Here is a 56,981-nt window from a genome sequence, read left to right on the forward strand (position 1 = left end):
ATCTGTTCGGGCGAGTGCCCGGCCCAGTCCGTCAGCTCCGACACGACCCGGACCGGCTCACGGGTGCGGTAGGAGCGGGACGGGGGCCGGCTCGGGCGGACAGGCCCTACGGGCGCAGGCCGAACTCGCGGGTCGCGTCCTCGTCGACCGGCTTGTCGATCCGGGCGTCGAAGCGGGCCAGCGGCTGCGCGGCCTGGACGGCGGGGGCGTCGACCCCGGCCCAGGCGAGGATGCGGGCGGTCGCGTTGGCCTTCTCGGCGTCGACGAGACCGGCCACGTTGGCACCGTGGTTGGCGCCCGGCGCCACGTACACGAAGCTGTCCCGCGCGCCCTTGCCGAGGCGGAACTTCTCCGAGCCCCACGGGTCGTTGCCGCCGTAGACGAAGAGCATGTGGTTCGCGTTGTGGCGGACCCAGTTGTCGACGTCCTTCATGACCCACGGCTTGAACTTCATCGGGATCTCGCTGGGCACGAAGCTGCGGGCGGGCTGGTAGCCGTAGCGGGTCAGACCGTCCAGGTGCGGCTGCCTGATGGTGGGCGAGCCCAGCTCGGTGGCCGCCTGGTAGTAGTACGGCGTGTAGTACTCCAGGCCCTGGTCGGTGTACGCGGACCAGCCGGAGTAGGCGTCGATCGTCTCGTAGACGGCGTCGTCGCTCGCGGTGGCGGCGTCCGGGATCTGGTCGCAGACGTCCTGGCCGTAGTACTGCCAGAAGCCCCACACGAAGTCGAGGACGACGGCCTCGTAGGCCTTGTCGAGCGAGCCGACCGTGTTGAAGGTGGCGCCGTTCTCCTTGGCCCACGCCTCGTACTTCTTCTCCAGCGGCTCGCGCCGGACCAGCGCCTCGCGCTGCATGTTGTCCAGGCGGTCGCGGCACTCCTTGGTGCCGACCGTCTCGAAGAAGCGGTCGTAGGCCGAGTCCTCGTTGTTCACCACGTCGTTCGGCGCCACGTACGCGACGACGCCGTCCATGTCGCGCGGGTAGAAGCGCTCGTAGTAGGTGGCCGTCATGCCGCCCTTGGAGGCGCCGGTGGACAGCCACTTCTTGCCGTAGATCGACTTCAGCGCGGTGTAGATGCGGTGCTGGTCGCTGGCGGCCTGCCAGATGTCCAGCTTCGACCAGTCGGCCGGCGCCGGGCGGGACGGCGTGAAGAAGCGGTACTCCATGGAGACCTGGTTGCCGTCGATGATCCGGGTCGGCTCGGTGCGGCTCGGCGTGGTGTTGAGCCCGTAGCCGCTGGTGCGGAAGACGGTCGGGCGGTCCGTGTCCTTGTGGAGGATCGAGATCCGCTGCTGGAACGTGCCCGCCCACGGGCGGTGGTGGTCGATCGGCTGCTCGTAGTTGAGGACGAAGTAGCGGTAGCCCGCGTACGGCTTCTCCTCGATCAGGGTCATCCCGGGGATCGCCAGGATGCGGTCCTTGATGTCCGTGCTCTGCGACTCGGCCGCGGTCGTGCTGCTCGTGGTCTCCGTGTCCGCGGCGGTAGCCACGCCGGTCGACCCGACGGTGCCTATGAGCACCGAAAGCGACAGCACCCATCTCAGCGACTTGCGCATTCACCCTCCCCTTGGTTCACAACGGTCACGTGAACCTAGCCGGGTCAACGCGCGGCCCGCCAGACCCGGTTGGCACTTACCTATGCATCAGCACAGGATCCAGCCGGTGGCGGTGGTGCGGCCGTCGACGGTCGCGGCGGCGCGGACGCAGCGGTTGAGGGCGTACACGGTCACCGGCCCGGCCTGCCGGCGGAACCTGCCCGCGTTGACCGCGGCCCGGCCGCCGCGCGGCTGGAGCGACACCGACATCGGGCGCGGCGGGCCTGTCCGCTTGGCCACGGCGAGCGCGCACACGTAGCTCCGGGTGCGGTAGAGCCGCAGTTCGCCGGTGCCGAAGGCGACGGTGCGGGTGGGCCGGCCGACACAGGCCGAGGCGGCGCCGGCGGAGCCGGTGCCGGGCCCGGCGAGGACGAGGGCGCCGGCGGCGAGGACCAGGGCCAGTACGTACGGCAGATACGGACGTGCGGGCAGCCGTCGGGCCGCTCTCCTCGGAACCCCACCGAACACGCGCCCCTCCTCCTGTCGCAGACCGTACGGGCATACGACGCAGCGAGCGCGCGTTCGGTTGCCGATCCGCTTCCGATCGGCCTGCGATCGGCTTCCGGTCGGCTTCCGGTCAGCTCACTTCGGCCACCGGCACCGGGGTCTCCTCCTCGCCGATGAAGGTGCGCCACAGTGCGGCGTACCGGCCGCCCTGGGCGAGCAGCTCGTCGTGGGTGCCGTCCTCGGCGACCCGGCCGTGGTCCATCACGATGACCCGGTCGGCGCGGGCGGCCGTGGTGAGCCGGTGGGCGACGACCAGGGTCGTGCGGCGCCCGGCGAGGCGGTCCGTGGCCGCGTTGACCTGGGCCTCGGTGGCCAGGTCGAGCGCGGCCGTGGCCTCGTCGAGGAGCAGCACGTCGGGGTCGACCAGCTCGGCGCGGGCCAGGGCGATCAGCTGGCGCTGGCCCGCCGAGAGGTTCCGGCCGCGCTCGGCGACCTCGTGGAGGTAGCCGCCGTCGAGCGTGGCGATCATGTCGTGGGCGCCGACCGCGCGGGCCGCGGCCTCCACCTCGGCGTCGCTCGCGTCCGGCCGGCCGTACGCGATGGCGTCGCGGACCGTGCCGGGGAACAGGTACGCCTCCTGGGGCACGACGCCGAGGCGGTGCCGGTACGCGGTGAGGTCGAGGTCCCGCAGGTCGGTGCCGTCGGCGGTGACCCGGCCGCCGGTCGGGTCGTAGAACCGGGCGACGAGCTTGACCAGGGTCGACTTGCCGGCGCCGGTCTCGCCGACGAAGGCGACGGTCTGCCCGGCGGGTATCCGCAGGTCGATGCCGGTCAGGGCCTCGTCCTCGGTCCCGTACGCGAACGACACGTCCTCGAAGGCGATCTCGCCGCGCAGCTCGGGGACGGCCCGCGGGTCGGGCGCCGCCACCGTGGAGGTGGGCTCCTGGAGGAGCTCCTGCATCCGCTTCAAGGAGACGGTGGCCTGCTGGTAGCCGTCGAAGACCTGCGAGAGCTGCTGCACGGGAGCGAAGAACAGGTCGATGTAGAGCAGGTACGCGACCAGCGCGCCGGTGGTCAGGGTGCCCGCCTCGATGCGGTGCGCGCCGACGATCAGGACGGCCGCGGCGGCCACCGAGGAGAGCAGCGTGACGAACGGGAAGTAGATCGATATCAGCCACTGGCCGCGGATGCGGGCCGCCCGGTACTCGACGCTGCGGGCCGTGAACCGCTCGACGCCGGCCCGCTCGCGCCGGAACGCCTGCACGATCCGCAGGCCCGACACCGACTCCTGGAGGTCGGCGTTGACCACGCTGATCCGCTCGCGCGCCAGCTCGTACGCCTTCACGCTGGCGCGGCGGAAGAAGTACGTGGCGACGGCGAGCACCGGCAGGGTCGTGAAGACGACCAGGGCGAGCTGGAGGTCGAGCACGAGCAGCGCGACCATGATGCCGAAGAAGGTGACGACGGAGACGAAGGCCGTGACCAGGCCGGTCTGCAGGAAGGTCGACAGTGCGTCGACGTCCGTGGTCATCCGGGTCATGATCCGGCCGGTGAGCTCGCGCTCGTAGTAGTCCAGGCCGAGGCGCTGGAGCTGGGCGAAGATCTTCAGGCGCAGCGCGTAGAGGATCCGCTCGCCGGTGCGGCCGGTCATCCGGGTCTCGGCGGTCTGCGCGACCCACTGGACGAACACGGTGAGCAGCGCGAGGGCGGAGGCCGCCCAGACCGCGCCGATCGCGAGCCGGTTGACGCCCTCGTCGATGCCGTGCCGGATCAGGATCGGCAGCAGCAGGCCGGCGCCCGCGTCGACCGCGACCAGGGCGAGGGAGACGAGCAGCGGCCGGCCGAAGCCGTGGAGCAGCCGGCGCAGGCCGTACGACTCCTCGGGCGCGACCGCGCGGGTCTCGTCGACGGCCGGGGTGTCGGTCGCCGGGGGCAGGGCGTCGACGGCGGCGAGCAGCTCCGGGGTGGCCCCGGCGCCCTTCAGCTCGCCCGGGTCGGCGCTCTCGTCCCGCACCCACAGGGCGGGCGTGATGCCCCGCTCGACGTCGAACTCGGCGTCCAGCTCGGCGCGGAGCGTGCGGTCCTCGGGCAGTTCGGCGGGGAGGGCGTGGCCGGGCGAGACGCCGCCCAGCTCGTCGGGGTCGGTGAGGAGGCGGCGGTAGAGCGCGGAGCGCTCCTCCAGCTCCTCGTGGGTGCCGATGTCGGCGAGCCGGCCGCCGTCGAGGACGGCGATCCGGTCGGCGAGGCCGAGGGTGGAGCGGCGGTGGGCGATCAGCAGGGTGGTGCGGCCCGCCATCACCGACTTGAGGGCCTCGTGGATCTCGTGCTCGACCCGGGCGTCGACGGCGGAGGTGGCGTCGTCGAGGACGAGGAGGCGCGGGTCGGTGAGGATCGCGCGGGCGAGCGCGATGCGCTGGCGCTGGCCGCCGGAGAGGGTGAGGCCGTGCTCGCCGACCTTGGTGTCGTAGCCGTCCGGCAGCTCGGCGATGAACCGGTCCGCCTGGGCGGCGCGGGCGGCCGCGTCGATCTCCTCCTGCGTCGCGTCGGGCGCGCCGTAGGCGATGTTGGCCCGGACGGTGTCGGAGAACAGGAAGCTGTCCTCGGGGACCAGGCCGACGGCGGCGCGCAGCGAGTCGAGGGTGAGCTCGCGGACGTCGTGGCCGCCGACCAGGACGGCGCCGTGCGTCACGTCGTAGAAGCGGGGCAGGAGCAGGGAGACGGTGGACTTGCCGGAGCCGGAGGAGCCGACGACGGCGACGGTCTCGCCGGGCCGGATCTCCAGCGAGAAGCCCTCCAGGACCGGGCGCCCGTCTTCGTACGCGAACGACACGTCGTCGAACTCGACCGTCGCGGGCGCGTCCGCCGGGAGCTCCTTCGTGCCGTCCGACATCGTCGGCTCGGTGTCGATCAGCTCCAGGACCCGCTCGACGCCGGCCCGGGCCTGCTGGCCGACGGTGAGGACCACGGCGAGCATGCGGACCGGGCCGACCAGGGAGGCCAGGTAGGCGGAGAAGGCGACGAAGGTGCCGAGGGTGATCTGCCCGCGGTACGCCAGCCAGCCGCCGAGCGCGAGCACGGCGACCTGGCCGAGGGCGGGCACGGCCTGGAGCGCGGGGGTGTACCGCGCGTTCAGCCGGATCGTCCGCAGCCGGCCCGCGAACAGCTTCCGCCCGGCCTCCCGGATCTTGCCGGTCTCCTGCTCCTCCTGGCCGAAGCCCTTCACCACGCGGACGCCGGTCACGGCTCCGTCGACGACGCCCGCGACGGCGGCGGCCTGCTGCTGCGCGTACCAGGTGGCGGGGTGCAGACGGGTGCGGCTGCGGCGGGCGATCCACCACAGGGCGGGGGCGACGGCGAGGGCGACGAGGGTGAGCGGGAGGGACAGCGCGGCCATCACGCCGAGCGATATGAGGAAGAGGAGGACGTTCCCGATCGTCATCGGGAGCATGAAGAGCAGGCCCTGGATCAGCTGGAGGTCGCTGGTCGCGCGGCCGACGACCTGCCCGGTCGACAGCTCGTCCTGCCGCCGCCCGTCGAGCCGGGTGATCGTCCCGAACATCTCGGTGCGCAGGTCGTGCTGGACGTCCAGGGCGAGACGGCCGCCGTAGAAGCGGCGGATGTAGGTGAGTGCGTAGACGACGACGGCGGACGCGACGAGGAGCCCGGTCCACAGGGCGAGGGACCCGGTCTTCGCGCCGATGACGTCGTCGATGATGACCTTGGTGATGAGCGGCACGAGCGCCATCACGGCCATGCCGGCGAGCGAGGACCCGAGCGCCAGGACCACGTCCGCCTTGTACCGCCAGGCATACCCCCACAACCTGCGCGCCCAGCCCCGCTCCCGCGCCTGAACCCGCGGGCGCTCCCCCGTCTGCTGCTGCCCCACCACGGCCACGCGGCGCCTCCCGTCCGTCCTGCTCTACCGGAAGCCCCAACGCACCCGACGTGCGATTTCATCCCGCCGCAACAATCCGACGGCGAAGACCGGTCCGGAGTCCTAGGACCACGAACCGGTCGTGTCGGGTACAGGGGTCGGGGACGGCGGTCAGAACGGGCCGGGCAGGGTCACGGAGATGTTGTTGCCGGTGTCGGTGATGACCACGTTGGTCCAGACGAGGCTCATCGGGGGGCTGCACTTGGGCTGGAAGGTCGCGGTCACCGTCACGGTGAAGTTGGCCTTGCCGTTCTGGACGGGGAACTGGCCCCCGCCGCCGGCGGCCTGCTTGTTGCCGGCCTGGGGTTCGTTGTTGCCGGGGTTGACGCACTGGGCGTCGGCGGTCACGGATATGTTCACGGTCTGCTGGTTGCCGAGGCCGGCTTCCTTGCCCTTGACCGTCAGAGTGCTGCCGGAGGCGGTCGCGGTCGGGGTGCCGACGAAGTGCGCGCTCACCGCGCCGGCGGTCGGGGCGAGGAAGCCCACGATGCCGAGCGCCACGGAGGCGGGCAACAGGACTATGGAACGGCGTCGCATGAGGTCTCACCTCATCGAAGTTCACGATCGGGAGTTCACGCCGTTGCCGTCACCAGGTCACGTGGTCACGAGGTCATGACGTCACGGTGTGACGGCCTGGACGCATAGGGACAGCGCAACTGTCCGCATATCTCCCCAGAATATGCCCGCCGGGGACTGGCGGCCTCTCACAGGTGCGTCGGCTCGAACATCCGCAGCAGTGCCGGGAGCACCACGACCGACGGGCCCGGGGTCGCGAGGGCCTCCGTGAGGTCCTTCGCCAGGGTCTCCGGTGTCGTGAGGGTCGCCGGGACGCCGAAGGACCCGGCGAGCGCGACGAAGTCCGGGCGGGTCAGCTCCGTCGCCGTGGCCTCGCCGAACGCGTCCGTCATGTACTCGCGCAGGATCCCGTAGCCGCCGTCGTCCACGATCAGCCACGTCACGTCGAGGCCGTACTGCTTCGCCGTCGCCAGCTCCGCGATCGAGTACATCGCGCCGCCGTCGCCCGACACCGCGAGCACCGGCCGCGTCGGGTCGGCCACGGCCGCGCCGAGGGCGGCGGGGAAGGCGTAGCCGAGGCCGCCGGCGCCCTGGGCGGAGTGCATGGTGTTCGGGCGGCGCGCGTCGAAGGCGGACCAGGCCCAGTAGGCCAGGATCGTCATGTCCCAGAAGCTCGGCGCGGCGTCCGGCAGGGCCTCGCGGACCGCCGCGACGACCCGCTGCTCCAGGTCGAGGTCCTGCGCGGCGAGCCGGTCCCGTACCTTCGCCAGGACCGCCGCGACCCGCGCCGGGGCGTCCGGGTCCTCCCGTACGTCCACGGTCTCCAGGAGCGCCTGGAGCGCGAGCCGCGCGTCCGCGTGGATGCCGAGCGCCGGGTGGTTGGACTCCAGCTTGCCGGCGTCGGCCTCGATCTGGATCACCCGGCCGCGCGGGGCGAAGGTGTGGTAGTTCGAGGACAGCTCGCCGAGGCCGGAGCCGACGACGAGCAGGACGTCCGCGTCCTCCAGGAAGTCGGTGGTGTGCCGGTCCTCCAGCCAGGACTGCAGCGACAGCGGGTGCGTCCACGGGAAGGCGCCCTTGCCGCCGAAGGTGGTGACGACCGGCGCGCCGATCCGCTCGGCGAGCGCGAGCAGCTTCCCGGACGCGTCGGATCGGACGACCCCGCCGCCCGCGATGATCACCGGGCGCTCCGCCCTCGCGAGCAGGTCGGCGGCGACCGCCGTCAGTTCGGGGCGCGGCACGACCTCCTCCGGGGTGGCGTCCAGGTACGTCACGACCGGGATCGCCGTCTCCGCGCGCAGCACGTCCTCGGGGATCTCCACCCACACCGGACCGTGCGGGGCGGTGAGCGCCGACTTCCAGGCGGCGGCGATCGCGGACGGGATCTGGGACTGCGTACGGACCGGGTGCACGGACTTCACGACGTCACGGAACGACGCCTGCTGGTCGCGCAGCTCGTGCAGATACCCGTGCCGTCCGCCGCCGAGCCCCGCCACCGGGACCTGGCTGCCGATGGCGAGCACCGGCGCGGACGCGGCCGCCGCCTCCTGGAGCGCGGCGAGCGACATCAGCGCGCCGGGCCCGGTGGAGAGCAGCAGCGGGGCCGCCTCGCCGGTGATCCGGCCGTACGCGTCGGCGGCGAAGCCCGCGTTGTTCTCGACGCGGAGGCCGACGTACCGGAGGGAGGAGCGGCGCAGGGCGTCGAACATGCCGAGGGCGTGCTGGCCGGGCAGTCCGAAGACGGTGGTGGCGCCGAGGCCGGAGAGGGTCTCGACGACGAGGTCACCGCCGGTGCGCCCGGGGGGCGGGTTGAGGGCCGCTTCCGTCTGAGCCGCGGTGGGCCGGAGCACGAGGTCGTGGTCGTGGGTCATGGGGTCCCTCGGGGCGTGGCGTGTCGGTCGGGTGCGGCCCGGTGGCCGGGCTGTGCCCACCCGTTCCGCCCCCGCAGAACGGTATGCCCACAGCCCGACAGCGGCGGGGCCGGGCCGGGCGACGGCCCGACCCCGCCCGCGCGCGGTTACTTCGCCTCGCGCGCCGCCGCGATCTGGCGGGACATGATCGTCGTCAGCTCGTACGCCGTGTGGGAGGCGGCCACCGCCGTGATCTCCGCGTGGTCGTAGGCCGGGGCGACCTCGACGACGTCGGCGCCGACGAGGTTGCAGGAGGCGAGGCCGCGGAGGATCTCCAGGAGCTCGCGGGAGGTCATGCCGCCGGCCTCGGGGGTGCCGGTGCCGGGGGCGTGGGCCGGGTCGAGGCAGTCGATGTCGATGGAGATGTAGAGCGGGCGGTCGCCGATGCGCTGGCGCAGCTGGTCGGCGACCTCGTCGGCGCCGCGGCGGTAGATGTCCGCGGAGGTGACGATGCCGAAGCCCATCTTCTCGTCGTCGGTCAGGTCCTGCTTGCCGTAGAGCGGGCCGCGGGTGCCGACGTGGGAGAGGGCGGAGGTGTCGAGGATGCCCTCCTCGACGGCCCGGCGGAACGGGGTGCCGTGGGTGTACTCGGCGCCGAAGTAGGTGTCCCAGGTGTCGAGGTGCGCGTCGAAGTGGAGCAGCGCGACCGGGCCGTGCTTCTTGGCGACGGAGCGGAGCAGCGGCAGCGCGACGGTGTGGTCGCCGCCGAGGGTCATCATGCGGGCGCCGGTGGCGAGCATGTCGTCGGCGGCGGCCTCGATGGTGTCGACGGCCTCGTTGATGTTGAACGGGTTGACGGCGATGTCACCGGCGTCCGCGACCTGGGCGAGGGCGAACGGGGAGGCGTCCTGCGCCGGGTTGTACGGGCGGAGCAGGCGGGACGCCTCGCGGATGGCGTTGCCGCCGAAGCGGGCGCCGGGGCGGTAGGAGACGCCGCTGTCGAAGGGGATGCCGACCACGGCGACGTCGGCGGTGCCGACCTCGTCGAGCCGCGGCAGACGGGCGAACGTCGCGGGACCGGCGTACCGCGGGATGCGGGACGAGTCGATCGGGCCGCGCGGGGTGTTCTGGTCGCTGCTGCTCATGGTCGGGATCCTCCTGAGGGGGGTGCGTCGGTGACGTTCGGGTCCGGCTCGACCGTAAGTGGCCCGAATTCGACATTGAAGTGTACGTTTCCTCCACTGATCCAGGCGAGTGATGTACGAAAGGGCCATCCGATGAGCGTTGTGGAGACCGTCACCACGCCCACCTCGCCCGCGCCGCCCGTCCCGCTCGCCGCGCTGCTCGCCCGCCGGGAGCTGGGGCTGCGGCTGCTCGTGGGCCCGGCGGACGGGTCGGACGCGTCGCTGCACTGGGTGCACACCTCCGAGATGGCCGACCCGTACCCGTATCTGCTCGGCGGCGAGCTGCTGATGACGGCGGGCGTGCAGCTGACGGACCCGGCGCGGTTCGTGGAGCGGGTGGTGGAGGCGGGCGCGGCGGCGCTCGGCTTCGGTGTGACGCCGGTGTGGGACACGGTGCCGCCGGCGCTCGTCGAGGCGTGCGAACGGCTCGGCCTGCCGCTCGTCGAGGTGCCGCCCGAGACCCCCTTCACCGCCGTCGCCCGCGCGCTGTGGCGGCTGATGGCGGAGGCCCGGCTGCACGAACTGCGCCGCGTCACCGAGGCCCAGCAGTCCCTGGCGACCGCCGCCGCCCGCCCGGCCCCGGTCCCCGCCGTGCTCGGCGCGCTCGCCTCCCGCCTCGGCGGGCGGGCCGTGCTCTTCGGTGCCGACGGCACGGAGTCGGCGGCGGCCGGCCGCGAGATCCCGGCGGCGGCGGCCCGCGCCCTCGCCGACCTCGCGGGTGTGGTCGGACCCCGGCCCGGCGGCCCGGCGTCCGCGAGCGGCGACGGCGAGGGCCTCCGGCTGGCCGCGTACGCGCTGGGCGGCGGGGACGGGCTGACGCTGGGCGTGGCGACGGAGCGGCGCGAGCCGGGCGCCCACACGATCGCGGGCGTCGCCGTCGTCCTGCTCTCCCTGCTCACCGCGCCGCACCGGGCCGCCGACGTGACGGCCCGCGACACGGCCCTGGTGCGGCTGCTCCTCGGCGCGACCCCACAGGACGCGGCGACCGCCCTGGACCCGGGGCCGTGGACGGTGGTGCACGCGCGGGGCGGGGACGGCACACCGTTCGCGGCCGCGAGCCTGGCGGCAGCGCTGGGCACCCCGCTGGCGGACCCGGGCGGGGGACCCGGCGCGAACCCCGGCGCCGCCCCGGGCGGGGGAACCGTCCGCCTTCTCCTGCCCGCCTCCTCCCCCGTCACCGCCCAGCCCGGCTGGACCCTCGGGGTGAGCGCTCCGGCCGGGCCCGCCGCGCTCGCCGCCGCCGACGCGCAGGCGGCCCGGGCGCTGCGCCGGGCCGAGGCGACGCGGGCGACGGTCGTACGGCACCGGGCCGCCGGGTTCGCCGGCCTGGTCGACCGGGACGAGGCGGCCGCGTACGCGAGCGAACTGCTCGCGCCGCTGACGCCGCCCCTGGCCGAAACCCTCCGCACCTGGCTCTCCCTGCACGGCAGCTGGGACCGGACGGCGGTGGCGCTGGAGATCCACCGGAACACCGTCCGGCAGCGGATCGCCCGGGTGGCGGCCCTTCTGGACCGGGATCTGGACGATCCGCACGTGCGGATGGAGCTGTGGTTCGCATTGCACTCGGTGGCCGACTCTGGACAGAGGGGTTGACCGGTCGGTAACTTCGTCTTCAACAAGGCTGAGCAAGCGCTTAGACAAGTACTGGAAGACTGGAACCGAAGGAGGCGGCTCGTGCGCCGTACCGTTTTCACCGAGGACCACGAGGCGTTCCGGGAGACCCTCCGCGCCTTCATCGAGGCCGAGGTCGTCCCCGTCTACGACGAGTGGTTCCAGGCCGGCCAGGCGCCCCGCGACTTCTACTACAAGCTCGGCGAGCTGGGCATCTTCGGCATCAACGTGCCGGAGGAGTTCGGCGGCGCGGGCCTGGACACGCACAAGTTCGAGGCCGTCCTGTACGAGGAGACCTCCCGCGCGGGCGTGGCCTTCGGCGGCTCCGGCGTGCACGTGCTGCTCGCCCTCCCGTACATCAAGATGCTCGCCACCGACGAGCAGAAGAAGCGTTACCTCCCGAAGTTCGTCACCGGTGAGGAGATGTGGGCCCTCGCGATGACCGAGCCGGGCACCGGCTCCGACGTCGCGGGCATGAAGACCACCGCCAAGCTCTCCGAGGACGGCACCCACTACGTCCTCAACGGCGCCAAGACCTTCATCACCGGCGGCGTGCACGCCGACCGCGTGATCGTCTGCGCCCGCACCTCCGCCCCGTCGGCCGAGGACCGCCGCTTCGGCATCTCCCTCTTCGCCGTGGACACCAAGTCCGAGGGCTACTCCATCGGCCGCAAGCTGGACAAGCTGGGCCTGCGCACCTCCGACACCGCCGAGCTCGCCTTCGTCGACGTCAAGGTGCCGGTCGAGGACCTGCTCGGCGAGGAGGGCAAGGGCTTCTACTACCTCGGCCACAACCTGGCCTCCGAGCGCTGGGGCATCGCCTTCGGCGCGTACGCGCAGGCCAAGGCCGCCGTCCGGTTCGCGCAGCAGTACGTCACGGACCGCACGGTCTTCGGCAAGCCGGTCGCGCACTTCCAGAACACCAAGTTCGAGCTGGCCGCGTGCCAGGCCGAGGTGGACGCCGCCGAGGCCGTCGCCGACCGCGCCCTGGAGGCCCTGGACGCGGGCGAGCTGACGCCGGCCGAGGCCGCCTCCGCCAAGCTGTTCTGCACCGAGGTCGCGCACCGCGTCATCGACCGCTGCCTCCAGCTGCACGGCGGCTACGGCTACATGAACGAGTACCCGATCGCCCGCCTGTACGCCGACAACCGCGTCAACCGCATCTACGGCGGCACCAGCGAGATCATGAAGTCGATCATCGCCAAGTCGATGGGCCTGTAAGTGCCCGAGGCGCACACGGCACTGGATGACCTGCTCGCTCTGCTCGACCTGGAGCGGATCGAGCAGGACATCTTCCGCGGCGAGTCCCGGCAGTCGATCGTCCCCCGCGTCTTCGGTGGCCAGGTGGCCGCCCAGGCGCTGGTGGCGGCGGGACGGACCGTCCCCGGCGACCGGCTCGCCCACTCGCTCCACGCGTACTTCCTGCGCCCCGGCGACCCGGGCGCGCCGATCGTCTACAACGTCGACCGGATCCGGGACGGCCGCTCCTTCACCACCCGGCGGGTGGTCGCGGTCCAGCACGGCCGGCCGATCTTCCACCTCGCGGCGTCCTTCCAGACGTACGAGGAAGGGCTCGACCACCAGGCGGACATGCCGCCCGCGCCCGACCCGGAGTCGCTGGCGACGCCCGCCGAGATGCTGCCCCGGCACCTCCCCCGCGAGGTCGCCGACCGGCTGATCGAGGCCCGCGCGGCCGTGGACATGCGCTATGCCGAGGTGCCCCCGTGGGGGACGGTCGGGCAGCCGCGCGAGCCGCGCTCGCAGGTGTGGTTCCGTACGAACGGCAAGCTCGCCGACGACCCGCTGCTGCACGTCGTCCTCGCCACGTACGTCTCCGACATGACCCTCCTGGACTCCGTCCTGCTCGCGCACGGGCGGGGCGGCTGGGCCGTCGGCGACGTCGTCGGGGCCTCGCTGGACCACGCGATGTGGTTCCACCGGCCGTTCCGGGCGGACGAGTGGCTCCTGTACGACCAGGAGTCGCCGACCGCGTCCGGCGGGCGCGGGCTCGGGCAGGCCCGGATCTACACGCAGGACGGGCGGCTCGCGATCTCCGTCATCCAGGAGGGTGTCGTTCGCGTTCCGCGCTGACGACCGGACATACCGTCCGACACGTGGCAGCGGAACATCCGGAAGCGCAACGGCCGGAGCAGGGCGAGAGCACCTTCACGGTCGTCGTGGCGGCGACGGCGAACCTCGGGATCGCCGTCGCCAAGGCCCTCGCCGGCCTGGTCAGCGGGTCCAGCGCGATGCTCTCCGAGGCGGCGCACTCGGTCGCCGACACCGTCACCGAGGTCCTGCTGCTCACCGCGCTCAAGCGCAGCGAGAAGCCGCCCGACGAGGACCATCCGCTCGGGTACGCGAGCGAGCGCTACGTCTGGGCGATGCTGGCCGCCGTCGCCACCTTCGTCGGCGGCGCGGTCTTCTCGGTCTACGACGGCATCCACACGCTCACGCACGGCGAGGACCTGGGCGACCCGCTCGCCTCGTACGTCGTGCTCGCCGTCGCCTTCGCCCTGGAGGGCTTCTCGCTGCGCACCGGGCTCCGTCAGGTCCGGGGAGAGGCGGCCCGCGCGAACGCGCCCTTCGCCCACTATCTGCGCCGGATGCCCGACACGACCGTCAAGGCCGTCGTGCTGGAGGACTCCGCCGCCCTCGTCGGCCTGCTGCTCGCCGCCGGCGGCCTGCTCGGCGCCCAGCTCACCGGCTCCGCCGTCTGGGACGGCGTCGCCTCGGTCCTGATCGGCCTGCTGCTCGTGTACGTGGCCTGGGTGCTCGGCCGCTCCAACGCGGAACTGCTCGTCGGCCGCCCGCTGCCGCGCGGGCTGCGCGAGGAGGTGCGGGCGGAGCTGCTCTCGGTCGAGCACGTGGAGGACGTGCTGGACCTGGTGACGCTGATCCAGGGCCCGGGAGAGGTGCTCGTGGCGGCGAAGGTCGACTTCAGGGACATCTCGTCGGCCGCGGAGATCGAGCTGGCCTGTGAGGAGGCGGAACGACGCCTGCGGGAGCGCTTCCCCTCGATCCGGCGGGTCTACCTGGACCCGACCCCGCCGGACCGGGATTGACGGCGACGGCGGGACGGGGCCGGGTCCGACACCCACCCGCGAAGACCGCGGACCGCGCCCGGTCGGCGGCCCGGCCCCCCGGGCCCGGCCGGCGCAGCCCCGTCAGCCGAGCAGCCCCGCCGCGTCCAGCAGGTACGCCGTCAGCGGCTCGTAGTAGCGCGGGTCCACGACGTGGTCGTCCAGCGGGATGGTGACCTGCATGGTGCCCTCCGCCTCGCCGAGGAACAGCGCCGGGTCGTTGCAGTCCGCGTAGCCCAGCGTGTCGATGCCCCGCTGGGCCGCGCGCCCCGCCCAGCCGTGGTCGGCGACGACCAGGTCCGGCGCGGGCTCGCCGAGCGCCTCCAGCGCGTCCAGGATCGCGTTCATCGGCTCCGGGGAGTGGGTGTGCCAGAGGCTGGCGCCCCGCTCGAAGACGGCGACGTCGGCGAACTGCACCACGTAACCCTCGTCGGCGGTCAGCCCGCCGGGGATCCGCACGATCTCGCAGCCCCGGGCCCGCAGGGCCGCGGCGACCCGGCTGTGCGCGTCGATCAGCGAGCCGGGGTGGCCGGTCGCGAAGAGGACCCGCTCGCGCGCGGACGCGGCCTTGGCGAGCCGGGCGGCCATCCGGTCGAGCGCGGCGACGGTCAGCTCCGGGTCGATCGTGTCCTGCCCGGCCCGGTGCGCCGGGTCGTCCACCACCCCGCACCGCTCCGCCATCACCGCGAGCACGTCCTGCTCGTCCGTCCACCGGTCCCCGAGCTCGAGCCCGAGCCAGTAGTGCCGGTCGCCGTTGGCGAGCTTCCGGTAGTGGCTGAGGTTGTTGTCCCGTGGCGTGGCCACGTCCCCGGCGATCCGGGTCCGGACGAGGTGCTCGACGAGGGCGGCGCGGCTGAGTATCGGCATGCGGCTTATTGTGCCGGGCGCCGGCCCCCGCCCGTACGGGCATTTCGCCATGCCCGCACGGGTCACCGGGCGGGGCCGCCGGCCCCCAGCGCCCCGAACGCCCCGTGCGCCAGGCTCCGCAGCAGCGACTCCATCGCCTCGCGGCCCAGCGGCGCGCCCAGGTGCGGGGTCGAGTTCAGCAGGCCGAAGACGGCGTGGACCGCCGCCCGGGCCTCGGACTCGGCCGCCGTCGGGTACAGCTCGCGCACGACCGTGACCCACAGCTCGACGTACTGGCGCTGGAGCTGGCGCACCCGCTTGCGGTCCTCGTCCTTGAGCCGGTCGAGTTCGCGGTCGTGGAGGGTGATGAGGGGGCGGTCGTCGAGGGCGAAGTCGATGTGGCCGTCGATGAGGGAGCCGAGGACGGCGCGCGGGTCGCCGTCGGATTCGGCCACGCGCATCCGGCCGCCGTCGAGGAGCCGCTCGCTGATGCCGACCAGCAGTTCGGCGAGCATCGCGTCCTTGCCGGGGAAGTGCCGGTAGAGCCCGGGGCCGCTGATGCCGACCGCGGCTCCTATCTCGTCGACGCCCACGCCGTGGAAGCCGCGCTCGGCGAAGAGACGCGCGGCTTCCTTGAGGATCTGCTGCCGGCGCGTCGGCGCGTCCGTCCGCGTGGGGCTCGTGGTCATGGGCCCAATTCTAGACAACCCCGTTAGCGGTCGTTAACCTGACTGACATACGTTAACGCTCATTAACCGAGCGGACCGACCGAGCAAGGGAGCTCGACGGATGCAGCAGGCACCTGTGCTGACGAGCGCGGCTGATCCCGCCTCGGCGGCCTGGCAGGCCAACGAGGCGGCCCACCACGAGCTGGCCGCGACCCTGCGCGCCAAGCTCGCCGCGGCCGCGCTCGGCGGCGGCGAGAAGGCCCGCGCCCGGCACACCGCGCGCGGCAAGCTGCTGCCGCGCGACCGCGTGGACACCCTCCTGGACCCGGGTTCGCCCTTCCTGGAGCTGGCCCCGCTCGCGGCGCACGGCATGTACGGCGACCAGGCCCCGGCGGCCGGCGTGATCGCGGGCATCGGCCGGGTCTCCGGCCGCGAGTGCGTGATCGTCGCCAACGACGCCACCGTCAAGGGCGGCACGTACTACCCGATGACCGTCAAGAAGCACCTCCGCGCCCAGGAGGTGGCCCTGGAGAACCGGCTCCCCTGCCTCTACCTGGTCGACTCCGGCGGCGCCTTCCTGCCGATGCAGGACGAGGTCTTCCCGGACCGCGAGCACTTCGGCCGGATCTTCTTCAACCAGGCCCGGATGTCCGGCGCCGGCATCCCGCAGATCGCCGCGGTGATGGGCTCCTGCACGGCCGGCGGCGCGTACGTCCCCGCGATGAGCGACGAGGCCGTGATCGTCCGCAACCAGGGCACGATCTTCCTCGGCGGCCCGCCGCTGGTGAAGGCCGCGACCGGCGAGGTCGTCACGGCGGAGGAGCTCGGCGGCGGCGAGGTGCACTCCCGCACCTCGGGCGTCACCGACCACCTCGCCGAGGACGACGCCCACGCGCTGCGGATCGTCCGGAACATCGTCGCCACGCTCCCCGAGCGCGGCCCGCTGCCCTGGTCGGTCGAGCCGGCCGAGGAGCCGAAGGCCGACCCGTACGGGCTGTACGGCGCGGTCCCGGTCGACTCCCGCACCCCGTACGACGTGCGCGAGGTCATCGCCCGCGTCGTCGACGGCTCGCGCTTCCAGGAGTTCAAGGCCGAGTACGGGCAGACGCTGGTCACCGGCTTCGCCCGGATCCACGGCCACCCGGTCGGCATCGTCGCCAACAACGGCATCCTGTTCGCCGAGTCCGCCCAGAAGGGCGCGCACTTCATCGAGCTGTGCGACCAGCGCGGCATCCCGCTGGTCTTCCTGCAGAACATCTCCGGCTTCATGGTCGGCAAGGCGTACGAGCACGGCGGCATCGCCAAGCACGGCGCCAAGATGGTGACGGCCGTGGCCACCACGCGCGTGCCGAAGCTGACGGTGGTGATCGGCGGTTCGTACGGCGCCGGCAACTACTCGATGTGCGGCCGGGCGTACTCGCCGCGCTTCCTGTGGATGTGGCCCAACGCCAAGATCTCCGTCATGGGCGGCGAGCAGGCCGCGTCCGTCCTCGCGACCGTCAAGCGCGACCAGCTCGGCGACGCGTGGAGCGCCGAGGAGGAAGAGGCGTTCAGGACGCCGATCCGCCAGCAGTACGAGACGCAGGGCAGCGCCTACTACGCGACGGCCCGGCTGTGGGACGACGGGGTCATCGACCCGCTGGAGACCCGGCAGGTGCTGGGTCTCGCCCTGACCGCGTGTGCCAACGCGCCCCTGGGTGACCCCCAGTTCGGCGTCTTCCGGATGTGAGGGACCCCATCACCATGCAGCACAGGCAGCACATGTTCGACACGGTGCTCGTCGCCAACCGGGGCGAGATCGCCGTCCGGGTCATCCGCACGCTGCGGGAGCTCGGCGTGCGTTCGGTCGCGGTCTACAGCGACGCGGACGCCGACGCCCGGCACGTGCGGGAGGCGGACACGGCGGTGCGGATCGGGCCGGCGCCCGCCGCGGAGTCGTACCTGAAGGTCCCCGCCCTCCTCGACGCGGCCCGCCGCACCGGCGCGCAGGCCGTGCACCCGGGCTACGGCTTCCTCGCCGAGAACGCGGGGTTCGCGCGGGCGTGCGCGGAGGCCGGCCTGGTCTTCATCGGGCCGTCCGCCGAGGCGATCTCGCTCATGGGCGACAAGATCCGGGCCAAGGAGACGGTGAAGGCCGCGGGCGTGCCCGTGGTGCCGGGCGCCGCCGACCCCGACATCGTCGACGCGGCCCGCGAGCTGGGCGCGCCCGTGCTGCTCAAGCCGAGCGCGGGCGGCGGCGGCAAGGGCATGCGGCTCGTCCGTGACCTGGCGGTCCTGGAGGACGAGATCGCGGCGGCGCGGCGCGAGGCGCGGTCCTCGTTCGGCGACGACACCCTGCTCGTGGAGCGGTGGATCGACCGTCCGCGGCACATCGAGATCCAGGTCCTCGCGGACGCCCACGGCAACGTGGTGCACCTGGGCGAGCGCGAGTGCTCGCTCCAGCGCCGCCACCAGAAGATCATCGAGGAGGCGCCGAGCGTCCTCCTCACCCCGGAGATCCGCGCGTCGATGGGCGCGGCGGCGGTCGAGGCGGCGCGGTCCTGCGGCTATGTGGGCGCGGGCACGGTCGAGTTCATCGTGCCGGGCGGCGACCCGTCCTCGTACTACTTCATGGAGATGAACACCCGCCTCCAGGTCGAGCACCCGGTGACGGAGCTCGTCACCGGCCTGGACCTGGTCGAGTGGCAGCTCCGGGTGGCCTCGGGCGAGCCGCTGTCCTTCTCCCAGGACGAGGTCCGGCTGGACGGCTGGGCGATCGAGGCGCGCATCTGCGCGGAGGACCCGGCGCGGGGCTTCCTGCCGTCGGGCGGCACGGTGCTCGCGCTGAACGAGCCGGCCGGTGCGGGCGTCCGTACCGACTCCGGACTCGCGGCGGGCACGGAGGTCTCGTCCCTCTACGACCCGATGCTGTCGAAGGTCATCGTGCACGCCGCCGACCGCCCGACGGCCCTGCGCAAGCTGCGCGCGGCCCTGGCCGGCACGGTCACCCTGGGCGTCCCGACCAACGCGGGCTTCCTGCGCCGACTGCTCGCCCACCCGGACGTGGTCGCGGGCGACCTCGACACGGGCCTGGTGGAGCGGGACGCGGAGAGCCTGGTCGACGGGTCGGTGCCGGACGAGGTGTACGCGGCGGCGGCGCTGCTGCGGCACTTCCCGCCGCCCACGGCCGCGCCGGGCGCCGCCTGGTCGGACCCCTTCGACGCCCGTACGGGCTGGCGCCTCGGCGGCGCCCCCGCGTGGACGGCGGTGGACTTCCGCGTCCCCGGCCACGAGCCGGTGACCGTCCGCGTGCGCGGCGAGGCCCGCGCGGCCGAGCTGCTGCTCGAAGGCGGAACGGCCGGCCGCGCCGCGCTGCTGGCACGCCCGGACGGCGCCCCGACCGCGGCCGGCGAGGTCGCCTTCCACCTCGACGACGTCACGCACCGCTTCACCGCCGTCCCCTCCCCGGACGGGCTGTGGCTCGGCCGCGACGGCGACTCCTGGCACGTCATGGACCACGACCCGGTCGCCGCCGCGCTCTCCGGCGCCCGGCACGGCGGGGCCGACACGCTCGCCGCGCCGATGCCCGGCACGGTCACCGTCGTGAAGGTGGCCGTCGGGGACGACGTCGTGGCCGGGCAGAGCCTGCTGGTGGTGGAGGCGATGAAGATGGAGCACGTCATCTCCGCGCCGCACGCCGGGACCGTCACCGAACTGGACGTCACGCCGGGCACGACCGTGGCCATGGACCAGATCCTGGCCGTGGTGACCCCGCACGAGGAGGAGACGGCATGACCGCCGAAGGTCTGGGCCTGCCGATGACCGTCGCCGGTCCGGCGCTGCCCGCGCGGGTGCGGATCCACGAGGTGGGGCCGCGCGACGGGCTGCAGAACGAGAAGACGGCCGTGCCGACCGAGGTGAAGGCGGAGTTCATCCGCCGCCTCGCCGCCGCCGGGCTCGACACCGTGGAGGCGACGAGCTTCGTGCACCCCAAGTGGGTGCCGCAGCTCGCCGACGCCGAGGAGCTGTTCCCGCAGGTCAAGGACCTGCCGGTACGGCTCCCGGTGCTCGTGCCGAACGAGCGCGGCCTGGACCGGGCGCTCGCGCTCGGGGCCCGCGAGGTCGCCGTCTTCGCGTCGGCGACGGAGTCCTTCGCGAAGGCCAACCTCAACCGGACCGTCGACGAGGCGCTCGCCATGTTCGCGCCGACCGTCACCCGGGCCATAGAGGCCGGGCTCAGGGTCCGCGGCTATCTGTCGATGTGCTTCGGCGACCCCTGGGAGGGCGCCGTCCCGATCGAGCAGGTCGTCCGCGTCACCAAGGCCCTCGCCGAGATGGGCTGCGACGAGCTGAGCCTCGGCGACACCATCGGCGTCGCCACCCCGGGCCACGTCGGGGCGCTGCTGACGGCGCTGAACGAGGCGGGGGTGCCCACCTCCCGTATCGCCGTCCACTTCCACGACACCTACGGGCAGGCGCTGGCCAACAGCTACGCCGCCCTGCAGCACGGCGTCACCGTCTTCGACGCCTCCGCGGGCGGCCTCGGCGGCTGCCCGTACGCCAAGTCCGCCACCGGCAACCTCGCCACCGAGGACCTGGTGTGGATGCTCCGCGGTCTCGGCATCGAGACCGGGGTCGACCTGGCCGCCCTCACCGCCACGAGCGGGTGGATGGCCGAACACCTGGGCCGGCCGAGCCCGTCCCGTACCGTCCGAGCGCTCTCCCACAAGGAGTCCTGAGCATGTCCCTCGACCACCGACTCTCCGAAGAGCACGAGGAACTCCGCCGTACGGTGGAGGAGTTCGCCCACGACGTCGTCGCCCCGAAGATCGGCGACTACTACGAGCGGCACGAGTTCCCGTACGAGATCGTCCGCGAGATGGGCCGCATGGGCCTGTTCGGGCTGCCGTTCCCCGAGGAGTACGGCGGCATGGGCGGCGACTACCTGGCGCTGGGCATCGCCCTGGAGGAGCTGGCCCGGGTCGACTCCTCGGTCGCCATCACCCTGGAGGCGGGCGTCTCGCTGGGCGCGATGCCGGTCTACCGCTTCGGTACGGAGGAGCAGAAGCGGGAGTGGCTGCCGAAGCTGTGCTCCGGCGAGATGCTCGGCGCCTTCGGCCTGACCGAGCCGGGCGCCGGCTCGGACGCGGGCGGCACCCGGACCACGGCCGTGCGCGACGGCGACCAGTGGGTCATCAACGGCTCGAAGTGCTTCATCACCAACTCCGGTACGGACATCACCGGTCTGGTCACGGTCACGGCGGTGACCGGCCGCAAGCCCGACGGCCGCCCGCTGATCTCCTCGATCATCGTCCCCTCGGGCACGCCCGGCTTCACGGTCGCCGCGCCCTACTCGAAGGTCGGCTGGAACGCCTCCGACACCCGCGAGCTCGCCTTCGACGACGTGCGCGTGCCGGTCGAGAACCTGCTGGGCGAGGAGGGCCGCGGCTACGCGCAGTTCCTGCGGATCCTGGACGAGGGCCGGGTCGCGATCGCCGCGCTCGCCACGGGTCTCGCGCAGGGCTGTGTGGACGAGTCGGTGAAGTACGCGAAGGAACGTCACGCCTTCGGTCGCCCGATCGCCGACAACCAGGCCATCCAGTTCAAGATCGCCGACATGGAGATGCGGGCGCACATGGCCCGGATCGGCTGGCGCGACGCGGCCTCCCGCCTCGTCCTCGGCGAGTCGTTCAAGAAGGAGGCGGCGCTGGCGAAGCTGTACTCGTCGACGGTGGCCGTCGACAACGCCCGCGAGGCCACCCAGATCCACGGCGGCTACGGCTTCATGAACGAGTACCCGGTGGCCCGCATGTGGCGCGACTCGAAGATCCTGGAGATCGGCGAGGGCACGAGCGAGGTCCAGCGGATGCTGATCGCACGGGAGTTGGGCCTGTCGGCCTGAGTCGGGAGCATGTCGATACGGCCCGCCGAGTACGACTCGGCGGGCCGTGGCCGTGTCGCCTTGTGTGCCGCTTCCGGCTCGTCTAGCCTCCCGGAGTCGTTCGTTCATTCGTCCGGGACAACCGAAGGCTCCGCGCCCGAGCCCGAAACCCGCCACCGGGGAATCGGAGAGCCAACGTGACCAGTGACGACACCGCCGACATCGTCGGGCGATTGCGCACCACGCTGGGATCAGGGGTGTGCGCGCCGGGAACCGACGGGTACGAGAGCAGCCTGGCGAGGATCTTCTTCCCGGACGCCGCCCGCCGGCGGCCCGCCTGCGTCGTGGCGCCCCGCTCGGCCGAGGAGGTCGCGGCCGTGTTGCGGGTCGCGGCGGAGACGGGAGCCGGGGTGACCGTGCGCGGCGGCGGTCTCAGCTCGAACTGCGTCGCCGACGGGGCCGTCATGCTCGACCTCTCGGAGCACCTGAACGAGGCCCGCGCGGACGGAGCCCGGGTGACCGTCGGCGGCGGAGCGACCGTGGCCACCATGCTCGGGGCCGTCGCGCCGGCAGGTCGTACGGTCCCGATCGGCGTCATCGGCCATGCCGGCCTGGGGATGGCGACACGCGGGGGCATCGGCTGTCTGACGAGGTCCCTGGGGCTCACCGTCGATCATCTCGTCGCGGCCGAACTCGTGCTCCCGGGCGGGGATCGCGTCCGCATCTCGGAGCGGAGCACGGGCGAGGAGGCCGACCTGTGGTGGGCGGTCCGGGGCGCCGCGCCCCTGGTCGGGGTGGTCACCTCCGCGACGTTCCGCACGCGCGAGACCGGTCCGGTCTGGGTGGACCGGGCGGTCGTGGGCCTGGACGGACTCGCCGCCTATTTCCGGGTGGCTCCCGAGCTGCCGCGGCACACCACCATGAGCGCGGTGCTCGGCCACACCGCCCTCTCGCCGGACGAACCGGTCCTGTTCCTCTACACCGCGTGCGCGAGCGGGGACGACGACGCCGCCGTCGCGCGGGCCAGGTCGGCGGCCTCGGCGGTCGTCGCGGGCGCGGGCTCGTCGCCGTTCTACCGGTCGGAGACCTCGGGCCGATACCCGGCCGGGCTGCCCGAGTTCGCCCTTCCCGGCGCCGGCGGCGCCGAGCCCGAACCGGTGCGGCTGCCCCGGCCCGGGGAGGACCGGCGCGGTTCGGTCTTCGGCAAAGCGGTCTTCACCGCCGCCACTCTCGACGCCGTGGCCGCCGACACCCTGGCGGAGCGGATGCGCGCGGCACCCACGCGCGCGTGCCAGATCGACTTCCAGCACACCGGCGGGGCCCTGGCCGACGTCGACGACACCGCCACCGCGTTCTGGGGCAGGACCGCGCAATGGAGCGTCCCGGTGAACGCGATCTGGGACGCCGACGCCGACGCGGGCGCCTGCAGGGCGTGGGCCCGCGACACCGTCCAGGCCCTGGCCGCGCACACCGTCGGGGTCTACAGCGTCGACCTGCGGCCGGACCTCCCCGAGTACGAGGCCGAGACGCGGGCGGCCTACGGCGGCAACCTGGCCCGGCTCCGGGCGCTTCAGCACCGCTACGACCCGAGGGGAGTGCTCGCGCCGCCTCTCCCGTGAGCCCGCGTGAGCCCCCGTCAGCCCGCTCCCCCGACCTGGGGGGCGGGCTTTCGCCGTTCCCAACCCACCCCTGTTGATCGAAGTGAGGTTAGGCTAACCTGCACTCGATAAGGTGAGGCTTACCTACCTCGGCCTGCCTCGATCCGTCCGACCCGTCCGGCCGCCGACCCCGGCACGTACCGAAAGCGACTTCGCCATGCCCAGCACCGCCCGAGCCACCACCCTCACCCGCCGCGGACTGCTCGCCGCGGGCGGCGCCCTCGGGCTCGGCGCCGCGCTCGTCGCCTGCGGCGGCAGCGACGAGAAGGGCGGCTCCGCCGCTCCCGCGGGCGGGAAGTCCGGCGCCTGGGAGTTCAAGGACGACCGGGGCACGACGGTGAAGCTGGCGTCCGTCCCGAAGAACATCGTCGCCTTCACCGGAACCGCCGCCGCCCTCAAGGACTTCGGCGTCGAGGTCAAGGGCGTCTTCGGCCCGACCACGGTCAAGGACCCGAAGACCGGCGAGGTGAAGGCGGACGTGCAGGCCGGCGACCTGGACGTCAGGAAGGTCACCGTCATCGGCAACGTGTGGGGCGAGTTCAGGATCGAGGAGTACCTGAAGCTCCAGCCCGAGGTCCTCATCACGGACATGTGGGAGAAGGACGCCCTCTGGTACGTGCCGGAGGAGCAGAAGGACAAGATCCTCAAGATCGCGCCGAGCGTCGCCCTGTGGGCCGCCGGGAAGTCGATGCCCGCCGTGCTCCAGCGCCACGTGGACCTCGCCGCCTCGCTCGGCGCCGACGTGAACAGCGCGCAGGTCAAGGCGGACAAGGCCCGCTTCGAGGCGGCCGCGGAGCGGGTCCGGAAGGCCGCGAAGGCGAAGAAGGGCATCAAGGTCCTCATCGGCTCCGGCGCCCCGGACACCTTCTACGTCTCCGCCCCGACCCGCCCGACCGACACCCTCTTCTTCCAGGAGCTGGGCGTCGACCTGATCGTCCCGGACAAGCTGGACCCGACCGGCTGGTTCGAGCTGCTCAGCTGGGAGAACGTCGACAAGTACAAGGCCGACGTCATCCTGCTCGACAACCGCACCTCGGCCCTGCAGCCCGACGCCCTGAAGGCCAAGCCGACCTGGGCCGCGCTGCCCGCCGTCAAGGCCGGCCAGGTCTTCCCGCGCGTCACCGAGCCCGTCTACTCGTACGCCAAGTGCGCCCCGCTCCTGGAGGACCTGGCCAAGGCCCTCGAGAACGCCAAGAAGGTGGCCTGACCCGCATGACGAACGCCGAGACCGCCCCGTTCCAGTTCTTCTCCCTCCAGGTCGACCGGACGAGGCGGCTCGGCCCGTCGCTGGTCCGCGTCACCTTCACCGGGGACGACCTCGTCGGCGACGAGCTGAAGGACTTCGCCGCCGGGGGCCGCGACCAGTCGCTCTCCCTCTTCCTGCCGCACCCGGGGCAGGACGCGCCGCTGCTTCCGCCGCTCGACGACCCGGACATGTACGCGGTCCTGGGCGCCTACCGGGCCATGCCGCACGACGAGCGGGCCGTGATGCGCTCGTACACCGTCCGCGCGCAGCGCACGGCGCCGGACGGCCGCACCGAGGTCGACATCGACTTCGCTCTCCACGAGGATGGTGGGCCCGCCTGCCGCTGGGCCCAGCGCGCCGAAGCCGGCGACCGGGTGGTCGTGCTCGGGCCGGCCGTGGCGGACAACACCGGCGTGCGCTTCCGGCTGCCCGACGACGCCGACTCCGTGCTGATCTGGGGCGACGAGACGGCCCTGCCGGCCGCCTCCGCGATCCTGGAGTGGCTGCCGGCCGAGACCCGTGCCCACGTCTACCTCGAAGTCCCCTACTCCGGGGACCGCATGGAGCTCGCGACCGAGGCCGACGCGACGATCACCTGGCTGGTGCGGGAGGAGGGCGCGCCGTCCGCCGTCGAGGCGATCGCGGCCGCCGCGCTGCCCGGCGCCGACCCGTACGTCTGGATCGCGGGCGAGTCCGGCGCGGTGAAGGCGCTGCGCCGGCACTTCGTACGCGAACGGGGCCTCGACCGGCGGCGGGTGACGTTCGTCGGCTACTGGCGCAAGGGCCTGTCGGAGGACGCCCTGCGCGAGGTCCCGGACGAGACCCAGGAGGACGCGTAGGACCCGGACACCCCCGCATACCCCCCACAGGGCCAACGGCCCCTCGACCCGCCCGGGTTGAGGGGCCGTTGGCGTGCATATGAACTTAGGTTAGGCTAACCTTACTTTCACCACCTCGACCGACCGCGTCCCCCACACCCGGAAGGGCACCCGCATGCGCTCGCACCTGCTCAACGACACCACGGCGGACGTCTACCGACGAACCGTCACCGAAGGAGTCGAGCGGGTGGCGAGGAAACTCGCCACGGCGCGCGGGCCGTTCACCGGCGTCACGCCCGCCGAACTCGCCCCCGTCGTCGACGCCGTCGACCTCGACCGGCCGCTCGGCGACGCGTCCGCCGCCCTCGACGAGCTGGAGGACGTCTACCTCCGCGACGCGGTCTACTTCCACCACCCCCGCTACCTGGCGCACCTCAACTGCCCGGTGGTCATCCCCGCCGTCCTCGGCGAGGCCGTGCTCTCCGCCGTCAACTCCTCGCTCGACACCTGGGACCAGAGCGCCGGCGGCACCCTGATCGAACGCCGGCTGATCGACTGGACGGCCGGCCGGATCGGCCTCGGGCCGCTCGCCGACGGCGTGTTCACCAGCGGCGGCAGCCAGTCCAACCTCCAGGCCCTGCTGCTCGCCCGCGAGGAGGCGGGCACCTCCGACCTCTCCAGGCTGCGCGTCTTCGCCTCCGAGTGCAGCCACTTCAGCGTCGTGAAGTCGGCCGGGCTGCTCGGCCTCGGCCGGAACGCCGTCGTGTCGATCCCGGTCGACCGGAACCGCCGGATGCAGTCCGTGGTCCTCGCCGCCGAGCTGGCGGCCTGCCGCGCCGAGGGCCTGATCCCGATGGCGGTCGTCGCCACCGCCGGCACCACCGACTTCGGCTCGATCGACCCGCTGCCGGAGATCGCCGCCCTCGCGGCCGAGTACGGCGCGTGGATGCACGTGGACGCGGCCTACGGCTGCGGGCTGCTCGTCTCGCCGACCCGCCGCCACCTCCTGGACGGCATCGAGCGGGCCGACTCGGTCACCGTCGACTACCACAAGTCCTTCTTCCAGCCAGTGAGTTCCTCCGCCCTGCTGGTCCGCGACGGCGCCACGCTGCGGCACGCGACCTACCACGCGGACTACCTCAACCCGCGGCGCACGGTGGCCGAGCAGATCCCCAACCAGGTCGACAAGTCCCTCCAGACCACCCGCCGCTTCGACGCCCTCAAGCTGTGGCTGACCCTGCGCGTCATGGGCGCCGACGGCGTCGGCGGACTCTTCGACGAGGTCTGCGACCTGGCCCGGGCCGGCTTCGAGCTGCTCGCCGCCGACCCGCGCTACGACGTGGTGGTGGAACCGCAGCTGTCGACGCTCGTCTACCGGTACGTCCCCGAGCACGTCACCTCGCCCGCCGACATCGACCGCGCCAACCTCCACGCCCGCAAGGCCCTCTTCGCCTCCGGCGAGGCCGTGGTGGCCGGCACGAAGGTCGACGGGCGCCAGTACCTGAAGTTCACCCTGCTCAACCCCGAGACGACGGTGGCCGACATCGCCGCCGTCCTTGACCTGATCGCCGGCCACGCCGAGCAGTACCTGGGAGAGACCCTTGTCCACGCCTGAGACGACGCCCGACGTCCACCGCGAGCGCACGTACGACTTCATCGGCATCGGGCTCGGCCCCTTCAACCTCGGCCTCGCCTGCCTCACCGAGCCCATCACCGAGCTGACCGGGCTCTTCCTGGAGTCCAAGCCGGACTTCGAGTGGCACTCCGGCATGTTCCTGTCCGGCGCCCACCTCCAGACGCCCTTCATGTCCGACCTGGTCACCCTCGCCGACCCGACCTCCCCCTACTCCTTCCTCAACTACCTGAAGGAGAAGGGCCGGCTGTACTCGTTCTACATCCGCGAGAACTTCTATCCGCTCCGCACGGAGTACAACGACTACTGCCGCTGGGCCGCCGGCAAGCTGTCGTCGATCCGCTTCTCGACGACGGTGACCTCGGTCTCGTACGACGAGAGCGGCGAGCTGTACGTGGTGGCCACCGAGCGCGGCGAGACGTTCCGCGCCCGCCGGCTCGTGCTCGGCACCGGCACCCCGCCGTACGTCCCCGAGACCTGCCGGGACCTCGGCGGTGACCTGATCCACAACTCGCGCTACCTCCCGAACCGCGAGGCGCTCCAGCGGAAGAAGTCGATCACCCTGGTCGGCAGCGGCCAGAGCGCCGCCGAGATCTACTACGACCTCCTCAGCGAGATCGACACGCACGGCTACCGGCTCAACTGGGTGACCCGCTCCCCGCGTTTCTTCCCGCTCGAATACACCAAGCTCACCCTGGAGATGACCTCTCCGGACTACATCGACTACTTCCGCGCCCTGCCCGAGCGGACCCGCTACCGCCTGGAGCGCGAGCAGAAGGGCCTCTTCAAGGGCATCAACGGCGACCTCATCGACGCCATCTTCGACCTGCTCTACGAGAAGAACCTGGCCGGCCCGGCGCCCACCCGGCTGCTCACCAACTCCGCGCTGCACTCGGCCGCGTACGACGAGGCCACCGGCACGTACACGCTCGGCTTCCGCCAGGAGGAGCAGGAGAAGGACTTCACCCTGGAGACCGAGGGCCTGATCCTCGCCACCGGCTACAAGTACACCGTCCCCGCCTTCCTGGAGCCGGTCGCGGACCGGCTCCGCCGGGACTCGCGGGGCCGCTTCGACGTGGCACGCAACTACTCGATCGACACCACCGGCCGCGGGGTCTTCCTGCAGAACGCCGGCGTGCACACCCACTCGATCACCTCGCCCGACCTGGGCATGGGGCCGTACCGCAACGCCTACATCATCGGCGAGATGCTGGGCACCGAGTACTACCCCGTCGAGAAGACCATCGCCTTCCAGGAGTTCGCGGCATGAGCGCCCCCACCGCCACCGTCCACATACGCCCGCTCGACCCCCTCAGGGACGCCGAGCTGATCCACCCCTGGGTCACCCACCCCAAGGCCGCGTTCTGGATGATGCAGGACGCGAAACTGGAGGACGTCGAGCGCGAGTACATGGCGATCGCCGCGAACCCGCACCACGACGCCTTCGTCGGCAGCGTGGCCGGCGAACCCGCCTTCCTCATGGAGCGGTACGACCCCGCGAAGGCCGAGCTGGTCGGCCTGTACGAGGCGGAGCCCGGCGACGTCGGCATGCACTTCCTCGTCGCGCCCACCGACACGCCCGTGCACGGCTTCACCCGCCTGGTGATCACCGCCGTGATGCGCGAGCTGTTCGCCGACCCGGCGACCGCCCGCGTGGTCGTCGAGCCGGACGTACGCAACACGGCCGTGCACGCGCTCAACGCGGCCGTCGGCTTCGTGCCGGCCCGCGAGATCCGGAAGCCGGAGAAGCAGGCGCTGCTGAGCTTCTGCACCCGCGCGCAGTTCGAGGCCGCGACGGCCGCGACGGAGGTGTCCGCGTGAACCGCGTCGCCACGAACCCCGTCGCCGTGGACCCCGCCGCCACGAACTCCGCCGCCGTGGACCCCGCCGCCACGAATCCCGCCGCCGTGAACCCCGTCGACCACCTCACCCCCGCCCGCTGGGCCGACGCCAACCGCGCCCTGATCCGCAAGGGCCTCGCCGAGTTCACCCACGAGCGGCTCCTCGACCCGCAGGAGCTGGGCGACAGCCGCTACCTGGTCCTCAGCGACGACGGCCGCACCGAGTACCGCTTCACCGCCGACCGCTTCGCCCTCGACCACTGGCAGGTCTACCCCGAGTCGATCAGCCGCCACCGGGGCAGCGAGCAGCTCCCGCTCGACGCGCTCCAGTTCGTCATCGAGCTGCGCGGCTCGCTCGGCCTCAGCGACGAGATCCTGCCGGTGTACCTGGAGGAGATCTCCTCCACCCTGGCCGGTACGGCCTTCAAGGCGACCAAGCCGCAGATGCCGGCCGCCGAGCTGGCCCGGGCCGGCTTCCAGGCGATCGAGACCGGGATGACCGAGGGCCACCCCTGCTTCGTCGCCAACAACGGGCGGCTCGGCTTCGGCGTCGACGAGTACCGCGCCTACGCCCCCGAGGCGGCCGCCCCGGTCCACCTGGTGTGGCTGGCGGCGCACCGCGACCGCGCCACCTTCACGGCGGGCGCCGGCATCGACTACGAGAGCTTCGTGCGCGCCGAGCTCGGCGACGCGGCCGTCGACGGCTTCGCCGCCACCCTCGCCGCCCGCGGCCTGGACCTCGCCGACTACCTCCTGATGCCGGTCCACCCCTGGCAGTGGTGGAACAAGCTGTCCGTCACCTTCGCCGCCGAGGTCGCCCAGGAGCGCCTGGTGTACCTGGGCGAGGGGCAGGACGCTTACCTGGCACAGCAGTCCATCCGTACCTTCTTCAACACCTCCGACCCGGCCAGGCACTACGTGAAGACGGCCCTGTCCGTCCTCAACATGGGCTTCATGCGGGGCCTCTCGGCCGCCTACATGGAGGCCACGCCCGCCATCAACGACTGGCTGGCCGGGCTCGTCGACGCCGACGCCACCCTGCGGGCGGCGCGCTTCTCGATCATCCGCGAGCGGGCCGCGGTCGGCTACCGGCACCTGGAGTACGAGGCCGCCACCGACCGCTACTCCCCCTACCGCAAGATGCTCGCCGCGCTCTGGCGCGAGTCCCCCGTTCCGTCCCTCGCGGCGGGCGAGCGGCTCGCGACCATGGCCTCGCTGCTGCACACCGACCACACCGGCGCGTCCTTCGCGGGCGCCCTGATCAAGGAGTCGGGCCTGGCGCCGACGGAGTGGCTGCGCCGCTACCTGGACGCCTACCTCCTCCCGGTGCTGCACAGCTTCTACGCGTACGACCTGGTCTACATGCCGCACGGCGAGAACGTGATCCTCGTCCTCGACGAGCGCGGCGCCGTCTCCCGGGCGATCTTCAAGGACATCGCCGAGGAGATCTGCGTGATGGACCCGCACGCGGTCCTGCCGCCCGCGGTGGAGCGGATCCGCGCCGAGGTCCCCGAGGACATGAAGCTGCTGTCCGTCTTCACGGACGTCTTCGACTGCTTCTTCCGCTTCCTCGGCGCCACGCTCGCCGCCGAGGGCGTGGTGGCCGAGGACGACTTCTGGCGCGCGGTCGCCGCCTGCGTGAAGGACTACCAGGACGCCCACCCGGAACTGGCGGACCGCTTCGCGCAGTACGACATGTTCGCGGACACCTTCGCCCTCTCCGCGCTCAACCGCCTCCAGCTGCGCAACAACCGCCAGATGGTCGACCTGGCGGACCCGTCGGCGGCACTCCAGCTGGTCGGCGACCTGGTGAACCCGATCGCCCGGTTCGCCTGATCCCCAGAGCGGGCGCGGCCCCGGCGGAGTCACGGACCTCCGCCAGGCCGCGCCTCCCCCCTCCGATCAGGCGATTACGTTGCGTCACCAGTGAAGCCTCGTCGACTACTCACAGACGCCGTGGGAGCTTGACCCCGTGATGACTCGAATCGCTCGCGGCCTCGCCGGAACAGCGCTGGTCATGGCCCTCGCCGCGACCACCGCCTGCGGAGGCGGTGGCGGAGACGACACCCAGACGGACACCCCGGAGACCCCGGACACGTCGACGACGGCGCCGGATCCGGATCCGAACAGCACCCTGGGGAAGACATTCCCGGGGAAGGGCGGGGGCGGCGGATCCGCGTCGATCCGCGTGCCGACGAGCAAGGTGGGCGAACCGACGGGCGGGAAGGTGACGGTCCACAACGCCTCCGACCAGCCCATGAACATCGCGGCGCCCCAGGCGACCACCGACAGCTCCGACATGGGCGACGGAGCGGCAAATCTCGGCACCTGCACCGGCACGCTGGCCCCCGGCGAGGAGTGCGAGATCGACTTCCAGTTCACGCCGTACCAGGCGGGGTCCTACTCCGGAACGCTGACCTACGAGACCTCGCAGGGTGAAACGGTCAGCGTGCCCTTCTCCGGGGAAGCGGTGAGCGACGCACCCACGGAGACCGAGACGTCCGAGCCCACTCCCTCCACCGAGACGTCCGAGACCGAGCCGCCCGAGCCGACGCCGTCCGAGTCCGAACCCGAGCCCGAACCCGAGGTCAGTTGAAGTCCGACGACGTCAGCGCCACGCGCACCGTGTCGTCGTCGGGCAGCACGACCGTCATGTGGTCCCCGTAGGGCTCGCGGTAGGAGACCAGGTAGAAGTGGGACGGAGACTTCGTGATCAGGAGAAATCCGGTGTACCGGTGCCGGTACGGCCCCCTGCTGGTGCCCACGTCCTTGTAATCGATGCCCTTCGCCTCGTGCATGATCGGGATGCGTGAGTAGACCACCACGGGCATGCTCGCCCTGCTTCCGCCCTTGATGGCCGCCTCGGCGTCGGAGCGCCCCGCGTCGACCACGTACCGGGACAGACCGAAGAACAGGCTCATGGCCAGCAGCCCGATCAGCAGCGTGCCGCCCGCGATCCACATCCGGTTGGCGGTCTCCTCGCGCCGGCCCGCTTGGGCCGCACTCCACTGAAGACGCTGCTGTACGGCGAAGAACGCCAACGTGGCGCCCAGAGCCACCACGAGGCACGGAACGTACCGGGTCCCCCACCAGCCCGCCGGGAGGGCTGTCGGGATCCGCAGCCCGAAGAAGACCGGAAACCCCAGCATCGTCATGAGAAGGCCGACGGCGAGGAACCACCGGCACGCCGTGCGGCGCCGGTACTCGTTCCCCGGCCGGGCCAGCACATGGCCGATCCGGCCGAGCACGAGCAGCACCACCAGTCCGCAGACCAGCAGGAACCACACCGGACCGAAGACGGCCTTCGGGCTCTTGGCCAGGTACGCCTGGACGGACAGCTGGAGATCCGCCGGCGGCACACCGTAGGCCGCGTAGTAGGCGTCGGTGTACACGCTGCCGAAGTAGTACAGCAGGCCGATGACGGCGGTCCCGGGCGCCACCACGTACGCCGCCTTGTCGAGGAACGACACCTTCGGGGACGGAGGCGCCGGCGCGGGCGCTTGCGCCTGCGCGGGCTTCTTTCCTCGCGGCACGGGCATGCCGTCAGTCTCCGCGCCGCCTCCCGGCCCCGCACGCAGGGCGCGCCACCCGACTGACCCCCGAACAGCCCAGGTGTAGACCAATTGGGCCATCCAGAGGTGTGATCACGCCCTCTCCTGCCCGAAATCGGGCAGGATTCTTGCAATGCCCCACCCTCACCCCGCAATATTCACGGGTGCTCGAACGCCGACCGTCGCACGACGACCTCATCGACCACCTGGTCCGCAGCACCGCGCTCCAGCGCGGTGAGGCCGCCCGGGTGGTGCTCGACGTGCTGGCCTACTTCGACGAGTCGGCCGAGGACTTCGTCCGGCGCCGCCACCGCGAGCTGCAGTCCGGCGGCGCGGTGAACGCGGAGATCTTCGAGCGGATCGCGGCCGAGCTGCCGCACCGCGCCGTGGCGCCACCGGAGCTCTCGCTCCGGCAGCTGCGCCGCATCGTCTACGGCTGATACGGCTGATACGGCAGCTACGGCTGAGCACACCCAACAGACTTCGGAGGGGTAACACCTTTATGTGCGGAATCGTCGGTTACATCGGCAAGCGCGACGTCGCTCCCCTGCTGCTCGAAGGACTGCAGCGGCTGGAGTACCGGGGTTACGACTCCGCCGGCATCGTCGTCACCAGCCCCAAGGCCGCCGGCCTGAAGATGGTGAAGGCCAAGGGCCGGGTCCGCGACTTGGAGGCCCGCGTCCCCAAGCGCTTCGCGGGCACGACCGGCATCGCGCACACCCGCTGGGCCACCCACGGCGCCCCGAGCGACGTCAACGCGCACCCGCACCTCGACCCCGAGAACAAGGTCGCCGTCGTCCACAACGGCATCGTCGACAACGCGGCCGAGCTGCGCGCCAAGCTGGAGGCCGACGGCGTCGTCTTCGCGTCCGAGACCGACACCGAGGTGATCACCCACCTGATCGCCCGCTCCCAGGCCGACACCCTGGAGGAGAAGGTCCGCGAGGCCCTCAAGCACATCGAGGGCACGTACGGCATCGCCGTCATGCACGCCGACTTCAACGACCGCATCGTGGTGGCCCGCAACGGCTCCCCGGTCGTCCTCGGCATCGGCGAGAAGGAGATGTTCGTCGCCTCCGACGTCGCCGCCCTGGTCGCCCACACCCGCCAGGTCGTCACCCTCGACGACGGCGAGATGGCCACCCTGAAGGCCGACGACTTCCGCACGTACACCACCTCCGGCGCGTCCACCAACGCCACCCCGGAGACCGTGGAGTACGAGGCCGCCTCCTACGACATGGGCCTCCACGACACGTACATGCACAAGGAGATCTCCGAGCAGCCCGACGCGGTCGACCGCGTGCTGCGCGGCCGGATCGACGACCGCTTCTCCACCGTGCACCTCGGCGGCCTGAACCTGGACGCCCGCGAGGCCCGCTCCATCCGCCGGATCAAGATCCTCGGCTGCGGCACCTCGTACCACGCCGGTCTCATCGGCGCCTCCCTCATCGAGGGCATGGCCCGCATCCCGGCCGACGCCGAGCCGGCCTCCGAGTTCCGCTACCGCAACCCGGTCGTCGACCCCGACACCCTCTACATCGCGGTCTCCCAGTCCGGCGAGACCTACGACGTGCTGGCCGCCGTCCAGGAGCTCAAGCGCAAGGGCGCCCGGGTCCTCGGTGTCGTCAACGTCGTCGGCTCCGCGATCGCCCGCGAGGCGGACGGCGGCGTGTACGTGCACGCCGGCCCCGAGGTCTGCGTCGTCTCCACCAAGTGCTTCACCAACACGGTCGTCGCCTTCGCGCTGCTCGCGCTGCACCTCGGCCGCATCCGCGACCTGTCCGTCACCGACGGCAAGCGGATCATCGAGGGCCTGCGCAAGCTGCCCGGCCAGATCGAGGAGATCCTCAAGACCGAGGACGAGATCAAGAAGCTGGCGAAGGAGTACGCGGGCGCCCAGTCGATGATGTTCATCGGCCGCGTCCGGGGCTACCCGGTCGCCCTGGAGGCCTCCCTCAAGCTGAAGGAGATCTCCTACATCCACGCCGAGGCGTACCCGGCCTCCGAGCTGAAGCACGGCCCGCTCGCCCTCATCGAGCCGGCCCTGCCGACGGTCGCGATCGTCCCCGACGACGACCTGCTGGAGAAGAACCGCGCCGCCCTGGAGGAGATCAAGGCCCGCAGCGGCCCGATCCTCGCGGTCGCGCACCAGCCGCAGGAGAAGGCCGACCACACCATCGTGGTGCCGAAGAACGAGGACGAGCTGGACCCGATCCTGATGGGCATCCCGCTCCAGCTCCTCGCGTACCACACCGCGCTCGCCATGGGCCGCGACATCGACAAGCCGCGGAACCTGGCCAAGTCCGTCACGGTCGAGTAGCGGGACCGCCGGGCCTGTCCCCCGGCCCCCGCCACCGGGCCTGTCCCCCGGTGGTCGACCGGACACGACAGCGGTCCCCCTGCATCCCAGGTGCAGGGGGACCGCTGCTTTTCGCCCTTACGGGTAGGGGTCAGCTCGCCGCCGCCGCGCCCCGCGAGCCGCGGGCCAGGGAGGTCGGCCAGCCGGCCACCGCCGCCGTCGCGCCGTACCAGGCCGCGAGGCCCGCGACCGTGGCCACCCAGCCGCCGGCCTTGCCGAGGCCCGCGTTGTCGGCGAAGGCGCCGATGCCGAGCAGCAGCAGGGCTACGAAGAGGAGCCCGTACACGCCCTGGCCGAACAGTCCGCTGCCGCCGGCGGCCATCGTCAGCGTGAGCGCCAGGAGCGCCCACAGCAGCAGGAAGAGTCCGGTGGCCTCGGCGGAGGCGTGGGCGCCGACGGCGGTGCCCCAGGTGAACCAGAAGGCGCCGAGGGCCGAAAAGGCCGTGCCCTCACCGGTGTTGCCGGCGCGCAGGGCCAGCAGGCCGACGAGGAAGAGCGCTACACCGCCGACCCAGGTGGCGAGCCCGCCGGCGTCCGCCGCGCCGACGTGGTCGACCACGCCGGTGGAGCCGATGCCGAAGGCCAGCAGGGTCAGTCCGAGTGCGAGGTTTCCGAGGGTGGAGGTGGTGTTTCCCGCGGCGGCTTCATTGGACACGGCGGGCTCCCTTCAGGTGTGCAGTTGTACTGCTTGGACTGCTTTGTTCCGGTGCTCTTTATGTACCCTTCACAAGCGCACAATTCACCTGAGGAAGGCCGAAATTATGGCCGGAACAAGGGAGTTGGGAGAGGCTCGTGTGACAGCTCGCGTGCCGGATCGGGCGACGGCCCGGGATCCGGACTACGGGATCACGACCACCGGGCGCTGCGCGCGGCGCGCCAGGCGGCCGGCCACCGAGCCGAAGATCCGGCCGACGATGCCGTGCGTCCCGCCGACCACGATCGCGTCGGCCGCGTACTCCTTGCCGACCTCCTCCAGCTCGTGGCAGATGTCGCCACCGCGCTCGACGAGGATCCACGGCACCTCGGAGAGGTGGTCCGCGCAGGCCAGCTCGAGACCCAGGACCTCGGTGCGGTGGTCCGGGACGTCGACGAAGACGGGCGGCTCGCAGCCGGCCCACACGGTGGTGGGCAGCCGGTTGGCGACATGCACGATGATCAGGCCGGATCCGGAGCGGCGGGCCATGCCGATGGCGTAGGCGAGGGCGCGCTCACTGGACGTCGATCCGTCGAAGCCGACGACGACACCGTGCCGGAAGGCCGGGTCGCAGGCGTGACGTGGCTGTTCCACCGCGAGGGGGTCGACCGTGGAGTCGGCGACGCGCTTGCGGTCCGCGGGTTCGGGGAATTCGTGACCGGCCATCGGTGTCTCGGCGAAGAGGGTCCTGACGGGAGGGACGGAAAGGACAGGGAGCGGAACAACGGTTGGCTGTTGGCTTGGCTGCGGAGCTGTGTCCGGGAATCATCTTCCCAAGCCCATACCCCCAAGGGTACGGCGACACTCCTCCCGAGCCCAGGGGCGCCGCCGGGGTCCCCTTACGGCGCTCCATACGGCGCTCCAGGAGAATGCACGAGCCCCGCGCGGAGCGCAATGCCGGTTGTGCCCTACAGGTGTCCGTACGGGGGCCAAACGGACGTGTTCCCCAGTGACCGGAACGTTCCGCTCCTCGTTCCCACAGGTCAACGCCACCGTCGCAGGGAGCCCGCCCGTGCCTTCACCGTCACCCGCCGACACCCGACCCGACCTCCACGCCGTCCGCGACCTCCACACGGCGGAGACGGTCACCGCCGTGATCGCGCCCCCGGGCCCCCGCGCGCGCCGTCGGGCGCCGGAGCCGCCGCAGCCGGGCGGCACGGGAGGCGGCGCGGCAGGCGCCACGGCGGGCGGCACGAGCTCCGGCACGGGATCCGGCACGGGATCCGGCACGGGCGGTGCCGGGGCCGAGGCGGCGAACGACGTCGTGCGATGGGGCGTCTTCTGCTGTGTGCTCGTCCCGGTCGTGCTCCTGGTCTACGGGACGAGCCTGGGCGGCGCGGCCGGCACCGCGCTCGGGCTCGCCGCCGTGACGGCCGCCTGCCGGGTGCTGCTGCGCCGGGCGGAACGCGGGCTGCGGGCCGAGGGGTCGGACGCCGCGCGGGACCAGTGGGGCCGACGGGACCGGCCGGACCGGCGGGACCACTCGCGGAGTTGACATGCTCGTACAGCCGATCCCGTATGTTTTCAGCCAACTTCCAGGGATCATCCGAACCTTGGCCGAAGTACGCTCAACCCGCATAGGGCCAGGCATGACCGCCCTCGACCGCCGCCGGCGATCGAACGCTTCGCGCCAAGTTGCCATGTCGACAATGTGCCGGAAGGAGAAGTTGTCACGACGGTGCCACGGGACGCAGTAGATTCGATCATGGATACCGAAGACTGGGGTCTCGCGCAAAACCGAGGGGAAACGTGGCACATCCACATGACCAGGGAGACGCCAACACCGAGGGGGGCTTAGCGTCATGAGCCAGGACTCCGTCGCACCGGAGGCACGGAAGCTGTCCGGGCGCCGCCGTCGCGAAGTCGTCGCGGTACTGCTGTTCAGCGGTGGCCCCATCTTCGAGAGCTCGATCCCGCTCTCCGTATTCGGCATCGACCGCCAGGACGCGGGGGTGCCGCGCTATCGGCTGCTCGTATGCGCCGGTGAGGAAGGGCCCCTGCGGACCACGGGCGGCCTCGAACTCTCCGCGCCGTACGGCCTGGAGGCGATCAGCCGGGCCGGCACCGTCGTGGTGCCCGCCTGGCGCTCGATCACCTCGCCGCCGCCGCCGGAGGCGCTCGAAGCGCTCCGCCGGGCGCACGAGGAGGGGGCGCGGATCGTCGGCCTGTGCACGGGCGCGTTCGTGCTCGCCGCGGCCGGGCTGCTCGACGGCCGGCCGGCGACGACGCACTGGATGTACGCGCCGACGCTCGCGAAGCGCTATCCGTCGGTCCACGTGGACCCGCGGGAGCTCTTCGTCGACGACGGCGACGTGCTGACGTCCGCCGGCACGGCGGCCGGAATCGATCTGTGTCTGCACATCGTGCGGACCGACCACGGCACGGAGGCCGCGGGCGCCCTGGCGCGCCGGCTGGTCGTCCCGCCGCGGCGCAGTGGCGGCCAGGAGCGCTATCTCGACAGGTCTTTACCCGAGGAGATCGGCGCCGACCCGCTCGCCGAGGTCGTCGCCTGGGCCCTGGAGCACCTCCACGAGCAGTTCGACGTGGAGACGCTGGCGGCCCGTGCGTACATGTCACGGCGGACCTTCGACCGCCGGTTCCGCTCGCTGACGGGCTCCGCGCCGCTGCAGTGGCTGATCACCCAGCGGGTGCTCCAGGCACAGCGGCTGCTCGAGACCTCCGACTACTCGGTCGACGAGGTCGCGGGCCGCTGCGGCTTCCGCTCGCCGGTCGCCCTGCGCGGGCACTTCCGGCGGCAGCTGGGCTCCTCGCCGGCCGCCTACCGGGCCGCGTACCGGGCCCGGCGGCCGCAGGGCGAGGGCGGCGGTGCGGCGGTGCTCGACGCGGTCGTCCCGGCGCAGGCCCAGGCCGGCGCCCCGCCGATGGTGCGCCGCCCGGGCGGCCCGCTGGACCCGGGCAAGCCGGCCCCGGACGCCTACGGCCCCAGCCGCCCGGCCCTGCCGGGCCAGCGCAGCGCCCCGTGACGGGGCCACGAGAACCGCGCGCGCCACAAGCCGCGCAGCCATGAAACCGAAGGGCTCCCCGGGACACCACCCGAGGGGGCCCTTCGGCCTTGCTTCGGCCATAAGGTAGGACGCATGAACGATCGCATGGTGTGGATCGACTGCGAGATGACCGGGCTCTCGCTGACGGACGACGCACTCATCGAGGTGGCCGCGCTGGTCACCGACTCGGAACTGAACGTGCTCGGCGAAGGCGTGGACATCGTGATCCGCCCGCCGGACGCGGCCCTGGAGACCATGCCGGAGATCGTGCGCGAGATGCACACGAAGTCCGGGCTGCTCGACGCGCTCGCCGAGGGCACGACCCTCGCCGACGCGGAGGCCCAGGTCCTCGCGTACATCCGCGAGCACGTGAAGGAGCCCGGCAAGGCTCCGCTGTGCGGGAACTCGGTCTCGACCGACCGCGGCTTCCTCTCCCGTGACATGCCGGCCCTGGAGGCGCACCTCCACTACCGGATCGTCGATGTCTCCTCGGTCAAGGAACTGGCCCGCCGCTGGTACCCGAGGGCGTACTTCAACAGTCCGGAGAAGAACGGCAACCACCGGGCCCTCGCGGACATCCGTGAGTCCATCGCCGAGCTCCGCTACTACCGCGAGGCGATCTTCGTCCCGCAGCCCGGCCCCGACTCGGAGACCGCGAGGCAGATCGCGGCCCGCCATGTGATCAGCGGCGAATAGCCCCCGCCGGCGGCGTGCTCGCGCCCACCGGATCCCGGCCGGAACCCCGCCCGGGAAAGGTGTGCGCGAGCACCCCCCAAGACCCTGTAGACTTCTTCTCGGCCGGTCAGGGAAGCCCTCGGGCAGATGACCGGTCGTGGTGGGTATAGCTCAGCTGGTAGAGCACCTGGTTGTGGTCCAGGATGTCGCGGGTTCGAGTCCCGTTACTCACCCTGAGTGTCGAGGCCCCGGTTCGGAAGAACCGGGGCCTCGATCGTTTACGCTCCGGGACTGTGCGCCGCGTCACCGCCGTACTCACCCTCCTCCTGCTGGCCGCGCTCAGCGCCTGCGCCACCGATCCGCCGTCCGGACCGGCCGCCGCGTACGAGAGCGGTCGTGCCGACCCGGCCGGGCGGCCCGTCACCCTCACCGTCGGCGTGTTCGGGTCCTTCGGGCTCCGGGAGGCCGGGCTCTACGACACGTACATGCGGCTGCACCCGGACATCGCGGTGCGGCAGACGTCCATCGAGCGCAACGAGAACTACTACCCGCAGCTGCTCACCCATCTCGTCACCGGCTCCGGGCTCGCCGACGTGCAGGCCGTGGAGGTCGGCAACGTCGCCGAGGTGATCGCCACGCAGGGCGACCGGCTCGTCGACCTGGGACGGGCCCCCGGGGTGGAGCGGCGGGCCTTCCTGCCATGGAAGTGGGCGCAGGGGACGGGGCGGGACGGGCGGACCGTGGCGCTCGGGACGGACATCGGGCCGCAGGCGGTCTGCTACCGCAAGGACCTGTTCGCGCGGGCCGGGCTGCCGGCCGGGCGGGAGGAGGTGGGGCGGCTGTGGGCCGGGGACTGGCGGCGGTTCCTGGCGGTGGGGCGGCGGTTCGCGGCGCGGGCGCCGGAGGGGACGGCGTTCACCGACTCGGCGTCCGGGGTGCTCGCGGCGGTCGTCAGCAGCGGACGGCGGCGCTTCTACGACGAGCGGGGCGCCCTCGTCGTCGGTTCCGACCCGGCCGTACGGGAGGCCTGGGACCTGGCCGCCGCGTTCGCCCGGCAGGGGCTCACGGCCCGGCTGCAGCAGTTCACGCCCGGCTGGGACCAGGGTTTCGCGAACGGGGCCTTCGCGGCCGTGGTGTGCCCGGCCTGGATGCTGGGCTACATCCAGGACAAGGCGGGCCCGGCGGGGAAGGGCCGCTGGGACGTGGCGGCGGCGCCCCGGCCGGGCAACCGGGGCGGCTCGTTCCTGGTGGTCCCGAAGGCGGGCCCGCACCGGGCGGAGGCGGCGCGGCTCGCGGCCTGGCTGACCGCGCCGGCCCAGCAGGCGCGGGTCTTCGCGCGCCGGGGCAGCTTCCCGAGCGCGTCCGCCGCGCACGCCCTGCCGGCGGTGGCGGCCGCCCGCCATCCGTACTTCGGCGACACCCCGGTGGGCGCGATCTTCGGCGCGGCGGCCCGCGGGGTGCCGTCGGCGCCGATCGGGCCGAAGGAGGGACTGGTCGCGCAGCTCCTGACCGACGGCGGCATGCTCCTGGTCGACCAGACGGGCCGCGACCCGGACGAGGCCTGGACGGACGCGCTGCGGTCCATCGACAACGCCCTGGACCGGTGACGCGGTGACGACGAACAGGAGGTCCGTGGAGCGCTGGGTGCCGTACGGGTTCGTCGCGCCCTTCTTCGTCCTCTTCGGCGCCTTCGGGCTGTTCCCGCTCCTCTACACCGCCTGGGCGTCCCTGCACCGCGTCGAGCTGACGGCGCTCGACCGGCCGGAGTGGGTGGGGCTGCGCAACTACACGCGCCTCGCCGACGACCCGTTCTTCTGGAACGCGCTCGGCAACACCGTCGCCATCGGCCTGCTGTCGACGGTGCCCCAGCTGCTGCTCGCGCTCGCCGTGGCGCATCTCCTCGACGTGCGGCTGCGGGGGCGGGCGTTCTTCCGGGTGGTGGCGCTCGCGCCGTACGCCACCTCCGTGGCCGCGGCCACGCTCGTCTTCGCGCTGCTCTTCGGGCGCGACCACGGCCTCGTCAACTGGGTCCTGACCGGCCTCGGTCTCCCGCCCGTCGACTGGCAGAACGGGCCATGGGCGTCGAAGGCGGCCGTGTCGGCGATCGTGGTGTGGCGGTGGACCGGCTACAACGCGCTGATCTACCTCGCCGCCATGCAGACCGTGCCGCGCGAGCTGTACGAGGCGGCGGCGCTCGACGGGGCCTCGCGGTGGCGGCAGTTCGTGCACGTGACGCTGCCGGGGCTGCGGCCGGCGATCCTCTTCACGGTGGTCGTGTCGACGATCGGGGCGACGCAGCTGTTCGGCGAGCCGCTGCTGTTCGGGGCGGACGCGGGGGCGTCGGGCGGGGCGGACCACCAGTTCCAGACGCTCGGCCTCTATCTGTACGAGCAGGGCTGGGTGAACCTGCATCTGGGGCGGGCCTCGGCGATCGCCTGGGTGATGCTGCTGCTCCTGGTCGTGACGCTGGGCGCGGCCCGGCTCGTACGGCGCGTCAGAGCGGCGGGGGCGGCGGCCTGATGCGCACGAAGCGGTCCGCCTGGCCCGCGTACCTCCTCCTGGCGCTGTTCGCCGCCGGCTCGCTCTTCCCGCTGCTCTGGGCGGCGGTGGCGGCCTCGCGGACGACGACCCGGCTCGCGCACACCCCGCCGCCGTTCCGCCTCGGCCGGAACCTGCCGCGGAACCTGGCGCTCGCCTGGACCGACGCCGGTCTCGGCGCCGCCCTCGCCAACACGACGGTCGTGGCGGTCCTGGTGGCGGCGGGCACGGTGCTCGTCTCGACGCTGGCCGGGTTCGCCTTCGCGCGGCTGCGGTTCCGCTTCCGGGGCGCGCTGCTCGCGCTGGTGGTGGGCACGATGCTGATCCCGCCGCAGCTCGGGGTCGTACCGCTGTATCTGCTCGTGGCGCGGCTGCGGTGGACGGACGAGCTCCAGGCGGTGGTGCTGCCCGGTCTGGTGTCGGCGTTCGGGGTGTTCTTCATGCGCCAGCACCTGCTGCGGGCGCTGCCGGCCGAGCTGGTGGAGGCGGCGCGGGTGGACGGGGCGGGGGCGCTGCGGGTGGTGTGGCACGTGGTCTTCCCGGCGGCGCGGCCGGCGATGGCGGTGCTCGGGACGCTGACGTTCGTGGCGGCGTGGAACGACTTCTTCTGGCCGGTGCTGGTGCTGACGCAGACGGGGAGCCCGACGGTGCAGGTGGCGCTGACGGGGCTCGGCCGTGGCTACATCCCGGACCAGTCGGTGGTGATGGCGGGGGCGCTGCTCGGGACGGTGCCGCTGCTCCTCGTGTTCGCGCTGCTCGGCCGGCAGATCGTGGGCGGGGTGATGCAGGGCGCGCTCAAGGAATGAGCGGCCCGCGGGGGCGGAGCGCCGGCCGACGTGTTCGGGGAGGTGACGGCGTTCCGGGCCGCGGTGACTCAATAAGGGAGCGCGCCCCGGACGTGGTGGGGTGGAACGTCCGGGGCGCGCGGTGCGGGGGGACCTGGAGGTCCTTGCGGGCTACTTGTACGCGGCGAACGCCTTCGTGAACGCCAGCGGCTGCTGGAGGATCGACGAGCAGGTGGGGTCGGCGTGGTTCACCGCGCCCGACGCGCACTGCTTGTCGCGGGCCGCCGACCACATCGACAGCCGGCCGATCCCCTTCGACTTCGCGAAGTCCACCAGCTGCGTGGCGTCGTCCACCCGGAAGGTCTCGGAGCTGACGTCGTTGACGCCGATCATCGGCGTGACCGCGACGGCGTTCCACGCGGCCGCGTCGGACAGCGCGAGCACGCCCTTGATCTGGGCCTGGGTGGCGGTCGCGGCCTGGATCGCGTACGTGCCCATGTCGGCGCTGTAGGCCGGGCCGTAGTCCATGGCCATGATGTTGACGGCGTCGACGCGGACGCCGTTCCGCTTCGCGTCGGCGAGCAGGTCCACGCCCGGCTGGGTCAGGCCCTCGGGCATCACCGGCAGGGTGAAGGAGACGTCCAGGCCGGGGTGGGCCTTCTGGAGCTGGGCGACGGCCTGGGCGCGGCGGGTGTTGGCGGCGGTGTCCGGGAGGGCCGCGCCCTCGATGTCGAAGTCGACCTTGGTGAGCCCGTACTGGTCGATGACCTTGCCGTACGCGCCGGCGAGCGCCGTGGCCGTGGAGCAGGCCTGCGCCAGCTCGCGCCCGGCGGCGCCGCCGAAGGAGACCCTCACGTCGCCGCCCTTGGCCCGCAGGGCGCCGATCTGGGCGGCGACCTTGTCGGAGCCGAGGTCGGTGACGCCGCCCCAGAGCGGGGCGCAGCCGCCGCCGGAGGTGATGAAGGCGAGGTTGAACTCCTTGACGCCGGTCTGGCCGGCGGTGCCGAGGAGGTCGTAGGCGGGGTAGAGCGAGGTGTCGACGTACGGGGCGAACCCGGCGGAGCCGGTGGAAGGCGCCGGGGGCGTGGTGGGGGCCGGGGTCGTCGGCGCGGGCGTCGCGGTCTTCGTGGGCGCGGGCGTCGGGGTCTTCGTCGCGGAGGCCGTCGGGCTCGGCGTGGGCTGGGTCGTGGGGCGGCCGCTCGGGGTGGGCGTCGGCCCGCCGGCCGAGCACGTGGCCTGGTTGATGAGGCAGTTGGCGGGGTCGCCCGCCGCGCCGCCGCTCGCCGAGGTCACGAAGCCGACAGTGACGGACTGGCCGGGCGCGAGCTCCTTGTTCCAGCTCGCGGGCTTCACCGTGACGTGCCGGCCGGAGACGGTGTGCTCGCCGTTCCACAGCGAGGAGATCGTCGTCCCGGCGGGCAGGTCGAACTCCAGCGTCCAGCCCCCCGACTGGACGCTGGAGGTCTCGTTGGTGACGACGTACTGGCCGGTGTAGCCGCCGGTCCAGGAGCTGGTCCTGGTGTACGCGGCGCCGACGGACGCGGCCTGCGCGGTGCCGGAGAGCGCGAACGCCGCGCCGCCGACGACCGCGGCGGCGACGACCGCGCCGATGACCTTGGTCCGGCTGCTCGTCCTGCGCCGGTGCGTACTGCTGCTGCCCATCGCGTGCCTGCCTCTGCCTACCGGGGGTGGGGTGCGGCAGCACGCTAGCGAGCGGGAAACGGACAAATGCCCGGGACGGGACCGGGGTTGGGATTCTTAGGGTCCGCTTAAGGAAGGCATCGGGCGTACGAAAGGTTGGGCGGGACGGACGGGGGAGGGCCGGGCGGCGTCACGCCTTCCGGCCGCGACGCCGGCCGCGACGGCCCCCGTCCGTCCCGGCTCCGCGTCCGTCGAGCCCGATCCAGATCCGTACCTCCGTGCCGCCGAGCACCGAGTGCCCGATGCGGACGTCGCCGCCCGTCGACTCGGCCATGCGGCGCACGATGTCGAGGCCGAGACCGGTGGAGCCGTCGCGGCCGCTGCCCGCACCGCGGGCGAGCGCGGCGGCCGGGTCCGGGATGCCGGGGCCGGCGTCGGAGACCAGGATGATGACGGCGTCGTCGCCGTTGTGGAGGTCGACGGAGAAGGCGGTGCCCTCCGCCGTGTGCCGGAAGACGTTGCCGAGCAACGCGTCCAGGGCGGCGACGAGTTCGGGGCGGGCGACCGGGATGCGGACCGGGCGTTCGATACCCGCGACCCGTACCTTGCGGCCCTCGTCCTCGGCGAGCGCGGACCAGAAGTCCATCCGCTCGCGCACCACCTCCGACGCGTCGCAGCCGGCCGCCGCGAGCGCCGTCACGCCGGTCTGCGGCTTGGCCTCCCGGGCGGTACGGATGATGGTGTCGACCTCGCGTTCCAGCTGCTCGACGGCGGCCCGGGTCTGTTCGGCGGCCGGACCCGAGCCGAGCGAGGCCGCGTTGAGGCGGAGCACGGTGAGCGGGGTGCGCAGCCGGTGCGAGAGGTCGGCGGCGAGCTCCCGCTCGTTGGCGAGGAGCTGCACGACCTGGTCGGCCATCGAGTTGAAGGCGACGGCGGCGGACTTCAGCTCGGGCGGCCCCTCCTCGCGCACCCTGGCGCCGAGCCGGCCCTCGCCGAGGTCGTGGGCGGCGCGGGCGAGCCGCTGGGCGGGCCGGACCATGCGGACACCGAGCCGGTCGGCGACCGCGACCGAGCCGACGATCAGGGCCACGCCGACCAGCGCGAGGACCAGCCAGGCGGTGGCGACGCCGTTGCTCACCTCGCCCTCGGGCACGAACAGTTCGACGATGGCGACCTGTCCGGAGCTGACGGCCGTGGGCTGGAGCAGCACGGAGCCGCCGGGCACCTCGGCGATGGTGGCGCGGCCGAGCGCCCGGGTGGTGGCGAGGTCGTCGTCGCCGGCCCGCCGGGTGCCGATCTCCTCGCCCTTGCCGCCGGGGGCGCCGGGCGCCGCGGGCAGATGGACCGCGAGCCGGCCCTCGGCGCCGTCGTCGGTGGTGGCGACGGCCCGTTCGAGCTGTTCGTGGTCGGTGGTGATGGCGAGCACCGGGGCGAGTCCGGCGGCGCGCCGCTCGGCGTTGGAGAACGCCCGGTCGCGGGCCATCTCCTTGACGACGAGCCCGAGCGGCACGGCGAAGGCGACCACGACCATGACAGTGACCGCGAGGGCCACCTTGACCAGCGCCCATCTCACGGCAGGTACTCCTGGGGCCCGGCGGGCGGCTCCAGCTTCACGCCCACCCCGCGCAGGGTGTGCAGATAGCGCGGCCGCGCGGCCGTCTCGCCCAGCTTCCGCCGCAGCCACGACAGATGGACGTCGATGGTCTGGTCGTCCCCGTACGCCTGCTGCCACACCTCGGCGAGCAGCTCCTTGCGGGACACGACGACGCCGGGCCGGCCGGCGAGGAAGGCGAGCAGGTCGAACTCGCGGCGGGTCAGGTCGAGCGCCGCCCCGTCGAGCGCCGCCTGCCGGCGCAGCGGGTCGATGGCGAGCCCGCCGACCCGCAGCTCCCGCGACGGCGCCGCCTCGCCCGCGCCGGACCGGGCGCGGCGCAGCACCGCAGCCATCCGCGCGGACAGGTGTTCCACCGAGAACGGCTTGGTGAGGTAGTCGTCGGCGCCGTCGTTGAGCAGCCGGACGATCTCCGTCTCGTCGTCGCGGGCGGTGGCGATGATCACCGGCACGTCGGTGATCCCGCGCAGCATCTTCAGCGCCTCGGCGCCGTCCAGGTCGGGCAGTCCGAGGTCGAGGATGACCACGTCGAAACGGAGATGGGCGACCTCGCGCAACGCCTCCAGGGCCGTGCCGACGCTCCTCACGGTGTGGGACGCCTCGGTCAGATGCCGGATGAGGGCGGAGCGCACGAACTGGTCGTCCTCGACCACGAGCACACTTGCCATGGGCGGCACCGTACGCCATTCGGGGGACACCGGGGATGGCAGTATGTGCGCGATGCGAAGAGGACTGGTTCACGTGCTGGCGTGGTCGCTCGCCACGGGCGCGGCGGTCACGCTGTCCTGGTGGGGTGTGCACACGGTGCTGGCCGGCACGGTGTACGACCCACCGCTCGCGCTGCCGATCCCGTCCGGCACGTCCGGCCCCGAACAGGTCGGCACCGCCGCCTCGGCGACCGCCCCCGTGAGCCCGTCGCCGTCCGCCCCGGCACCGACGGCCACCGCGGGCACCGCCCGCCCGTCGAAGGCGGCGACCACTCCCCCGCCGCGCCGCACCGCCACGCCGAAGCCGTCGGCGGGCACGAGCGGCAGCGTGAAGAGTTACGGGACGGACGGCGGCCGGGCCGTCTTCGACCTGGGCACGTCGTCGGCCGAGCTGGTGAACGCGACGCCCGAGGCGGGCTGGCAGATGCAGGTGTGGAAGCAGCCCACCTGGATCCGGGTGACCTTCACCAAGGACAGCCGGGAGATCTCGGTCTTCTGCGTGTGGCACGACACCGCGCCGCGCGTGGAGATCGACGAACGCGCGGTCTGACCGACACGCCGGCCCGACCACGCGGCCCGACCACGCCGCCCGACCGAGCGGTTCCTTCTAGCGGAAGGCGGAAGCCGGCGGTACGGGCGAGGGCTTCGCGCTCGCGTCGGTGACCGGCGCCGCGCCGCCCGTGAAGTCGGCGAGCGCCCGCCCGTGCTCGACCCGCCCCGGGTGCGGATCGGTCGCCACCCGCCGGGTCAGCTCGGCCACCGGCAACTCCCGGTCCGAGGCGAGCAGTACGGCGTTGCCGAAGCGGCGGCCGCGCAGCACCGTCGGGTCGGCGGTGAGCGCCAGCTCGGGGAAGACGGCGGCGGCGGTGGCGATCTGGCCGCGCAGATGGGCCAGCGGCGGTCCGTCGGCGAGGTTGGCCGCGTAGAAGCCGCCGGGCCGCAGCACCCGCCGTACCTCCGCCAGGAACTCCGTGCTCGTCAGGTGCGCGGGGGTGCGGGCCCCGCTGAACACGTCCGCGATGATCAGGTCCGCCCAGCCGTCCGGCACCTTGCCGAGCCCGGCGCGGGCGTCCGTGGAGCGCACCCGGATCCGGGCGCCGGCGTCGAGCGGAAGCTCGCGGCGCACCAGCTGCACGAGCGGCCCGTCCAGCTCCACGATCTGCTGCGTCGAGCGGGGGCGGGTGGCCGCCACGTACCGGGCGAGGGTGAAGGCGCCGCCGCCGAGGTGCACGACCTGGACCGGCTTGTTCGGCGGGGCGACGAGGTCGGCGATGTGGCCGAGGCGCCGCTGGTACTCGAAGGTGAGGTGCGCGGGGTCGTCGAGGTCGACGTGCGACTGCGGGGCGCCGTCGATGAGCAGCGTCCAGCCGCGCGGCCGCTCCCGGTCGGGTATGAGCTCGGCGAGCCCGCCGTCGACGGTCTCCACGACCGCCGCGGCCCCGGCCGCCCGCTCCCGCTGCTTGTTCCTTGCCACGTGCCCATTATCAGCGGATGTGCCGGGTGGGCCCTATCGGCAGCCGTCCGCCGCCTCGATCAGCCGGGCGGCCTGGCCGAGGGCCTCGCGGAGCATCACGGGATCGGTGACCTCGCCGCCGGTGCCGGGCGGCAGCAGCCAGTCGGCGGGGCGCGGGGTGGCGCCGTCCGGGCCGGGCAGCTCGGGCGGGTCCGGCAGGCGCAGGCCGCGCCCGTCGGTCCGGGTACAGGCGCTGCCCGGCATGTCCCAGGCCGCGGCCGTGCCGGGCGGCACCAGGAAGCCGAGCGTGTCGCAGGCGCCGTCGTGCAGCACCGGGCCGACCGCCGGGACGGCGCCGCGGCGGTCGGCCCGGCGCAGGATGTCCACGGCCTCCAGGCCCTGCCGGGCCGGCACGGTCACCAGGTCGCAGGCCTGCCCGGTCCCGGTGTGGGTCGCGAAGGACGCGCTGGCGTCCGGCGTGGGCGCGTGCCGCTCGGTCGACTGCGACGCGACCGGTCCGGCGTACGGCTGGGCGGCCGGCCCGGCATACGGCTGGGCGACCGGCCCGATGGCTCCGGTTTCCACCATGGAACCCTCCTCGCTCCAAAGCGGGAGACGCGGTCCGGCTGCGCCGCGTCTCCACACCCTGGTTCAACGCCCGCGCGCGTCAACGGCTACGGCGGCACGCCGCCGCAAAGGATGGCAGTTCATGGCAGATCGCGGGCGAGATATCCGATTTGTTGCCAAACCCTGAGTGCGCGGCCGGTCACAGCAGGTACGTTCTTGCCGCCGGAACACCGGCAGCACCAGGAGAGGGCTCGGCCATGGCGTTGTCACGGGCAGTTCCCAACCTCGCCTTCCGCAGACTCCGCGGACAGCGTTCACCGGCGGAGTTCGCCGCGCTCGTCCGCCGGGCGGCGCGGGAGATCGGCGAGCAGGTCGCATGCGACGCCCGCTACATCGGGCGCGTGGAGGCGGGCGAGATCCGCTGCCCGAACTACGCGTACGAGCGGGTCTTCCTGCACATGTTCCCCGGACTGGGCCTTGCGGACCTGGGGTTCTCGGCGCGGGAGGCCGTTCGCGGCCGGCGGTCGGCCGCCATGGCGGCCGGGGCACCGCCGTCCCTCGCCATCACCACCCGGAACGATGAGGAGAGCGACGTGCTGCGTCGCGCATTCATGACCGGCGGTACCGCCACCGTGGCGACCGCCTCGCTGGGGCTCTGCGGCCCGGCCGCGGCGATCGCCGCCCCCCACACCGCGGCCCCCAGGACCGCCGCCGTTCCGGCGGCCGCCATCCCGGCGCCCCGCGGCGTCCACCGCGTCGGCGAGGCCGAGGTCCGCGCCGTCGAGGACGCCGTACGGAACATCCGGCTGCTCGACGACCGGCACGGCGCCGACGGCCTCTACCAGCGCGCCACCCAGCCGCTGCGCACCGCCTACGCCCTGCTCGACGCGGGCGTCGCCACCCGCCGTTCCACCGCCGACCGGCTGCACAACGGCGCCGGCGAGCTGGCCATCTCCGTCGGCTGGCTCGCCCACGACTCGGGCCGGCTCGACGACGCCCGCTCCCACTACGCCGAGGCGCTCGCCACCGCCCGGGTGGCCGGGGACGCGGCCCTGGAGGCGCACGCCTTCTGCAACACCTCGTTCCTGGCCCGCGACTCGGGACGCTTCCGGGAGGCCGTACGGGCCGCGCAGGCCGGACTGCGCGCCGCCCAGCCGCTCGGCTCGGCCCGGCTGCTCGCGCTGCTCAGCCTGCGCGAGGCCGGGGCGTGGGCCGGGCTGGGCGACCGGTCCTCCTGCGCACAGGCCCTCGGCCGGGCGCACGCCCACTTCGCGCGGGGCGCCACCGACGCGGACCCCGAGTGGATGTCCTTCTTCGGCGAGCCCGAGATGGAGGCGCTGGAGGCCCAGTGCTGGTCGCTGCTCGGCGACTGGACCCGGGCGGCCCGGCACGCCCAGCGCGCCACCCTCCTCCAGGACCCGCACTTCGCGCGCAACCTGGCGCTCTACCGCGCCCAGCTGGCCACCGACCTCGCGCACGCGGGCCGACCCGACGAGGCGGCGGCGGAGGTACGGCGGGTGGAGGCGTCCCTGGACGGCGTCGAGTCCGCGCGGATCCGCCGGATGCTGTCGGAGACGCGCCGGCTCATCGCCGCGTACTGAGCCGCGTACCGAGCCGCGCACCAGCCACGCGCCAGCCACGCGCCGAGCCCCGTACACAGCCGCGCGCCGAGCCCCGTACCGACGGCTCCCGCGCCTATTCCAGGTGGCCCGTGTCGTTCCAGCGCTCGACCGCGGGGGCGCCGTACGCCCAGCCGAGCACCGACAGGCTGGTCGGGTCGAGGCGGATGCGGGCGGCGTAGGAGACGTCCTCGCCGAGCCAGCGGGCGCCGATCGAGCGCAGGATGTGGCCGTGCGCGAAGACCAGGACGTCCCGGTCGGCCGAGCGGGCCCACTCCACGACCTGGTCGGCACGGGCCGACAGCTCGGCCATCGTCTCCCCGTCGCGCACGCCGTCGCGCCAGATGAACCAGCCCGGCTGGAGGTTCTGGATCTCGGGCGGGGTCAGCCCCTCGTACGCGCCGTAGTCCCACTCCATCAGCGCGTCCCAGTCCGTCGCCCGCTCGCCGAAACCGGCCAGCTCGCAGGTCTCCCTGGCCCGCACCAGCGGGCTGGTGCGCACCTCGACGCCGTCGAGCCCCTGCCACGGCCCGCGCGCGAGCCGCTCGCCGAGCAGCTTCGCGCCGCGCCGGCCCTCGTCGAGCAGCGGGATGTCGGTCCTGCCGGTGTGCCGGCCGAGCAGCGACCACTCGGTCTGGCCGTGCCGGGCGAGCAGGATGCGCGGTGCCATGAAGGCTCTCCAGGTGTTCACGGGAACGTGTCCCCTTACGGGTGCCCGTCCATCATCGCCCACCCGAATTCGCGGTGACCGGCGGGCAACCTCCCGGGCCCGGACCGCGTCCTCCCACGATCAGGAACGAGTGGGGGGACCTTGTATGCCCGGGCACAGACCACGCTGGTGGCTTGAGCTGATACTGATCGCCGCGGTGTACGCGGCCTACTCCGCCGGGCGGCTGCTCGCCGCCGGGGACGTCTCGGACGCCGTCGGCCACGGCCTCGGGATCCTCCGGACCGAGGAGTGGCTGGCGATCGACTTCGAGCACCCGCTGAACCGCCTGTTCACGGCGACCCCCGCGCTCGGCATCCCCGCCGACTTCGCCTACGCGTCCCTGCACTACCTGGTCACGCCGGCCGTCCTGGTCTGGCTGTTCCGCCGCCGCCCCGCCGCCTACCTGGCCGCCCGCACCTGGCTGATGACCGCCACCCTCCTCGGTCTCGTCGGCTTCGCGCTGCTGCCGACCTGCCCGCCGCGGCTGCTCGACCCGATGCACGGCTTCACCGACACGATGGCGCACTTCAGCGCGTACGGCTGGTGGGGCGGGCAGGCGAGCGCGCCGCGCGGGCTGGGCGGCCTCACCAACCAGTACGCGGCGATGCCGAGCCTGCACGTGGGCTGGGCGCTGTGGTGCGGCGTGATGCTGTGGCGGTACGGGCGGAAACCGCTGGTCAGGGCGGTCGGCATGGCGTATCCGCTGCTGACCGCGCTGGTCGTGATGGGCACCGCCAACCACTACTTCCTGGACGCGGTCGCCGGGGCGGCGGTGATGGGCGCGGGGCTGCTGCTCACGCCGCACGTGCGCCGGGTCGCGGACCGTCTCGCAGACCGTCTCGCAGACCGTCTCGCGGACCGGAACTTCGGGGGCGAATCCCCGCGAAACTCCCCGCTTGTCAGTGGCGGATGGGAGACTTCCGCGGGTGAGCGCATCCCTGGACAGCGGTCCGCACCGGCCGCCGCGGACGACACCGCCGCAGACGACACTCCGGCATCGGCTCGCTGAGCTGCGCGGACCGGCCATCGTGCCGCGTCCGCTCGACGCGCGCGCCCTGGCCGCCCTGGCCGCGAACCCGGGCTGCAAGCGGCGCGCGATCCTCGACGGCGCCGGAGTGGACAAGACCGCGCTCGCGGCGAAGCTGGGCGCGCCGTCGTCGTTCGGTCAGTCGCAGTACGCGATCGCCCGGGGCAACGCGTTCGAGGCGAAGGTGAAGGCCGACGGGGGCCGGGAGCTGCTCGCCCTGCTCGGCATCGCGGAGCCCGGCACCGTGGACGTGCCGGAGCTGGCGGCGGCCGGACCCGAGGGCCGGGCGGCCCGCACGGCGCTCACGCTGCGGGAGGCGACGGCGGCCGGCCGCTGGGCGCTGCTCGACCATCCGATGCTGGCCCTGGAGGTGGCGGGCTCCCCCGTCTATCTGGAGCCGGACGCGGTCGTGGTGCACCCCGACGGGCGGTGGACGGTCGTCGAGATCAAGTCCTTCCCGATGATCGACGGCGCGGCCGACGCGTCGAAGGTCGGCGCGGCGGCCCGCCAGGCGGCGGTGTACGTCCTGGCCCTGGACCGGATCGCGGCGCACACGGAGGGTGCGACGGTGGCGCACCGGGTGCTGCTCGTCTGCCCGAAGGACTTCTCCAACCTGCCGACGGGTTCGGCGGTGGACGTGCGCAAGCAGGTCGCGGTCACCCGGCGCCAGCTGGCCCGGCTGACCCGTATCGAGGAGATCGCGGACGCGCTGCCGGAGGGCGTCACCTTCGATGTGACCGAGTGCTCGGCGGAGCAGCTGGCCTCTGCGGTGGAGTGCGTGCCGCACGCGTACGCGCCGGAGTGCCTGTCCGCGTGCGAACTGGCCTTCCACTGCCGGACCCGGGCCCGCGCGGCGGACGCGGTGGCGGCCCTCGGCCGGTCGGTACGGGGCGAGCTGGGCGGCCTGACGACGATCGGCGCGGTCCTGGCGGCGGCGCGCGGCGAGGCCGGCGACCCGGACGACCCGGCGGTCGAGGCGCTGCGCCGGGCGCGCGCGCTGCGGACCGAGGCGCTGGAGGCGGCGGGGGCCGGCGCGGGGGCTGCCGCGGAGGTGTCGGCATGTCGCTGATCTCCACGCTCGCCCGGATGGAGGCCGTCGAGGCCGGCCGGGCCCAGCCGCTCGCCACCGTCCGGCACCGGCATCTGTCCGAACGGCCCCTGGTCTTCGTGCCGTTGACCACGTCGGGTGAGGCGGGCGCGCCGCTCGGGGCGCTCGTCGGCACCGACCCGGAGGAGCCGCGGCTGCTCGTCGTGCCGCAGCCCCGCGACCGGGACCTGCGCTTCGCGTTCCTCGCCGAACTGGCCGACGAGATCCTGCCGTACGTCGACTCGTTCGCCGGGGCCGTCGAGGCGGCCGAGCGGTCCGAGACCGACCCGGAGACCGGCAAGAAGGTCAAGGTCGAGGTCGAACTGTGCGCGGACGCACCGCAGCTGGTGGTGCCGAGCCGGGCCGGCGTCGAGTACGTACGCCTCCTCGGACGGTCGACGCGCTTCCGCCGCACGGCCGAGCAGGACCCGGAGACGCCGTTCCCGGCGCCGCCCCGGGTGCCGCTGCTCGGGCGCTGGCTGACGCACTTCGGCGAGCGGGCCCGGGTGCCGGGTGCCTCGCTGCTCGTGGCGGCGACGGACCTGCTGAACCGGCACTGGGCGACCGGCCAGTCGTCCCTGGAGGACCAGCACCTGGGCGCGCTGCTCGCCTGGATCGCTCCCGGCGAGGGGGAGTCCGGCGCGGAGGCGGCGCTGCGCGCCGAGCTCGGGCGGGACGCGCAGGGGCAGTTGCTGTGCCCGCCGGCCGGGCCGGCGACCGACCCGGCCTTCGACAACCGGCTGCTCGCGCCCGCGGTCGAGGCGTACGACCGGGCCCGGCAGGCGCTCGGCGCGGCCGAGGACGGCGGCGCGGCCGAGGACGGCCTGGCCGCGCTGGCCCTGGCCGAGCGGGAGATCCGGCGCCTGATCGCCGCCCAGCTCAAGCCCACCTGGGACGCGGTGTGGCGGGCCCTCGACCTGCTGCGCGAGCTGCCGGAGGGCGCGCGGGTCGCCGACCGCTGGACCCGGGACCGCTGGTCGTTCACCGGCCAGCGGGACCGCATCGCGGCGGGCGAGCCGCCGCAGCCGCGCCGCGACGACGCGGTGACGGCGGCGCAGAAGCTGGCGGCGCGCGAGCAGGCGCAGGGGCAGCTGGAGGCGCAGGAGGCGCTCGACGACCCGCTGGTGATGGCGGGGCGGCGACTCGCGGGCGAGGCGTTCGTCGCGGAGATCACCGAGGTGGTGATGGCGCGCACCGAGAAGAACCGGCCCCGCCCGCTGCTGACCGTCCGCACGGACGACCGCCCGCACCTGGCCGAGGGCGTGAAGGTGTACCGCTCGCTGGACGGCAAGCCGCAGACGGCCGAGTTCGCGCACGCGGAGGAGGACGGGTCGCTCGTGCTGCGGCTCCTGGACAAGATGGGCCGGTCGAAGGAGCCCGCCGAGGGCACGGTGCCGGAGAAGGGCGAGCGGATCACCTGGACGCTGTTCGAGCACGACCAGCGGCCGGGCGCCAAGCTCCCCGACCCGGAGGACACGCCGTGGACGCACGGCGGCCCCCCGCGCTCCGACGACGCCGCCGAACTGCCCGACGCCGTGACCACCGAGGACATCCTGTGACCTTCGACCCCTCCGCCGAGGCCGCCCGGGCCACGGCCGAGATCCTGGCCGACACCCTCCACGGCACCGCCCGTGGCGTGGTCGTGGACTCCCCGCCCGGCGCCGGCAAGTCGACGCTCGTCGTCCGCGCCGCGCTCGAACTGGCCGCCGCCGGACGCCCGTTGATGGTCGTCGCGCAGACCAACGCCCAGGTCGACGACCTGGTGCTGCGGCTGGCCGAGAAGGAGCCGGGGCTCGGCGTGGGCCGGCTGCACTCGAACGACTCGGACCCGTACGACAAGGCGCTCGACGAGCTCGAACACGTACGGAAGTCGTCGAAGCCGGCGGATCTCGCCGGGCTGCCGGTGGTGATCTCGACCGCCGCGAAGTGGGCGCACGTGAAGAACGTCGAGCCGTGGGCGCACGCGATCGTGGACGAGGCGTACCAGATGCGCTCGGACGCGCTGCTCGCCGTGGCGGGGCTGTTCGAGCGGGCGCTGTTCGTGGGCGACCCGGGACAGCTGGATCCGTTCTCGGTGGTCGGCGCCGAGCAGTGGGCCGGCCTGTCGTACGACCCGTCGGCGTCCGCCGTCTCCACCCTCCTGGCCCACAACCCGGAGCTGCCGCAGCACCGCCTCCCGGTCTCCTGGCGGCTCCCCGCCTCGGCCGCGCCGCTGGTCTCCGCCGCCTTCTACCCGTACACGCCGTTCCGCAGCGGTACGGGCCACGGCGACCGGAAGCTCTCCTTCGGCGTGCCCTCGGACGGCTCGGCCCCGGACCGGGTCCTGGACGAGGCCGCCGAGTCCGGCTGGGGCCTGCTCGAACTCCCCGCCCGTCACACCCCGCGCACCGACCCGGAGGCCGTCCACGCGGTCGCCCTCCTCGTCCGCCGCCTCCTCGACCGCGGCGGCGCGGCGACCAGCGAGCGCTCCCCCGCCCCCGTCCCCCTCACCCCGGACCGCATCGCCGTCGGCACCGCCCACCGCGACCAGGCGGCGGCGATCCGCGCCGCGCTCGCCGACCTGGGCGTCGCGGGCGTCACGGTCGACACGGCCAACCGCCTCCAGGGCCGCGAGTACGACGTCACCGTCGTCCTCCACCCCCTGTCCGGCCGCCCCGACGCCACCGCCTTCCATCTGGAGACCGGCCGCCTCTGCGTCCTCGCCTCCCGCCACCGCCACGCCTGCATCGTCGTCTGCCGGGCCGGCGTCACCGAGCTCCTCGACGAACACCCGTCGACGGAGCCGGTCCAGCTGGGCGTCACGGTGAAGTTCCCGGACGGCTGGGAGGCGAACCACGCGGTGCTCTCGCACCTCGCGGAGCACCGGGTGCCCTGGACCCCGTAGGCAGGCCCCTCCGGCCCTCTTGCCAGGCGCGGGAGAATGGAAGGTGGCCCGGGTGTCCGGGCCGCGTGTGTGAGGAGGAGAGGGATCATGGCGGAATCCGCGGAGCGGAGCGGGCAGCGGCGGGTCAGGCCGGCGCCGCTGATCTTCGAACCGGCCGAGGCTGCCGCCGACCCGGAACACTTCTTCGACCTGGAGAAGATCGAGGACCCACGGGAGCTGCTCGCCCGGGCGACCGAGCTGACGCTGGCGTTCCGCACGGCGACGGACCGGGCGATCGAGTACCAGGCGATCGCGGCGGCACAGCTCGCCGACCCGCGCCGGTTCGACCGGCTGACGGCGGCGGACGTGGCCGAGCGGGCGGAGTGGACCGAGGACTACGCCCGCAAGATGATCGAGTTCGGTCAGGACCTGATCCGCACGGGCGGCCGCGACCCGGAGGAGTAGGCCGGGAGGCTCGACCTCCTGGCATATGCCGGGGCGCAAGATACTCCTCCGGCCCCCCTCGTGTCCGGATTTTCGGCAACCCGCCGAGACGGCGCCGTCACGCCCGGTAGACCACTGGCATGACGACGTGGCTGAGCGACGAGACGACGATCCTTTACGACATCTGCCGGCACCAGCCCGCGCGGGTCACCGAGGACGGCGCCACCTGGCTCGCCTCCGCCACGTCCCGCCCGGGCCCCGCGCTCGCGACCTGGGAACAGCATCCCGCCTCCCCCGCCGTACTCCCCTGCGGCACGGTCTTCGACGTGGTGAACGTCGAGCCGACCTTCGGACGCCGGATGCTGGACCGGCTGTGGGCCGAGGGCCCGGGCTGCGGGCCCGTCGCGGTGCACCGGGGCCGCATGCTGCTCTTCGCCGCCCCGGGCACCGCCCAGCGCTTACCGTCCCTGCTCGACTGGGAGGAGTGGGGGCCCGAGGTCCCGAGGCCGCTCTGCCACGGCACCGGCGACGCGGTGACCATCCCGCCGCTCACCCCGCACGACTCGGCCGGCCCGCGCTGGCTCGTCGCCCCCGACACCCGCAAGCCGTGGCTGCCCGGGCCGGAGGTGCTGCTGTGGGCCTGCGTGCGTGCGGTCAGGGCCGTCCGGACGGTTAGGGCGGCCGATGTGCGGGTATCGATTTTTGGTTCCGCGGATCCGGATGCTAATGTCTACGACGTCAGCAGGCGCCGCTAGCTCAGTTGGTTAGAGCAGCTGACTCTTAATCAGCGGGTCCGGGGTTCGAGTCCCTGGCGGCGCACAGACGGAAGAAGCCCCTCGCGGAAGCGGGGGGCTTC

General features: G+C 73.1%; 49 protein-coding genes and 2 tRNA genes. 34 read left to right on the forward strand and 17 right to left on the reverse strand.

Annotated elements, in window-relative coordinates:
- Positions 1 to 106: 106 nt before the first annotated feature.
- From ACWEV0_RS11045 to speB, 6 genes are all read right to left on the reverse strand, one after another.
- The gene (locus ACWEV0_RS11045; RefSeq protein WP_453148439.1) at positions 107 to 1,555 is read right to left on the reverse strand and encodes an aminopeptidase; all 1,449 of its coding nucleotides are present in this window, start codon (positions 1,553 to 1,555) and stop codon (positions 107 to 109) included.
- 87 nt (positions 1,556 to 1,642) lie between these two features.
- On the reverse strand, positions 1,643 to 2,062 hold the full coding sequence (locus tag ACWEV0_RS11050) for a hypothetical protein (protein ID WP_453148440.1): 420 nt from the start codon (positions 2,060 to 2,062) through the stop codon (positions 1,643 to 1,645).
- A gap of 109 nt (positions 2,063 to 2,171) precedes the next feature.
- On the reverse strand, positions 2,172 to 5,936 hold the full coding sequence (locus ACWEV0_RS11055; protein ID WP_453148442.1) for an ABC transporter ATP-binding protein: 3,765 nt from the start codon (positions 5,934 to 5,936) through the stop codon (positions 2,172 to 2,174).
- Positions 5,937 to 6,086: 150 nt separating this feature from the next.
- Positions 6,087 to 6,512 carry a hypothetical protein gene (locus ACWEV0_RS11060; protein WP_453148443.1) on the reverse strand — a complete coding sequence of 142 codons (426 nt, stop codon included), beginning with the start codon at positions 6,510 to 6,512 and terminating at the stop codon, positions 6,087 to 6,089.
- Positions 6,513 to 6,679: 167 nt separating this feature from the next.
- A complete protein-coding gene (locus ACWEV0_RS11065; protein ID WP_453148445.1) occupies positions 6,680 to 8,362 on the reverse strand; it encodes a thiamine pyrophosphate-binding protein in 1,683 nt (560 codons plus the stop codon).
- A 146-nt stretch (positions 8,363 to 8,508) separates the two neighbouring features.
- Positions 8,509 to 9,486 carry an agmatinase gene (gene speB / locus ACWEV0_RS11070; RefSeq protein WP_403792666.1) on the reverse strand — a complete coding sequence of 326 codons (978 nt, stop codon included), beginning with the start codon at positions 9,484 to 9,486 and terminating at the stop codon, positions 8,509 to 8,511.
- 132 nt (positions 9,487 to 9,618) lie between these two features.
- On the opposite strand from speB, the gene ACWEV0_RS11075 reads away from it, so the two are divergent.
- The 4 genes from ACWEV0_RS11075 to ACWEV0_RS11090 all read left to right on the forward strand — a co-directional run bounded on the left by ACWEV0_RS11075 (position 9,619) and on the right by ACWEV0_RS11090 (position 14,201).
- Positions 9,619 to 11,118, forward strand: a complete 1,500-nt coding sequence (locus tag ACWEV0_RS11075; protein ID WP_453148447.1) for a PucR family transcriptional regulator — start codon at positions 9,619 to 9,621, stop codon at positions 11,116 to 11,118.
- Positions 11,119 to 11,199: 81 nt separating this feature from the next.
- Positions 11,200 to 12,357: an acyl-CoA dehydrogenase family protein gene (locus ACWEV0_RS11080; RefSeq protein ID WP_453148449.1), complete on the forward strand. Its 1,158-nt coding sequence runs from the start codon at positions 11,200 to 11,202 to the stop codon at positions 12,355 to 12,357.
- On the forward strand, positions 12,358 to 13,227 hold the full coding sequence (locus ACWEV0_RS11085) for an acyl-CoA thioesterase (RefSeq protein ID WP_453148451.1): 870 nt from the start codon (positions 12,358 to 12,360) through the stop codon (positions 13,225 to 13,227).
- A gap of 23 nt (positions 13,228 to 13,250) precedes the next feature.
- A complete protein-coding gene (locus ACWEV0_RS11090; protein WP_453148453.1) occupies positions 13,251 to 14,201 on the forward strand; it encodes a cation diffusion facilitator family transporter in 951 nt (316 codons plus the stop codon).
- A gap of 102 nt (positions 14,202 to 14,303) precedes the next feature.
- On the opposite strand, the gene ACWEV0_RS11095 is transcribed toward ACWEV0_RS11090, so the two are convergent.
- Positions 14,304 to 15,086 (reverse strand): phosphatase, encoded by a 783-nt coding sequence (locus ACWEV0_RS11095; protein ID WP_453148454.1) that lies wholly within the window; start codon positions 15,084 to 15,086, stop codon positions 14,304 to 14,306.
- Positions 15,087 to 15,148: 62 nt separating this feature from the next.
- Positions 15,149 to 15,754 carry an SACE_7040 family transcriptional regulator gene (locus ACWEV0_RS11100; RefSeq protein ID WP_453148456.1) on the reverse strand — a complete coding sequence of 202 codons (606 nt, stop codon included), beginning with the start codon at positions 15,752 to 15,754 and terminating at the stop codon, positions 15,149 to 15,151.
- A gap of 100 nt (positions 15,755 to 15,854) precedes the next feature.
- On the opposite strand from ACWEV0_RS11100, the gene ACWEV0_RS11105 reads away from it, so the two are divergent.
- The 12 genes from ACWEV0_RS11105 (at position 15,855) to ACWEV0_RS11160 (ending at position 31,385) form a co-directional block, all read left to right on the forward strand.
- Complete coding sequence (locus ACWEV0_RS11105; protein WP_453148457.1) at positions 15,855 to 17,462, forward strand: carboxyl transferase domain-containing protein; 1,608 nt, start codon at positions 15,855 to 15,857, stop codon at positions 17,460 to 17,462.
- Between the two features lie 32 nt (positions 17,463 to 17,494).
- Positions 17,495 to 19,507 carry an acetyl/propionyl/methylcrotonyl-CoA carboxylase subunit alpha gene (locus tag ACWEV0_RS11110; RefSeq protein ID WP_453148556.1) on the forward strand — a complete coding sequence of 671 codons (2,013 nt, stop codon included), beginning with the start codon at positions 17,495 to 17,497 and terminating at the stop codon, positions 19,505 to 19,507.
- Positions 19,504 to 20,451: a hydroxymethylglutaryl-CoA lyase gene (locus ACWEV0_RS11115; protein WP_453148459.1), complete on the forward strand. Its 948-nt coding sequence runs from the start codon at positions 19,504 to 19,506 to the stop codon at positions 20,449 to 20,451. Before ACWEV0_RS11110 ends, ACWEV0_RS11115 begins: the two co-directional genes overlap by 4 nt.
- A 2-nt stretch (positions 20,452 to 20,453) precedes the next feature.
- The gene (locus tag ACWEV0_RS11120) at positions 20,454 to 21,614 is read left to right on the forward strand and encodes an acyl-CoA dehydrogenase family protein (RefSeq protein ID WP_453148461.1); all 1,161 of its coding nucleotides are present in this window, start codon (positions 20,454 to 20,456) and stop codon (positions 21,612 to 21,614) included.
- Between the two features lie 176 nt (positions 21,615 to 21,790).
- Positions 21,791 to 23,212, forward strand: coding sequence for an FAD-binding oxidoreductase (locus ACWEV0_RS11125; protein WP_453148463.1), 1,422 nt, complete (start codon positions 21,791 to 21,793; stop codon positions 23,210 to 23,212).
- A 196-nt stretch (positions 23,213 to 23,408) separates the two neighbouring features.
- Entirely contained in the window at positions 23,409 to 24,458 is a 1,050-nt protein-coding gene (locus tag ACWEV0_RS11130) for an ABC transporter substrate-binding protein (protein ID WP_453148465.1), read from the forward strand.
- A 5-nt stretch (positions 24,459 to 24,463) separates the two neighbouring features.
- Complete coding sequence (locus ACWEV0_RS11135; protein ID WP_453148466.1) at positions 24,464 to 25,336, forward strand: siderophore-interacting protein; 873 nt, start codon at positions 24,464 to 24,466, stop codon at positions 25,334 to 25,336.
- A gap of 154 nt (positions 25,337 to 25,490) precedes the next feature.
- Positions 25,491 to 26,930, forward strand: a complete 1,440-nt coding sequence (locus tag ACWEV0_RS11140) for a pyridoxal phosphate-dependent decarboxylase family protein (protein WP_453148468.1) — start codon at positions 25,491 to 25,493, stop codon at positions 26,928 to 26,930.
- Entirely contained in the window at positions 26,917 to 28,218 is a 1,302-nt protein-coding gene (locus tag ACWEV0_RS11145; protein ID WP_453148470.1) for a lysine N(6)-hydroxylase/L-ornithine N(5)-oxygenase family protein, read from the forward strand. Before ACWEV0_RS11140 ends, ACWEV0_RS11145 begins: the two co-directional genes overlap by 14 nt.
- A complete protein-coding gene (locus tag ACWEV0_RS11150) occupies positions 28,215 to 28,769 on the forward strand; it encodes a GNAT family N-acetyltransferase (protein ID WP_453148472.1) in 555 nt (184 codons plus the stop codon). The genes ACWEV0_RS11145 and ACWEV0_RS11150 overlap by 4 nt, the downstream gene beginning before the upstream one ends.
- Before the next feature lie 86 nt (positions 28,770 to 28,855).
- Positions 28,856 to 30,625 carry an IucA/IucC family protein gene (locus tag ACWEV0_RS11155; protein ID WP_453148558.1) on the forward strand — a complete coding sequence of 590 codons (1,770 nt, stop codon included), beginning with the start codon at positions 28,856 to 28,858 and terminating at the stop codon, positions 30,623 to 30,625.
- A 139-nt stretch (positions 30,626 to 30,764) separates the two neighbouring features.
- Complete coding sequence (locus ACWEV0_RS11160; protein WP_453148474.1) at positions 30,765 to 31,385, forward strand: hypothetical protein; 621 nt, start codon at positions 30,765 to 30,767, stop codon at positions 31,383 to 31,385.
- On the opposite strand, the gene ACWEV0_RS11165 is transcribed toward ACWEV0_RS11160, so the two are convergent.
- A complete protein-coding gene (locus ACWEV0_RS11165) occupies positions 31,378 to 32,328 on the reverse strand; it encodes a hypothetical protein (RefSeq protein ID WP_453148476.1) in 951 nt (316 codons plus the stop codon). The two genes, ACWEV0_RS11160 and ACWEV0_RS11165, sit on opposite strands and share 8 nt — an antisense overlap.
- Positions 32,329 to 32,504: 176 nt before the next feature.
- Between ACWEV0_RS11165 and ACWEV0_RS11170 the strand changes: the two genes are divergently transcribed.
- The gene (locus ACWEV0_RS11170; RefSeq protein ID WP_453148477.1) at positions 32,505 to 32,780 is read left to right on the forward strand and encodes a hypothetical protein; all 276 of its coding nucleotides are present in this window, start codon (positions 32,505 to 32,507) and stop codon (positions 32,778 to 32,780) included.
- Between the two features lie 62 nt (positions 32,781 to 32,842).
- Positions 32,843 to 34,660 carry a glutamine--fructose-6-phosphate transaminase (isomerizing) gene (gene glmS, locus ACWEV0_RS11175; protein ID WP_453148479.1) on the forward strand — a complete coding sequence of 606 codons (1,818 nt, stop codon included), beginning with the start codon at positions 32,843 to 32,845 and terminating at the stop codon, positions 34,658 to 34,660.
- A gap of 130 nt (positions 34,661 to 34,790) precedes the next feature.
- On the opposite strand, the gene ACWEV0_RS11180 is transcribed toward glmS, so the two are convergent.
- Both ACWEV0_RS11180 and ACWEV0_RS11185 read right to left on the reverse strand, forming a co-directional pair.
- Positions 34,791 to 35,354, reverse strand: coding sequence for a GPR1/FUN34/YaaH family transporter (locus tag ACWEV0_RS11180; RefSeq protein ID WP_453148481.1), 564 nt, complete (start codon positions 35,352 to 35,354; stop codon positions 34,791 to 34,793).
- A gap of 183 nt (positions 35,355 to 35,537) precedes the next feature.
- Positions 35,538 to 36,059: a universal stress protein gene (locus tag ACWEV0_RS11185; RefSeq protein WP_403792631.1), complete on the reverse strand. Its 522-nt coding sequence runs from the start codon at positions 36,057 to 36,059 to the stop codon at positions 35,538 to 35,540.
- A 346-nt stretch (positions 36,060 to 36,405) separates the two neighbouring features.
- On the opposite strand from ACWEV0_RS11185, the gene ACWEV0_RS11190 reads away from it, so the two are divergent.
- The 7 genes from ACWEV0_RS11190 (at position 36,406) to ACWEV0_RS11220 (ending at position 42,417) form a co-directional block, all read left to right on the forward strand.
- On the forward strand, positions 36,406 to 36,888 hold the full coding sequence (locus ACWEV0_RS11190; protein WP_453148483.1) for a hypothetical protein: 483 nt from the start codon (positions 36,406 to 36,408) through the stop codon (positions 36,886 to 36,888).
- Positions 36,889 to 37,195: 307 nt separating this feature from the next.
- Positions 37,196 to 38,377 carry a helix-turn-helix domain-containing protein gene (locus ACWEV0_RS11195; protein ID WP_453148485.1) on the forward strand — a complete coding sequence of 394 codons (1,182 nt, stop codon included), beginning with the start codon at positions 37,196 to 37,198 and terminating at the stop codon, positions 38,375 to 38,377.
- 114 nt (positions 38,378 to 38,491) lie between these two features.
- Positions 38,492 to 39,094 carry an oligoribonuclease gene (gene orn, locus ACWEV0_RS11200; protein ID WP_453148487.1) on the forward strand — a complete coding sequence of 201 codons (603 nt, stop codon included), beginning with the start codon at positions 38,492 to 38,494 and terminating at the stop codon, positions 39,092 to 39,094.
- Between the two features lie 139 nt (positions 39,095 to 39,233).
- Positions 39,234 to 39,306, forward strand: a tRNA-His gene (locus tag ACWEV0_RS11205).
- A 60-nt stretch (positions 39,307 to 39,366) separates the two neighbouring features.
- On the forward strand, positions 39,367 to 40,680 hold the full coding sequence (locus tag ACWEV0_RS11210; protein ID WP_453148489.1) for an ABC transporter substrate-binding protein: 1,314 nt from the start codon (positions 39,367 to 39,369) through the stop codon (positions 40,678 to 40,680).
- A gap of 4 nt (positions 40,681 to 40,684) precedes the next feature.
- A complete protein-coding gene (locus tag ACWEV0_RS11215; RefSeq protein WP_453148490.1) occupies positions 40,685 to 41,593 on the forward strand; it encodes a carbohydrate ABC transporter permease in 909 nt (302 codons plus the stop codon).
- The gene (locus tag ACWEV0_RS11220; RefSeq protein WP_453148492.1) at positions 41,593 to 42,417 is read left to right on the forward strand and encodes a carbohydrate ABC transporter permease; all 825 of its coding nucleotides are present in this window, start codon (positions 41,593 to 41,595) and stop codon (positions 42,415 to 42,417) included. The genes ACWEV0_RS11215 and ACWEV0_RS11220 overlap by 1 nt, the downstream gene beginning before the upstream one ends.
- 150 nt (positions 42,418 to 42,567) lie before the next feature.
- Here the strand turns inward: ACWEV0_RS11220 and ACWEV0_RS11225 are convergent, their stop codons facing one another.
- From ACWEV0_RS11225 to ACWEV0_RS11235, 3 genes are all read right to left on the reverse strand, one after another.
- Complete coding sequence (locus ACWEV0_RS11225) at positions 42,568 to 44,058, reverse strand: glycoside hydrolase family 18 protein (protein WP_453148494.1); 1,491 nt, start codon at positions 44,056 to 44,058, stop codon at positions 42,568 to 42,570.
- 169 nt (positions 44,059 to 44,227) lie between these two features.
- Positions 44,228 to 45,610, reverse strand: coding sequence for a sensor histidine kinase (locus ACWEV0_RS11230; RefSeq protein WP_453148496.1), 1,383 nt, complete (start codon positions 45,608 to 45,610; stop codon positions 44,228 to 44,230).
- On the reverse strand, positions 45,607 to 46,317 hold the full coding sequence (locus tag ACWEV0_RS11235; protein WP_453148498.1) for a response regulator transcription factor: 711 nt from the start codon (positions 46,315 to 46,317) through the stop codon (positions 45,607 to 45,609). The genes ACWEV0_RS11230 and ACWEV0_RS11235 overlap by 4 nt, the downstream gene beginning before the upstream one ends.
- A gap of 43 nt (positions 46,318 to 46,360) precedes the next feature.
- On the opposite strand from ACWEV0_RS11235, the gene ACWEV0_RS11240 reads away from it, so the two are divergent.
- A complete protein-coding gene (locus ACWEV0_RS11240; RefSeq protein WP_453148500.1) occupies positions 46,361 to 46,906 on the forward strand; it encodes a hypothetical protein in 546 nt (181 codons plus the stop codon).
- A gap of 57 nt (positions 46,907 to 46,963) precedes the next feature.
- Here ACWEV0_RS11240 and ACWEV0_RS11245 read toward each other — a convergent pair whose 3' ends face one another.
- Positions 46,964 to 47,830, reverse strand: coding sequence for a spermidine synthase (locus tag ACWEV0_RS11245; RefSeq protein WP_453148502.1), 867 nt, complete (start codon positions 47,828 to 47,830; stop codon positions 46,964 to 46,966).
- 33 nt (positions 47,831 to 47,863) lie between these two features.
- Positions 47,864 to 48,397, reverse strand: coding sequence for a hypothetical protein (locus ACWEV0_RS11250; protein ID WP_453148504.1), 534 nt, complete (start codon positions 48,395 to 48,397; stop codon positions 47,864 to 47,866).
- 236 nt (positions 48,398 to 48,633) lie between these two features.
- Between ACWEV0_RS11250 and ACWEV0_RS11255 the strand changes: the two genes are divergently transcribed.
- Positions 48,634 to 49,977: a tetratricopeptide repeat protein gene (locus ACWEV0_RS11255; protein ID WP_453148506.1), complete on the forward strand. Its 1,344-nt coding sequence runs from the start codon at positions 48,634 to 48,636 to the stop codon at positions 49,975 to 49,977.
- Between the two features lie 94 nt (positions 49,978 to 50,071).
- Here the strand turns inward: ACWEV0_RS11255 and ACWEV0_RS11260 are convergent, their stop codons facing one another.
- Positions 50,072 to 50,665, reverse strand: a complete 594-nt coding sequence (locus ACWEV0_RS11260) for a histidine phosphatase family protein (protein WP_453148508.1) — start codon at positions 50,663 to 50,665, stop codon at positions 50,072 to 50,074.
- Between the two features lie 145 nt (positions 50,666 to 50,810).
- Here ACWEV0_RS11260 and ACWEV0_RS11265 point away from each other — a divergent pair, with 145 nt between their 5' ends.
- The 7 genes from ACWEV0_RS11265 to ACWEV0_RS11295 all read left to right on the forward strand — a co-directional run bounded on the left by ACWEV0_RS11265 (position 50,811) and on the right by ACWEV0_RS11295 (position 56,944).
- Complete coding sequence (locus tag ACWEV0_RS11265; RefSeq protein WP_453148510.1) at positions 50,811 to 51,713, forward strand: phosphatase PAP2 family protein; 903 nt, start codon at positions 50,811 to 50,813, stop codon at positions 51,711 to 51,713.
- Positions 51,631 to 52,800, forward strand: coding sequence for a hypothetical protein (locus ACWEV0_RS11270; RefSeq protein WP_453148511.1), 1,170 nt, complete (start codon positions 51,631 to 51,633; stop codon positions 52,798 to 52,800). Before ACWEV0_RS11265 ends, ACWEV0_RS11270 begins: the two co-directional genes overlap by 83 nt.
- Entirely contained in the window at positions 52,791 to 54,377 is a 1,587-nt protein-coding gene (locus ACWEV0_RS11275) for a hypothetical protein (RefSeq protein WP_453148512.1), read from the forward strand. Before ACWEV0_RS11270 ends, ACWEV0_RS11275 begins: the two co-directional genes overlap by 10 nt.
- Positions 54,374 to 55,702 carry an AAA domain-containing protein gene (locus ACWEV0_RS11280; protein ID WP_453148514.1) on the forward strand — a complete coding sequence of 443 codons (1,329 nt, stop codon included), beginning with the start codon at positions 54,374 to 54,376 and terminating at the stop codon, positions 55,700 to 55,702. The genes ACWEV0_RS11275 and ACWEV0_RS11280 overlap by 4 nt, the downstream gene beginning before the upstream one ends.
- Positions 55,703 to 55,789: 87 nt before the next feature.
- Entirely contained in the window at positions 55,790 to 56,146 is a 357-nt protein-coding gene (locus ACWEV0_RS11285) for a hypothetical protein (RefSeq protein WP_403801009.1), read from the forward strand.
- A gap of 119 nt (positions 56,147 to 56,265) precedes the next feature.
- On the forward strand, positions 56,266 to 56,880 hold the full coding sequence (locus ACWEV0_RS11290; protein WP_453148516.1) for a bifunctional DNA primase/polymerase: 615 nt from the start codon (positions 56,266 to 56,268) through the stop codon (positions 56,878 to 56,880).
- Positions 56,871 to 56,944, forward strand: a tRNA-Lys gene (locus ACWEV0_RS11295). Before ACWEV0_RS11290 ends, ACWEV0_RS11295 begins: the two co-directional genes overlap by 10 nt.
- The last annotated feature ends 37 nt before the right edge of the window (positions 56,945 to 56,981 follow it).

Source organism: Streptomyces sp. NPDC003943 (assembly GCF_053605265.1).

Excerpts from the sequence above, each read along its gene's own strand:
- ACWEV0_RS11045 (WP_453148439.1), bottom strand. The coding sequence starts at position 1,555 with ATGCGCAAGTCGCTGAGATGGGTGCTGTCGCTTTCGGTGCTCATAGGC.
- ACWEV0_RS11060 (WP_453148443.1), bottom strand. The coding sequence starts at position 6,512 with ATGCGACGCCGTTCCATAGTCCTGTTGCCCGCCTCCGTGGCGCTCGGC.
- ACWEV0_RS11065 (WP_453148445.1), bottom strand. The coding sequence starts at position 8,362 with ATGACCCACGACCACGACCTCGTGCTCCGGCCCACCGCGGCTCAGACG.
- speB (WP_403792666.1), bottom strand. The coding sequence starts at position 9,486 with ATGAGCAGCAGCGACCAGAACACCCCGCGCGGCCCGATCGACTCGTCC.
- ACWEV0_RS11075 (WP_453148447.1), top strand. The coding sequence starts at position 9,619 with ATGAGCGTTGTGGAGACCGTCACCACGCCCACCTCGCCCGCGCCGCCC.
- ACWEV0_RS11095 (WP_453148454.1), bottom strand. The coding sequence starts at position 15,086 with ATGCCGATACTCAGCCGCGCCGCCCTCGTCGAGCACCTCGTCCGGACC.
- ACWEV0_RS11100 (WP_453148456.1), bottom strand. The coding sequence starts at position 15,754 with ATGACCACGAGCCCCACGCGGACGGACGCGCCGACGCGCCGGCAGCAG.
- ACWEV0_RS11105 (WP_453148457.1), top strand. The coding sequence starts at position 15,855 with ATGCAGCAGGCACCTGTGCTGACGAGCGCGGCTGATCCCGCCTCGGCG.
- ACWEV0_RS11110 (WP_453148556.1), top strand. The coding sequence starts at position 17,495 with ATGTTCGACACGGTGCTCGTCGCCAACCGGGGCGAGATCGCCGTCCGG.
- ACWEV0_RS11115 (WP_453148459.1), top strand. The coding sequence starts at position 19,504 with ATGACCGCCGAAGGTCTGGGCCTGCCGATGACCGTCGCCGGTCCGGCG.
- ACWEV0_RS11120 (WP_453148461.1), top strand. The coding sequence starts at position 20,454 with ATGTCCCTCGACCACCGACTCTCCGAAGAGCACGAGGAACTCCGCCGT.
- ACWEV0_RS11130 (WP_453148465.1), top strand. The coding sequence starts at position 23,409 with ATGCCCAGCACCGCCCGAGCCACCACCCTCACCCGCCGCGGACTGCTC.
- ACWEV0_RS11135 (WP_453148466.1), top strand. The coding sequence starts at position 24,464 with ATGACGAACGCCGAGACCGCCCCGTTCCAGTTCTTCTCCCTCCAGGTC.
- ACWEV0_RS11140 (WP_453148468.1), top strand. The coding sequence starts at position 25,491 with ATGCGCTCGCACCTGCTCAACGACACCACGGCGGACGTCTACCGACGA.
- ACWEV0_RS11150 (WP_453148472.1), top strand. The coding sequence starts at position 28,215 with ATGAGCGCCCCCACCGCCACCGTCCACATACGCCCGCTCGACCCCCTC.
- ACWEV0_RS11160 (WP_453148474.1), top strand. The coding sequence starts at position 30,765 with ATGACTCGAATCGCTCGCGGCCTCGCCGGAACAGCGCTGGTCATGGCC.
- ACWEV0_RS11165 (WP_453148476.1), bottom strand. The coding sequence starts at position 32,328 with ATGCCCGTGCCGCGAGGAAAGAAGCCCGCGCAGGCGCAAGCGCCCGCG.
- glmS (WP_453148479.1), top strand. The coding sequence starts at position 32,843 with ATGTGCGGAATCGTCGGTTACATCGGCAAGCGCGACGTCGCTCCCCTG.
- ACWEV0_RS11185 (WP_403792631.1), bottom strand. The coding sequence starts at position 36,059 with ATGGCCGGTCACGAATTCCCCGAACCCGCGGACCGCAAGCGCGTCGCC.
- ACWEV0_RS11195 (WP_453148485.1), top strand. The coding sequence starts at position 37,196 with ATGAGCCAGGACTCCGTCGCACCGGAGGCACGGAAGCTGTCCGGGCGC.
- orn (WP_453148487.1), top strand. The coding sequence starts at position 38,492 with ATGAACGATCGCATGGTGTGGATCGACTGCGAGATGACCGGGCTCTCG.
- ACWEV0_RS11220 (WP_453148492.1), top strand. The coding sequence starts at position 41,593 with ATGCGCACGAAGCGGTCCGCCTGGCCCGCGTACCTCCTCCTGGCGCTG.
- ACWEV0_RS11225 (WP_453148494.1), bottom strand. The coding sequence starts at position 44,058 with ATGGGCAGCAGCAGTACGCACCGGCGCAGGACGAGCAGCCGGACCAAG.
- ACWEV0_RS11235 (WP_453148498.1), bottom strand. The coding sequence starts at position 46,317 with ATGGCAAGTGTGCTCGTGGTCGAGGACGACCAGTTCGTGCGCTCCGCC.
- ACWEV0_RS11240 (WP_453148500.1), top strand. The coding sequence starts at position 46,361 with ATGTGCGCGATGCGAAGAGGACTGGTTCACGTGCTGGCGTGGTCGCTC.
- ACWEV0_RS11250 (WP_453148504.1), bottom strand. The coding sequence starts at position 48,397 with ATGGTGGAAACCGGAGCCATCGGGCCGGTCGCCCAGCCGTATGCCGGG.
- ACWEV0_RS11255 (WP_453148506.1), top strand. The coding sequence starts at position 48,634 with ATGGCGTTGTCACGGGCAGTTCCCAACCTCGCCTTCCGCAGACTCCGC.
- ACWEV0_RS11260 (WP_453148508.1), bottom strand. The coding sequence starts at position 50,665 with ATGGCACCGCGCATCCTGCTCGCCCGGCACGGCCAGACCGAGTGGTCG.
- ACWEV0_RS11265 (WP_453148510.1), top strand. The coding sequence starts at position 50,811 with ATGCCCGGGCACAGACCACGCTGGTGGCTTGAGCTGATACTGATCGCC.
- ACWEV0_RS11275 (WP_453148512.1), top strand. The coding sequence starts at position 52,791 with ATGTCGCTGATCTCCACGCTCGCCCGGATGGAGGCCGTCGAGGCCGGC.
- ACWEV0_RS11285 (WP_403801009.1), top strand. The coding sequence starts at position 55,790 with ATGGCGGAATCCGCGGAGCGGAGCGGGCAGCGGCGGGTCAGGCCGGCG.
- ACWEV0_RS11290 (WP_453148516.1), top strand. The coding sequence starts at position 56,266 with ATGACGACGTGGCTGAGCGACGAGACGACGATCCTTTACGACATCTGC.